This window comes from Bradyrhizobium sp. SPXBL-02 (assembly GCF_051853065.1).
Lineage (GTDB): Bacteria > Pseudomonadota > Alphaproteobacteria > Rhizobiales > Xanthobacteraceae > Bradyrhizobium.
This window is the reverse complement of record NZ_CP182474.1, coordinates 3,059,618-3,113,320: the sequence shown is the minus strand read 5'-3', so window position 1 is coordinate 3,113,320 and position 53,703 is coordinate 3,059,618. Positions and strand designations below refer to the sequence as shown.

The window sequence follows — 53,703 nt, the reverse complement described above, 5'->3', positions numbered from 1 at the left end:
CCGTATCACCTATCGTAACTTCTTCTATCCGCACCACCGCTGGCAGTTCACCGGACTGCGGCTTGCCGATTACGACTGAAAAATTCCGACGACAGATGCGCGCCGGACAGCGCGTTCAGGAGAGTATCATGAATGTGCACGCCAGCGCTTTGGCCGAAGCCCATCTTCCCGACGAGCAGACCACCGCTTTCGCCCGTGAGGCCATCGAGGACCTCTCGCAGCAGCCGAAAAGGCTGTCGCCGAAATACTTCTATGACGCGACCGGATCGGAGCTGTTCGAGGCGATCACCAAGCTGCCGGAATATTATCCGACGCGCACCGAGTTATCGATCCTGAAGGAGCGCGGCAGCGAGATCGCAACAATCATCCCGGAGCACGCCGCGTTGGTCGAGTTCGGCGCCGGCGCGACCACGAAGGTGCGCCTGCTGCTCAATCATTGCAGATTCGCGGCCTATGTCCCCGTCGACATCTCCGGCGACTTCCTGAAGGCACAGGCGAGCGGCCTGAAGCGGGATTTCCCGGCGCTCGGCATCTATCCGGTCGCAGCCGACTTCACCACGCCGTTCGAGCTGCCGACGGCCGTCGCCTCCCTACCGAAGGTCGGCTTCTTCCCCGGCTCGACCATCGGCAATTTCGAGCCGCAGGAAGCGCAGGCCTTCCTGAGAAGCGCGCGCAAGATCCTCGGCAAAGGCGCGCAGATGATCATCGGCGCCGATCTCGAGAAGGACGAGCGGATCCTCTTCGACGCCTATAACGATGCGTCCGGCGTCACCGCGCGCTTTAATCTCAATGTGCTGGTGCGCATCAACCGCGAGCTCGGCGGCAATTTCGACCTGTCCGCCTTCACCCATCGCGCGATCTACAATCGCGAGCGGCACCGCATCGAGATGCACCTGATCAGCAAGAAGAGCCAGACCGTGCGCCTGCTCGGCACCAGCTTCTCGTTCCGCCCGGGCGAGAGCATCCACACCGAGAACAGCTACAAATACAGCATCGAGCGCTTTGCCGCGCTGGCCCAGGGCGCGGGCTGGCGCGTCCGCGAGAGCTGGACGGATGCGGCGAAGATGTTCTCTGTGCACGCGCTGGAGGTCGCGGGGTAAGAGCTCCGACGCCGCTGTTTGAGATCTTCTTCCCTCCGCAGCACATCCTTCGAGACGCCCGCCTTAAGGCGGGCCCTCAGGATGAGGACCGAGTGTGCGGCGACAGTTTCAACGTGCACCGATGCTGATGAGCCTCATCCTGAGGAGACCGCGGAGCGGTCGTCTCGAAGGACGAGGCGCTTGCGCAGGTCCGCGTTCAACGCTCCTCGGCCTCCTCCACCTTCGCCCCCAGCGACACCGACTCCCACACCGCCACCACGATCATGATCGCGCTCGTCGCGATCGAGAGCCATAGCGGCGACAGTTCCGACGCGAACCACCACAGCACCAGCAGCAGGATGATGCCGATGCCGTGCGAAAGCTGGAGGAAGCCGCGGACCGAGTGCTTGAACAGGATGGTGCCGACCAGGAACACCAGCGGGCCGCCGATCGTGCTCAAAACCGTCCGAATGTCGGAATGGCCGGTCGGATGCTTCAGCACCAGCTCGTCCGACACCGCCGTCAGGATGATGCCGGCAACGATCGGCAGGTGCAGATAGGTGTAGGCGAGCCGCGCCAGACGGCCGGATTCGGTGGACTTCGAGATCCACTCGGACCCGGCTTCGGCGCCCTTGTGGAAATAGACCCACCACATCGCGATGGCACCGACCAGTGCCGAGACGAAGGCCAGGATGTTGGCCGCGGTCCATTCCAGCTCGGCGAAGGTCGCGCCGTTGACGACGACCGCCTCGCCGAGCGCAATGATGACGAACAGAGAGCAGCGCTCGGCCATGTGGCCGCCCTCGACGGCCCAGGCCTCGACCGACGAGAAGCCGAGCCTGGGGACCCAGAAGCGGGCCGCGGGCGAGATGTATTCGATCGTCAGGGCGGCGATCCAGAACCACAGCCGCGCCTCGTCATGGGCGAGGCCGCCGAGGATCCAGAAGATCGCGGAGACGGAGAGCCAGACCAGGATGCGGATCGCGTTGTGCCGTACCAAGGTCCTGTGCGCCGGCGTTGCGAACAGCCAGAACGCGGTACGTCCGACCTGCATGGCCGCGTAGGCGATCGCAAACCAAAGCCCACGCCCCTCGAAGGCGGTCGGGATCGTGGTCGACAGCACGAGGCCGCCCAGCATCATCGCAAACAGCAGCAGCCGGACCGGCGTCAGCTCGGGATTGAGCCAGTTGGTGACCCAGGCGGTGAAGACCCAGACCCACCACACCGCGAGAAACAGCACCGCGACGTGCACCGCGCCGAGCGGCGTGAAATGGTGCAGCAGCGCGTGCGAGATCTGCGTGACGGCGAAGACGAAGACGAGGTCGAAGAACAGCTCGGCATTGGTGACGCGGCTGTGCTGGTTCGGCGTGATGACGCGAAACATCGCGCCGTGCGGATTGTCCGCAGCCATCATCGTCCCCCGTGGCGCTGGTCAGGTCAGGTGCAGCTTCGTCAGGTACCTGGTACGCCGGTTTGCAGCGCCAGCGCGTGCAGCACGCCGCCCATCTGGCCACGCAGGGACTGGTAGACGATCTGGTGCTGCTGGACGCGCGACTTGCCGCGGAAGGATTCCGAGATCACGGTCGCGGCATAGTGGTCGCCGTCGCCGGCGAGGTCACGGATGGTCACCTCGGCATCGGGGATCGCTGCCTTGATCATCGCCTCGATATCGTGGGCGTCCATGGGCATTCGGGTCTTGCTCCTTATTTGGCTGCACAGCAGCCTCATCATCGATTCGCTGCCGGGGTCCCCTTTGCCGGCAAGGCCAAACTTAGCGTGAACGGCCTTCTACGTCACGCTTTCCGGCACTATATCCCTGATCCCATCAGGACAAAGGCACGACAAAGTGCCGCGCGCGGCAGATTGATCGAAAAGGCGTGAAATCATGAAGCTTCCAGGCCCCGACCACCCGATCACCATCACCCCAAACCCGAGGCGCGTCCGCGTCACCGCGGGCGACATCGTGATCGCCGAGACCAGCAAGGCGCTGACCTTGAAGGAGGCCAGATATCCGGCGGTGCAATATGTGCCGCGGGAGGACACCAACATGGCCCTGTTGGAGCGTACCGACCGTGTGACCCATTGCCCCTACAAGGGGGACGCGAACTATTACAGCGTCAAGGCCGACGGCAAGACGCTGGACAACGCAATCTGGACCTACGAGACGCCCTTCCCCGCGATGACGGAGATTTCAGGCCATCTGGCGTTTTATCCGGACAAGGTGAAGATCGAGGAAGTGGGGTAGCTCTCGATGTTGTCATTCCGGGATGGTCCGAGGGACCAGACCTCAGGTGCGCAATTGCGCACCAGGGAATCTCGAGATTCCGGGTTCGGTCCTTCGGACCGCCCGGAATGACGAATGGAATCAGCTACGCCCTGAAGATCGTGAGTCCCAATATCAGCAGCACCAGGAAGATCACGACGAAGACGTAGAACAGGAAGCGGGCGACGTCGGCCGAGGCGGCCGAGATGCCGGTAAAGCCGAGCACGCCGGCCACGATCGAGACAAGTAGGAAGATCAGCGCCCATTTGAGGATCGTCATCGCCAGCTCCGAACTGCCGCTTCTCACGGCCTTCGCCGTTTTCGGCGGACGCTAACTTCGCTGCGCGGAACTGGTTCCTAAGGGAGTCCAGGCTCTTGCTGAATCGAGTTCCCGGCGGCACAGTCCAGCCGGAATCAGGATCGGGGCGGCCACGATGACGATGTCACATTCAGCGACGATCGGCGCAGAGGTGCATGCCGCGCCGCAGAGCAAGGTGCGCAATTTGGCGATCGATCGCGCCCGCACCTTCCTCACTCTGGTCGTGCTGCTGCATCACGCGGTGATCCCCTATACCTATTTCGGTCATACCGATCCGACATATTTCTTCGGTTTCGACATGATCGTGCTCGCCACCGACAGTTTCTTCATGGCGATGTTCTTCTTCCTGTCGGGGCTGTTCGCCTGGTCTGGCATCGCCCGGAAGGGAGTGCGGGGCTATTTGGCAGATCGCCTGCTTCGGCTTGGCTTACCTTTCGCGATCTGCGCCTTCACGATCATTCCGGTCGCCTATTACGCGATCTCCCTGCGGCAGCATCCTGAGATCGGCTTTTCGGAATTCTGGTGGAATATGGTCACGAAGGGCCCGTGGCCGAGCGGGCCGATCTGGTTCCTTTGGGTCTTGTTCGCCTTCGACCTGGTTGCCTGCCTGCTGCACCGGCTGTCGCCCAATCTGCTCGATCCGATCAATCGCCTCTCGCTACATGGTCGCCGCCGGCCCGCGGTGTTCTTCGCGGTCATGCTGGCCGTCACCGCGGCGTTCTACATTCCCGGGCTGGTTCGCTACGGGCATAGCAGTTGGTTCGAGTTCGGGCCGTTCTCGGTCCAGCACGGGCGCGTGATGCTCTATGCGACCTACTTCTTTTTCGGTGCCGGCATCGGCGTTGCGCAAATGGATCGCGGGCTGCTCGCTGTCGACGGCCGCATGGCGAAGGTCAGCTGGGACTGGATGGTGCTGGCGATCGTTCCGTACTGCCTCTTGTGGGGGCTGATCTTCATCAAGCGCGAAATACTGGGCAACCCGTCACCGTTGCCGGACTGGTATGAAGCGCTCTATGCCATCTGCTTCACTGTCTTCAGCGTGGCCATCATGTTTCTGATCCTGGCCTTTTTCCAGAGGTTCAAGCAATCAGGCTCAGCCAGGCTGCTCGATCCAATGCAGGGCGACGCGTTCGGCATGTTCCTGGTGCACTATCCGATCGCACTGTGGCTGCAATACTGGCTGTTCGACTATGACCTGCCGGCGATCGTCAAGGCCACGATCGGGTTTGTACTGACTGTCGCGGCGAGCTGGGCGCTGACGCGAGCGTTGCGGCAGATCCCGGGCGCGTCGAAGGTGTTGTGAGGCATAGCCTCTCCGCCCGTCATTGCGAGGAGCCCTTGCGACGAAGCAATCCAGACTGCCTCAGCAGTGAGATTCTGGATTGCTTCGCTGAGCTCGCAATGACGGAGTGTGTGGCGGCAGTTCAGGCCGCCTTGCCGCCCATGTACTCCGGCAGCCAGCGCTCGAACGATTTGCGCAAGCTGTCGATCGTCACCGGCGCCTCGCCGGCGATCGCGATGGCATCGCCACCGGTGGTGCCGATCCGCACGCAGGGCACCTCGCAGCCGCGCATCTTGGCGAGCACGCGGCCGGCTTCGGTTTCCGGCACGGTGACGAGATAGCGCGCCTGGTCCTCGCCGAACCAATAGGCCTGCGGCACCAGCGCGGCCGGCGCCGCCAGCAGCTTGGCGCCGATGCCGCCCGCCATCGCCATCTCGGCCAGCGCGATCAGGAGACCGCCGTCGGAGAGATCGTGCACCGCAGTCGCAGTGCCCGCATGGATCATGCCGCGCACGACGTCGCCGTTGCGCTTCTCGGCGGCGAGATCGACCGGCGGCGGTGCGCCCTCCTCGCGGCCGCAGATGTCGCGCAAATAGACGGACTGGCCGAGCCAGCCGTGGGTCTCGCCGATCAGGAGGATCGCCTCGCCCTCGGCCTTGAAGGCGAGCGAGGCAGACTTGGTGAAATCGTCGAGCAGGCCGACGCCGCCGATCGAGGGTGTCGGGAGGATCGCGCGGCCGTTGGTCTCGTTGTAGAGCGAGACGTTGCCGGACACGACCGGGAAGTCCAGCGTGCGGCAGGCTTCCGAGATGCCCTTCAGGCAGCCGACGAACTGGCCCATGATCTCGGGCCGCTCAGGATTGCCGAAGTTGAGATTGTCGGTGATCGCGAGCGGCTTGCCGCCGACCGCGGTGATGTTGCGCCAGGCTTCCGCGACCGCCTGCTTGCCGCCCTGATAAGGATCGGCCTCGCAATAGCGCGGCGTGACGTCGACGGTGAGCGCGAGGCCCTTCGGCCCGTCCTGCACGCGCACCACGGCGGCATCGCCGCCCGGACGCTGCATGGTGTTGCCGAGAATGACGTGGTCGTACTGCTCCCAAACCCAGCGCTTAGAGCACATATCGGGCGTGCCGATCAGCTTCTCCAGCGCGCTACCTAAGCCCATCGGCGCCGGCACGTCGCGGGCATGCACGACCGGCAACGCGGCCGAGGGGACATGCGGCCGGTCATAGACCGGTGCCTCGTCGCCGAGCTCCTTGATCGGCAAATCGGCCATGACGTCGCCGCCATGCTTGACCACGAAACGCTTGCTCGGCGTGGTGTAGCCGACGACGGCGAAGTCGAGACCCCACTTCTTGAAGATCGCCTCGGCTTCCTTCTCCTTCTCGGGCTTGAGCACCATGAGCATGCGCTCCTGGCTCTCCGAGAGCATCATCTCGTAGGCGCTCATGCCGGTCTCGCGGGTCGGCACCGCATCGAGGTCGAGGTCGACGCCGAGGTCGCCCTTGGCGCCCATCTCCACCGCCGAGCAGGTCAGGCCGGCCGCACCCATGTCCTGGATCGCGATGACGCAGCCCTTTTCCATGATCTCGAGGCAGGCTTCGAGCAGCAGCTTCTCGGCGAAGGGATCGCCGACCTGCACGGTCGGGCGCTTCTCCTCGGACTTGTCGTCGAACTCGGCCGAGGCCATCGAGGCGCCGTGAATGCCGTCGCGGCCGGTCTTGGAGCCCAAATAGACGATCGGCATGTTCACGCCGGAGGCCGCCGCATAGAAGATCTTGTCGGCATCGGCGAGACCCACCGCCATGGCATTGACGAGGATGTTGCCGTCGTAGCGGGTGTGGAAGCGCACCTGCCCGCCCACCGTCGGCACGCCGAAGGAATTGCCGTAGCCGCCGACGCCCGCCACCACGCCGGAGACGAGATGCCGCGTCTTCGGATGCTCGGGCGCGCCGAAGCTGAGCGCATTGAGGCAGGCGATCGGACGCGCGCCCATGGTGAAGACGTCGCGCAAAATGCCGCCGACGCCGGTGGTCGCGCCCTGGTACGGCTCGATATAGCTCGGGTGGTTGTGGCTCTCCATCTTGAAGACCACGGCCTGGCCATCGCCGATGTCGATCACGCCGGCATTCTCGCCGGGGCCCTGGATCACCCAGGGCGCCTTGGTCGGCAGGCCACGCAGATGGATGCGCGAGGATTTGTACGAGCAGTGCTCGTTCCACATCGCCGAGAAGATGCCGAGCTCGGTGAAGGTCGGCTCCCGCCCGATCAGCTTCAGGATGCGCTCGTACTCGTCGGGCTTGAGCCCGTGGGCGGCAACCAGCTCGGGGGTGATCTTGGGTTCATTCTTCATGGATTCGAGGCTTTCGGCGGCGGTTTGGCCGTTCTTAGGAACATCGGACGGCTTCGAAAAGCCCTTTATGGCGCATTTTCCCGCTGTCCCACGTTTTGCGCCGGGGAGCCCGCGGGAACGGGAATTGCACGGCGCGGTCGGATCGGATTTAAGGTCTAAAGACCCGCAATTGAAGGCCTATTTCCTTGCACGAATTGACCAAAGCGCCCCCGCCGCGCCGCCCCGAGCTCCATGTCGCCACCGAGGGCGAATTTGTGGGCTGGCGGACCTGGATTCGCGACAGTTTTGAGTCCCATGTCGGCCCCTTCTGGCACCGGATCGAGGCAGACGGCAGCGTCCGCAGCGCCTTCCGGGTCGAGAATAAGCATCTCAACGGCTCCGGGAACGTCCATGGCGGCTGTTACATGGCCTTCGCCGACTATTCGCTGTTTGCGATCGCCACCCATGTCCTGGACAGCCGGGCGGTGACGACCAATTTCGCCTGCGAATTCCTCGACGCGGCACGCGAGGGCGAGCTGATCGAATGCACCGGCGAGGTCACCCGCGCCGGCGGTTCGCTGATCTTCCTGCGCGGCAAGATGATGTCCGGCGAGCGGCTGCTGCTCACCTTTTCCGGCACGATCAAGCGGATGAAGCGGAAGGCACTCCCGCAGCCAGACGCATAGCTCGACGCTTCCCTTTTCGCGCACCCTCGCCCAGACTTCCGGCAAGCGCTTTTGGCGCCGGGGAGCAGAACAAGGTGCCGCAGAGCACATCCGAGGCGGGCCGCGCGAGGCCGGCCGCATCAGCGCCGTTGCCGTCCATGACCGCCAAAGGTGCGCACAGCTGGCGCGACTATGCGCTGCTGCTTGCGCTCGCCTGCTGCTGGAGCTCGACCTATCCGCTGGCCAAGCTGGCGCTCCCCACCATCCCGCCCATCACCTTCATCTCGGCGCGCTCACTGATCGCCGCCGCCTTCCTGTTCGCGATCCTGTGGATGCGCGGCACCAGGATCCCCACCGACGCGAAAGCCTGGAAGCTGTTCGCAACCCAGCAATTGATCAACTCGACCTTCCCGTTCCTGATCATCACGTGGTCGCAGCAATATGTGCCGGCATCGAACACGGTGGTGCTGGCCTCGACCACGCCGATCTTCGCCTTCCTGATCACCTCGCTGATCACGCGGCACGAGCCGGCGACGCTGCTCAAGCTAACTGGTGCGATTTTGGGACTCGCCGGCACCGTCGCCATCGTCGGGCTCGACGCGCTGCGCGGCTTCGGCAGCGAGATCGTGGCGGAGATCGCGATCCTGCTCGCCACCATTTCCTTTGCCTGCGCGACGATCTTCGGCCTCCGCCTGTCCGAATACGATCCGATGGTGGTGGCGGCAGGTTCGCTCTTGTTCGGCGGCCTCGTGCTGCTGCCGCCCGCGCTGATCATCGACCAGCCCTGGACGCTGCAGCCGACGCCCACCGCGATCGTGGCCACGATCGTCATGGGCATCGTCTCCAGTGCCCTCGGCCTGATGCTGTTCTACATCTGCCTCGGCCGGCTCGGCACGCTCACGACCAACGCGCAAGGCTATCTGCGCATCCCGATCGGCGTCGGCCTCTCGGTGCTGCTGCTCGGCGAGAGCGTGCCGTCGAACCTCGCGCTGGGGCTGGTGCTGGTGATGGCGGGCGTTGCGGCCATGACGGTGCCGGCGGAGCGGCTGAAGTGGCGCTAGCGAGCGGCTAGGTCGACAGCTGCTTCTCCGCGATCGACAGCCATTCCGCCTGCGCCTTGCGCAGATATTTCGGCGCGCGGCGCATCTGGATCAGCAGCTCGTTGAAGACCATGCGCGCTTCAGTGGTGCAGCCGACCGTTTGCAGCAGCATGCCGTAGCGCACCCGCGCTTCGGCGCCGGGGAAGTAGCCGACGAGCGCGTGGTATTCCTCCAGCGCCTCGTCGAGACGTCCGACCTCGGCGAGCGCGCGGGCATAGAGCAGATGCGCGTCGGCGGAATCGAAGTCGGGCCATTGCTTCTGCAGATCGTCCAGCGTGGCGAGCGCATCGGCCGGGCGGCTGGCGCCAAATTGCGCCTGAGCCTTGCGCAGCGCATAGGCGGGATCGTGGCCCAAGGGCAGCTTCAGGATATGATCATAATGCGCTTCCGCTTCGGCAAATCGGCCGATATTTGCGCACTCGTCCGCCAGCGCCGCGCGGTTGACGATGGTGTCGGTGCCGGCCAGCCGGTCGGACAGCTCGCGATAGCGCTTCTCGGGATCGAGGCGATTGGCGACACGCTGGCGCGCCTGCCGTGCACCGGGGCTGGAAAACCATTCGGGAATGAGCTCGACCGCGATATAGGCGATCGCGCCCATCATCGGCACCAGCAGGATGATGAAGGCCCAGGGCCGCAACCGTCCGGTTCGCGAGGCATGATAGATCAGCGTGATATCGAGCAGCAGAACGACCAAAGCGACGGGCATGTGACATCCGGAAAGCACTACGACAGCGCCGCTTCCTGATATCGCAATCGATGCAATGAAACAACTTTGAGTTGCTTCATCCGGCAAAAATCGGCGAACCTGATCGGCGCCATGATGGTGACGAGAGTCAGTCGCCTCAAAACCTATGCAGGTTCACGCGCCTCGCGCAGCAATCCACTCGCCAGCTCTCGAAACGCATCAACGGCCTTGCTCAACACACTCTTGGGATCGTCGGCGGCCGCGACCCACAAGGCGGCGCTGAGCGCAGCGCCGTTCAGCAACCGCCCCGCCGCTTCGACGTCGACCGGCTTCACGACCCCCTGCTCGATCAGCGCGCGGATCGTTCGCATGGTGATGTCGAGACAGGCGTTCTCGCCGGGCCATTTGGAGGGATCGCCGAGCACGGCAGGTCCATCCAGAAGCATGATGCGCTGGATCTCGGGGTCGAGCGCCATTTCGATATAGGCGCTTCCCTCCGCGAGCAGGCCCAGCCACAGGCTGGGCGCTTGCTCCCGGGCGATGCGGAGCCGCTCCGCCATCTCCCCATCGATCTGCTCGACGACGGCCCAGAGCAGCCCCTTCTTGTCTTCGAAGTTGTGATACAGCGCGCCCCGCGTCAGACCGACGGCGGCAGTGAGGTCGTCCATCGACGCGGCTGCATAGCCCTGCGTGGCGAATGCCTCGCGGGCGGCGCGGATAAGCTTGGCCCGATTTTCCGCCATGGCCGCGGCGCGCTTCCCCTTTGCCACTCGACCCCCTTGACATACGCCTCGTATGTGAGTGATACCTGACATACGAAACGTATCTGAAAATGCCGCGAAACGCCACCCATGGAGCGCCCACGTTCCATCCGCCCCATCCATCGATTGAAAGGCTCCTGCCATGCCCCAGCGAGAGGCAATCTTCCCCGAAAACCGCCACGCGCTCTATCAAGTGCATCGCTATTCCGCAGCGATCCGCTCCGGCGACCTGCTGTTCGTGTCGGGGCAGGTCGGCAGCCGCGAGGACGGCTCACCCGAGCCGGTGTTCGAGGACCAGGTCCGGCGCGCGTTCGCCAATTTGCGTGCCGTGCTCGCAGCCGGTGGATGCACGTTGGATGATGTCGTCGACGTCACCACATTCCACACCGATCCGGCGAGCCAGATTGAGACGGTGATGGCCGTTCGCACCGAGGAGATCGGCGATCCGCCCTATCCGAACTGGACGGCCGTCGGCGTGAATTGGCTTGCTGGCTTCGACTTCGAGATCAAGGTCATCGCCCGCATTCCTGTGCTCCAGTAAGCCTTCTGGGCGGCCATACGCCGGCCGCCGCCAGGCTCCTTGCGCAGGCTACTTGTTGGCGTCGTCTGCCAGCATCTTGCGGTACTTCTCGACGTCACGCGTCACGAGCTTTTGCAGCACTTCCGGCGTATGCTCGTCGGCATCGGGCGCAACGGTCGAGAGGTCGGCAAAGCGCTTCTTCACCGCCTCGGTCTCGACGGCCGTGCGCGCGGCTGCGTTCAGCTTGGCGATGACGGCCGGCGGCGTGCCCTTGGGCGCGAACAGGCCGTTCCAGCCCTGCGCCTCGAACTCGGGCAGGCCTGCTTCCGCCGAGGTCGGCAGATCCGGCAGCGTCGCGAGCCGAACGGTCGAGCCGACCACGAGGCCCTTCACCAGCTTGTCGTTGATTGCTTGGGACACCGAGGCGGCCGCGTCGCAGACGCCGTCGATCTGGCCGCCGATCGCGTCAGTCAGTGCCGGCGCGGCGCCGCGATAGCCGACCAGCGTCGCATCGATCCCGGCTGATGTGACGAAGCTCTTGCAGATCAGATAGTTGGAGGAGCCGACGCCGGCATGGCCGAGATTGATCTTGCCCGGATTGGCCTTGGCATAGGCGATGAACTCCTTGAGGTCCTTCGCCGGAAAGTCCTTGCGCAGCGCAATGATGCCGAACGTCTTCGCCACCATCGCGATCGGCACGAAGGACTCAGGGGTGAACGGCAGTTTTGGATAGATCGTATAGGTCGCCGCATTGGTGCCGGCATTGCCGATCGCGATGGTGTAGCCGTCAGGCTCGGCGCGGGAGGCACGCGCCAGCGCGGTCGAGCCGCCGGCGCCGGCAACATTCTCGATCACGATGGTCTGGCCGAGCGCAATCCCCATCTGCTCGGCAACCGCCCGCGCGATCACGTCCGAGGTTCCCCCTGCCGCGAACGGCACGATCATGGTGATCGGACGCTTGGGATAATCCTGTGCGGATGCGCAAGTCGCTACTGAAAATGTCGCGAGCGCGAGCGCCACGACGGCGGCGAGAGCACGCTTCATCACGAACGCAATCACGCCGCTTTTTCCAGATGCTGGGCAAGACCGGCGAACAGGCCGCGGCCATCGGTGCAGCCCATGATGTCTTCGACGTGGTTTTCCGGATGCGGCATCATGCCGAGCACGTTGCCCCTGTCGTTGACAATGCCGGCGATGGAATGTGCCGCGCCGTTGATGTTGGCGGCCTCGTCGACCACGCCATCGGCTGAGCAGTAGCGATAGAGCACCCGCCCATCGCCTTCGAGCCGCTTGATGGTCTCTTCGTCCGCCTCGTAATTGCCCTCACCATGGGCGACGGGCACGCGGATCACCTGACCGGCATTGTAGCCGCGGGTGAACGGCGTGTCGGAGCGCTCGACGCGCAGATGCACGTCGCGGCAGATGAATTTCAGCCGCGCATTGCGCATCAAGACGCCCGGCAGGAGGCCGGACTCGCAGAGGATCTGAAAACCGTTGCAGACGCCGAGCACGAGGCCGCCCTTGGCCGCATAGTCGCGCACCGCGTCCATCACCGGCGCACGTGCCGCAATCGCGCCGCAGCGCAGATAATCGCCGTAGGAGAAGCCGCCGGGCACGACCACGAGATCGGTGCCCGCAGGCAGCGAGGTCTCGGCGTGCCAGACCATTGCAGGCTCGCTGCCGGAGATCAGCCTCAGGGCGCGCGCCATGTCGCGCTCGCGGTTGATTCCGGGAAAGACGAGAATGGCGGCTTTCATGGCAGAGGTTCCGACGCGGCTGGGAATGAGGCTGGCCGACCGGCCAATTCGTGAACAGACATAACCATTTGACGGAGATTTTACCAGTGCTAGCGTGGCGGAGCGCCGTTGTACACAGGCCATAGCCACTCGCTTTGGTCACTCGATTTGCCCGGGATTGAAGCCATGAACGTCCCGTCGCTGCCCGCATTCCCCTCCGAACCGGTGTCCACCGAGGGCGTCGTCGCCGCCGGCGCTTATGTCGACGGCCGCCGCGTCGCCAATATCGCCATCAGCGAGGCCTCGAGTTGGCGAGCCAAGCCCGGCCACGTCGTGTGGATCGGGCTGCACGAGCCCGACATGGCGCTGCTCGGCGCGGTGCAGAAGCAGTTCGACCTGCACGACCTCGCCATCGAGGACGCCAACCACGCCCATCAGCGGCCGAAGATCGAGCAATATGGCGAGGCCCTGTTCATCGTCGCGCGCACCGCGCAATTGGTCGAGGGACGCATTGCCTTCGGCGAGACCCACATCTTCGTCGGCGAAGGCTATCTGGTCTCGGTGCGCCACGGCGCTTCGACATCCTACACGCCGGTGCGCGAACGCTGCGAGAGCTGCCCGCGGGCGCTCGCACGCGGCGAGGATTACATCCTCTACGCCATCCTCGATTTCATCGTCGACAATTACTCGCCCGTGCTGGAAAGCATTCACGAAGAGATCGAGAAGATCGAGGACGACGTGCTCGCGCACGCGATCACCAAGACGCAGATCGAGCGGCTCTACATGCTGCGGCGTGACCTGTTGCGGCTCCGTAACGCAATCGGGCCGCTGGTGGAGGTCTGCCGCCGTCTCGAGCACGATGAGCTGTCGATGGTGCGCGCGACGATGCAGCCTCTGTTCCGCGACGTCACCGACCATGTCCGCAACATCCAGGAGCGCATCGATTCCATGCGCGAGGTGCTGGCCTTCGCCTTCGAGGCGAGCCTGCTGGTCGGCCAGGCCCACGAGACCGCGGTGTCGAAGAAGCTCGCGTCCTGGCTCGCCATCATCGCCATCCCGACCGCGCTCGCCGGCATCTACGGCATGAACTTCAAGCACATGCCGGAGCTGGAATGGGAGTACGGCTATTTCATGCTGCTCGGCGTGATGCTGACCGCCTGCGGCTCGCTGTACTGGCGCTTTCGGCGGGTGGGATGGCTGTGATCGAGGGGCACGGCACTCAGCGCTTGGCTGGCGCCAGCACCAGCATCACCCCGATGGCAAATTGCGCATAATTGTCGGAGCTGGCCTTCTCGGTGGCCGCCGAACTGATCAGGCTGGCCGCACCTCGATCGCCAAACAGATAGCCGCTGACCTGATATTCCTTCGTGCCATCAGGCTTCACCATCAGTCGCCGCGCTTTGAACAGGCGCGGCACCTTGGTGCCACTGTCGCCGTCAACTCCGAGAATCGAGATCTTCTGTCCCGGCGTCCGCTGCTCCAGCATCTTGACGATTTGCATCTGCTCTTCGCGAAATTGCTCCAGCGTCATCGTGTTGCCCGGAGGATAGGACCCTGGCGCGTAGAGCCGATAGCTCACCCTCGACTGCGCACCGCAGGCGGGCTGCTCGCACAGGAACATGTGGACGTCGTTGGGGCGCAGCTCGTAGCGCCAGCCCTTCACTGAGACCGGCGGGCGCGGCGCGGTGGATTGCGGCGCCCGCGATTGGGCAAAGGCGCTCCCTCCCGCGAGCAGCAGCGCTGCCAGCAGCACCAGCGACCGGACTCTAAACCGCATGCCGGCCCTCATCTCATCGTGTTGCCTGCGAAAACCATGTCGCGGACGACATAGACCGGCTTATCGTTCGGACCGGTCGCCTTGTACTCCCAATGCACGGCCGGAAATTCCTTCATCTTCGCGACGCGCGAAGACACCAGCGTCAGGTCTCTCAGGCGCCCGACCGCCTCGGTCGATGCCTGCTCGGTCTGAGCCATCTGACGCTGCGCATCTGCCTCGGCGAATTTCTGCAGGGCCACGGGATCGGGGCTACGGGTCGGACTGGCTGCGGTGCGGATGGAGACGATCGAGTACTCGGGACACGCAAGCGGCCTGCAGCGGAAGATCGAGCGTCTTTCGCCGAATACCCTCGTACCGGTCCATTTTTCCGGATCCGGCGATTTGAAAGTCACCCTGGTTCCTGGATGCTCCGGGCCCACGGCCGCCGTCATACAGCCGGCGAGCGACAACGCGGCTGCGGCCATAGCCGCATGCCGGAAAACGTCTGAAAAAGTCCCCATCACCCCGCCCCGAACGCACCCTGCCCGGAGTGCAAACAACCTGTAGTTTTCGAGAAAGGCGACGTCAACAGCTGCGATGCAGCATGCCGGAGCTGGAATGGGAGTACGGCTACTTCATGCTGCTCGGCGTGATGCCGACCGCCTGCGGCTCGCTGTACTGGCGCTTTCGGCGGGTGGGATGGCTGTGAGCACTGAACCGATGCTATCGGACAGGCGCCTCGTTCAGTTCTAGCCTGCGCTCGATCCGGTCAAGCCTGCCCTCATGCCGCACCAGCGTGGCATGAACCCCCGCAATCTCCTGAAAGACACTTGTGACATTCTGGCGAGCGGCATTTTGGGACGTTCGCAACGCCAGAATTTCCTGCTTCGTCTCATCGATCTTGCCATCGACCTGCGCCAGTCGCGCCTGGATCGACTTCAACACCTCGAACATGAGCTCAGTCACGTCGGGCATTTGGCTTAATCCCTATGCTTTCATCTCGATCGCATAATTCTCGATCACGGTGTTCGCCAAGAGCTTGTCGGCGGCTTCCTTCAGTGCTGCCTCCGCCTTGGCCTTGTCGGCGCCGGCGAGCTCGATGTCGAACACCTTGCCCTGGCGGACGCTGGCGACGCCGTCGACGCCGAGCGACTTCAGCGCGCCTTCGATGGCCTTGCCTTGCGGATCGAGGATGCCCGTCTTCAGGGTAACGGTGACACGTGCCTTCACGTCAAAAGTCCTCTTCAGCTCTTCACCAGCACCGGGCCGGTGCCCTGGGGACGCTCGTTCTCCATGAGGATGCCGAGACGCTTTGCAACTTCCGTATAGGCTTCCAGCAGACCACCGAGGTCGCGGCGGAAACGATCCTTGTCGAGCTTCTCGTTCGACTTGATGTCCCACAGACGGCAGCTGTCCGGCGAGATCTCGTCGGCGACGATGATCCGCATCATCTCGTTCTCGAACAGGCGGCCGCACTCCATCTTGAAGTCGACGAGGCGGATGCCGATGCCGAGGAAGAGGCCGGTGAGGAAGTCGTTGACGCGGATGGCGAGCGCCATGATGTCGTCGATCTCCTGCGGCGTCGCCCAGCCGAAGGCAGTGATGTGCTCTTCCGACACCATGGGGTCGTTGAGCTGGTCGTTCTTGTAATAGAATTCGATGATCGAGCGGGGCAGCTGCGTGCCCTCCTCGATGCCGAGGCGCTGCGACAGCGAGCCGGCGGCGACGTTCCGCACCACCACTTCCAGGGGCACGATCTCGACCTCGCGAATCAACTGCTCGCGCATGTTGAGGCGGCGGATGAAATGGGTCGGCACCCCGATGTCGTTGAGGTGCTGAAACAGGTACTCCGAGATCCGGTTGTTGAGGACACCCTTGCCCTCGATCACCTGATGCTTTTTCGCATTGAACGCGGTGGCGTCGTCCTTGAAGTGCTGGATCAGGGTACCGGGCTCCGGACCTTCGTAAAGAACCTTTGCCTTGCCTTCATAAATGCGACGCCGACGGCTCATGGGGATGTACCGTGTTTTGTTGAAATCCATGAATTTGGTGTGCTCCGGTTGACTTGGATTACGACCCACAGCGGAGCTGCCGTGAACGGCCAGGAACCCATCCACGACCCTTTGGAAACAGAACGGGAACCAAGCCTCAGGCAACCTATCCGATTGGCTGTCCGAGCACAATCGATCCGGCCGTCCGGCGCCAACTTATACCGTCTTGCCTGCGGCTTAACGGCCCGTTGTTTTGCCGATTCGTGCTATCTATGTAGGCATGCAGCCGGGTCGCCGCAACGGAAGGCTCCGCTCCATTCAGCGAGGATTTGGAACAAGGTATGAGCGAGTTCGATAAGCGCCAGGAAGGCTTCGAGAAGAAGTACGCCCTCGACGAGGAGCAGAAGTTCAAGGCGGAGGCCCGCCGCAACCGGCTGCTCGGCCTGTGGGCGGCCGAGAAGCTCGGCATCACCGGCGATGCCGCCACCGCCTATGCCAAGGAGGTGGTCGCGGCCGATTTCGAGGAGGCCGGCGATGCCGACGTCCTGCGCAAGCTGACGGCCGATTTCGCCGCCAAGAACGTCGCCGTCACCGAGCAGGCGATTCGCGCCAAGATGAGCGAGCTGCTCGCGGTTGCCGCCGCCGAGGTGAAGGCGGGGAAATGACGCTAAGCGTCATTCCGGGGCGCTCCAAAGGCGCGAACTCAGGCGCGCAATTGCGCACCTGAGAATCTCGAGATTCCGGATCGCCGCTGCCGCGGCGTCCGGAATCACGGAAAAACCAAATCACTCCTCCTTGAAGCCGTATTCCGGCACGTTGCCGCTGGCGCCGTAATATTTGTAGGGCAGGAACTTGCCGCTCATGGTGATCTTGACGCGGTCGCCCTTCGGATTGGCGACGCGCTCGATGCCCATGTCGAAGTCGATCGCCGACATGATGCCGTCGCCGAATTCCTCCTCGATCAGCGCCTTCCAGGCCGGGCCGTTCACCATCACCATCTCGTAGAAGCGGTAGATCAGCGGGTCGGTCGGCGGCATCGGCGTGCCGGTGCCGCGCATCGGCACCTCGTTGAGCATGGCAACTTCCGCCTTCGACAGGCCGAACAGCTCGCCGGCATTGGCCGCCTGCGGCTTTGTCAGTTTCATCTGGCCCATGATCGCACCGACGATCAGAACCTCGGAAAAGCCGCCGATCTTTTCGCAGATGTGCTTCCAGCTCCAGCCCTTCTCGCGCTTGATGTCGAGCAGCTTCTCGGTGAGGTCTTCGCGCTTCATTGTCGGGGTCTCCTTGCTAGGCGCTCAATCCGGGATTTGTCCCCGGCATCCAGGTCTGTCGCGGCTCTTCGCCGGTCGATGCGATCGAAAGGCCGGGTTTGCCGATCTGCACCGTCGGCACGTTGCGCGGATCGTGATCGGGCCTTTCAGTGGTGAAGGTCTTGCTGCGCGTCACCAGGAAATCGATGATGTGGTTGCGCAGCGCGTAGTAGAGTGGATGGCGGTGCAGATCGGTGCGGCCGCGATCCCTCGGCAGCGGGTTCTCGACCACCTCCGCCAGCACCGCGCCGGGACCGTTGGTCATCAGGAAGATCTTGTCGGCGAGATAGATCGCCTCGTCGACGTCATGGGTGATCATGAACGCGGTCTGCCCGGTCTCCAGGCAAATGCGCCGCACCTCGTCCTGCAGCGTGCCGCGCGTCAGCGCGTCCAGCGCCGAGAACGGCTCGTCCATCAGCATCATCTTCGGCGTGATCGACAGCGCCCGCGCGATGCCGACGCGCTGCTTCATACCGCCCGACAGCTCCGAGGGACGCTTGTGCTCGGCGCCGGACAGGCCGACGAGGTCAATGAATTTCTGCGCATGCGCCTTGACCTTGGCGCGGTCCCAGCTGCGCCATTTCGAGCTGACGGCATAGGCGACGTTGCCGATCACGGTGCGCCAGGGCAGCAGCGCATGGCTCTGGAAGATCACGGCGCGGTCGAGGCTGGTGCCCGAGATCGCCTGGCCGTCGACGATGACCGCGCCCTCGCTCGGCGCATCGAGCCCGGCGAGGATGTTGAGCACCGTGGTCTTGCCGCAGCCGGAATGGCCGATCACGCAACAGAACTCGCCGCGCGCCATCGAGAGCCAGAGGTTCTCGAAGATGGTGGTCGTCGCGCCGCCCGCGCCCGGATAGCGCTTGGCGATGCCTTCGATCGAGATGAACTTGTCGGTCATCGCCTCTACTCCGGAAACGTGACCATGCGCGTGAAGCGCGCGAGGATCTGGTCGAGCAGCATGCCGACGACCCCGATCAGGAGGATCGCGATGATGACGTTGGTGATCGACAGATTATTCCACTCGTTCCAGACGAAATAGCCGATGCCGGTGCCGCCGACGAGCATCTCGGCGGCGACGATCACGAGCCAGGCGATGCCGATCGAGATCCGCATGCCGGTCAGGATCGTCGGCGCGGCTGCCGGCAGGATCACGGTGAAGGCGCGCCTGACCGTACCGACCTCCAGCGTCCGCGCCACGTTGATCCATTCCTTGCGCACGGTCGCGACGCCGAACACCGTGTTGAGCAGCATCGGCCAGATCGAGCAGATGAAAATGACGAAAATCGCCGAGACCGAGGAATCCTTGATGGTGTAGAGCGCGAGCGGCATCCAGGCCAAGGGCGAGATCGGCTTTAGCACCTGGATGAACGGATCGAGCGCCTTGCTCAGCAGCGGCGACATCCCGATCAGGAAGCCGAGCGGGATCGCCACCAGCACGGCCAGCAGATAGCCGGTGCCGACGCGCGCGATGGAGTAACCGAGCTGGATGCCGAGCCCCTTGTCGTTCGGCCCGTTGTCGTAGAACGGCCGCTTCAGGTGCTCCCAGAGTTTTGCGCCGACATCGAGCGGCCCGGGCATCGCGGATTTGCCCTGCGTCGCCGTGAGCCCCATCAGCTTGGCGTATTCCGGGCTCATCGCCGTCACCGGCGCGGTGGAGCGCGTGGCGAGATGCCAGATGCCGAGAAAGGCGGCGAGCAGCACGATGGAGACGAGGCCCGCGCGAAGGCGAAGGGAGGTGGTCATCATGCATATCCCCGGTATCGTGTCCCGGGCGCGGCGCAGCGCGAAGCGATGCGACGCAGAACCGGGACCCATGCGGCAGGACTGGGTCCCGGCCCTGCGAAGCAGCACTGCGTGCTGCATCGCGTCCGGGACACAAGAGTGCAGCTCATCACGACGCCTTCCTGATCTTGAAGCTCGCCACATAATCCTCCGGCTTCGCCGGATCGAAATTCTTCCCCATCACCGCGAACGACTTGTAGGCACTCGCCGGCGGCGTCAGCCCCATCTCGGTCATCAGCTTCTTGGTATCGGTCGCCAGATACACCTGCTCGGCCACCGCCTTGTAATCGACGTCGCCCTTGATCTGGCCCCAGCGCTTCATTTGCGTCAGCATCCACACCGCAAAGGACTGCCAGGGGAACGGATCGAAATCGACGCGTTTTGCGTCCGTCTTCACGCCGCCGAGGCCGTCGGCATAGGTCCCGGTCAAAACCTGCTCCAGCACGGTGACCGGCGCGTTGATGTAGTTCGCAGGCGCGATCGCCTCGGCGATCTGCTTGCGGTTCTCCGCCTTCGAGGCGTAGGCGGTGGCATCGACGATCGCCCGCGTCAGCGCCGCGAAGCTGTTCGGCGCCGTCGTGATGAATTCGCGGCTTGCAGCAAAGCTGCAGCAGGGATGGCCGTCCCAGATCTCCTTGGAGAGCAGATGCATGAAGCCGACGCCGTCATAGATCGCGCGCTGGCAGATGTTGTCGGGCGCAAGGAAGCCGTCGATGTTGTCGGCACGCAAATTCGCGACCATCTCCGGCGGCGGCACCGAGCGCAGCTGCACGTCGGTATCGGGATCGAGACCGTGCTCGGCCAGATAGTAGCGCAAGAGGTAATTGTGCATGGAATAGTCGAAGGGGATGGCGAATTTCAGCCCCTTCCAGTCCTTCGGATCGCGCTTGTCCTTGTGCTTGGTGGCGAGCACGATGCCCTGCCCGTTGATGTTCTCGATTGCAGGCACGGCGAATGGAATGGCGTTGGCACCAAGACCGAGCGAGATCGCGATCGGCATCGGCGCCAGCATGTGCGCGGCGTCGTATTCCTTGTTGATGGTCTTGTCGCGGATCACGGCCCAGCCGGCGGTCTTCACCACCTCGACGTTGAGGCCGTGCTTGGCATAGAAGCCCATTGGCGCTGCCATAATGATCGGCGTGGCGCAGGTGATCGGGATGAAGCCGACCTTGAGGTCTTTCTTCTCGGGCGCGCCGGCTTGCGCGAACACCTCGGTCGCCGTCTTGAGCGGGAAGAACTGCGACAGTGCCGCGAGCGCGGTCGATGCACCGACCGACTTCAGGAAAGCGCGCCGCGCCACGTCCTGCGGAAACATCGCGCGCATCACAGCGGAAGCGACCACGCCCTCGTAACGCTTCTCTTCGCTTGCGACCGGCTCGCAGTGCAGCGCCGTCGCCTGCTCGTGCTCAGCCGCGGAACGATGCTGGCCGCAAACACAGCCGGCTCGAAGGTTGCGATCGGGATCAAACGGATTGTCGAACGTGGACATCGGCCCTCCTGCGCGTCATTGCGAGGAGCAATTACGCAAGGAGCATGCCATGCCCCTTCGGCCGGCCAGTGCCTTGATGACGCAGCACTTTCACCCGCACTTGGCCGCTACGAAAACTCGTGATAAACGAGATTTCGTAGTTCAATTACGAGATTTCGCAATGGCAACGACGCCAATGCCCGTCCACGACGATGTGGCCCCTGTCATCGACCCGCGCATCGCCGCCTTCGAATCTTCGGTCGAAGCGACCCTGCTGGTCGATCCCTACGGCGACCAGATCGTCGATGCCAATCCCGCCGCCTGCGCCCTGCTCGGCTACGACCGCGCCCTGCTGCGGCAGACCAGGGCCAGCACGCTCACCGGCGAGCTTGCCGCCCTCACCGTCTTCACCCAGGCCGTGCTGCACAAGGGCGCCTACTGGACCACGGCACTCAATCCCCGCCACGCGACCGGGCAAGATCTCCGGCTCGAATATGCCGGCTGCCTGCTGCCGCATGACGGCCGCACGCTGCTGCTGCTGACGCTGACCGACCTCGAAGCGCGCCGCCGGCGCAATGTCGATGCTGCCGCCGAAGACCATATGCGTGGCGGCATCTCGACCTGGCAGCGGGTCGAGCGCGTATTCCAGGACATCGAGCGCGAGAACCAGTTGATCCTGCGCGCCGCCGGCGAAGGCATCTATGGCGTCAACGCCGAAGGCAAGACCACCTTCGTCAATCCCGCGGCCGAGCGGATGCTGGGTTGGACCGCCGAGGAGCTGGTCGGCAAGGAGATCCACCCGATCGTCCACCACACCCACCACGACGGCCGGCACTATCACAATCATGATTGCCCGATCTATGCGGCGTTCCGCGACGGCGCCGTGCACCAGGTCGACGGCGAGGTGTTTTGGCGCAAGGACGGCTCGCCCGCCTGGGTCGAGTACACCTCGACGCCGATCCGCGACCGCGGCGTCGTGGTCGGCGCCGTCGTGGTGTTTCGCGACGTCAGCCAGCGCCGCGAGGCCGACGAGAAGCTGCACGCCGCCCTTGCCGAGGTCGACCGGCTGCGCGAGCGGCTCGAGCTGGAGAACGCCTATCTCCAGGAGGAAATCCGCATCGAGACCAATCCGCGCGGCATCATCGGCGGCAGCGAGGCGATCCAGAAGACACTGCGCCAGGTCAAGCTGGTGGCGCCGACCACCGCGGCGGTGATGATCACCGGCGAATCCGGCACCGGCAAGGAGCTGATCGCGCGCGCCATCCACGAGGATTCCACCCGCAGCGACCGGCCGCTGATCCGGGTCAACTGCGCCGCGATCCCGCGCGAATTGTTCGAGAGCGAATTCTTCGGCCATGTCCGCGGTGCCTTCACCGGTGCAACGCGCGACCGCATCGGCCGCTTCGAGCTTGCCGACGGCGGCACACTGTTCCTCGACGAGGTCGGCGAGATCCCGCTCGAGCTGCAAGGCAAGCTGCTGCGCGTGCTGCAGGAAGGCCATTTCGAGCGTGTCGGCGAGGCGCGCACCCGCGCGGTCGACGTTCGCGTCATCGCCGCGACCAATCGCGATCTCAAGCAGGAGGTCCAGCGCGGCCGCTTTCGCGAAGACCTCTATTTCCGCCTCAACGTGTTCCCGATCGAGACTGTCCCTTTGCGCGAACGCCGTGAGGACATTCCCCTGCTCGCGCAACATTTCCTGACGCGCGAGAGCAAGGCGCTGAAATCCAACCTGCGTCTGTCGGAGGGCGATGCACGGCGGCTGACCCGTTACGACTGGCCCGGCAATGTCCGCGAACTGCAGAACGTGATCGAGCGCGCTGCGATCCTGTCGCAGAACGGCCGCCTGCGCATCGATCTACCGGACACTTCAGGCGCACAAGCCCCGGCCGGCGCCGCCCGTCAGAAGGCCGACGCGCGCCCCGCCGTGATGACGTCGTCGGAAATGCGCGACCACGAACGCGCCAACATCCTGGCCGCGCTCGAGGCCTGCGCCGGAAAAGTGTTCGGCCCCGGCGGCGCGGCCGAGATGCTCGACATCAAGCCGACCACGCTGGCCTCGCGGATCAAGGCGCTGGGAATTACGCCTCGTCCGTGGGCGGGTCTCAACGGTTAGAGGACAACGCGACGAAGCACGGTCCGCGCCCCCCGGTCCACCTCTCCCCAGCGGGGAGAGGTCGGATTGCGCTCGGCGATGCGGAGCATCGTCCGAAGCAATCCGGGTGAGGGGCCGCGGCATACTGTGAGGCTGTAACCCCTCACCCGGATCGCATCTTGCGATGCGATCCGACCTCTCCCTACGGGAGAGGTGGACCGAGACCTGTCGGCCGTCCTTGCGTTGCTACGCCGCCTTGGTCGTCACATCAGCTGCGATCGGCAGGCCCTGCTCGATCGGCAGCGAGGGATCGCGCGACCATTCGTTCCAGGAGCCGAAATACATCCGCACGTCCTTCACGCCGGCGTTCTTCAGCGCCAGGAAGGTGTTCGAGGCACGAGCACCCTTGAAGCAGTAGAGGTAGACCGGCGTCGTCTGCGAGATGCCGACGGTGGCGCATTCGGCCAGAATCTCGTCCTTGGACTTGAAGCGCGGGCCTTCGGCGGTCGGCTTCATCATCCGATACCATTCCAGCCAGACGGCGCCGGGAATGCGGCCCTTGCGCGGGCAGAAATCCTTGCCGTACGGAGACGAGCTGTCACCGATCCACTCGTCGACGTCGCGCACGTCGAGGATCGCGATACCCGGCTTGCCGACGGCGGCGAGCATGGTCTTGGCATCGATCAGGATCTCGCCGGCCTCAGGCACGATCGCGAACGAAGCCTTCGCCGGCGTCGGCACGTCCTTGGTCACCGGGAAGCCCGCGGCCGACCAGGCATCGAAGCCGCCATGCAGCACCTTCACCTTGGGATAGCCGAGCATGGTGAGCAGGTAATAGCCGCGGCAGGACTGGCCGAAACCTGAGTTCATCGACTGCTCGTAGATCACGGCGGTTTCCTTGCCCGAAAGGCCGGCACCGCCGAACGCATCGGCGAATTTCGTCTTGAGCTCGGCCATGCCTTCCGGTGTCGAGGTCGCCAGGAACGTAAAGATCTCGTGCACGTTCACGGCGCCCGGCAGGTGCCCGGCGGCGTAAGCATCGGGATTGCGGGTGTCGATGACGACACACGGCTCGGTCTTCAAGAGATCGGCGAGTTCGACGGCAGTGATCAGAACGTCAGTCATGGCAGCCTCTCCGTTGAGGTTGGGGGGTCTTCGGGTGGACTCGTGAAACTTTAAGGCTCGGAACTCAGAAATCGGCGAGCATCTTGCGCAGCTGCTTGGTGGCGGGCGTGACGATCGCGACGAAATAGGCCTCGCGCAGGCGCCGCTGCGCGCGGTGACTTTTGAGATAGCCGCGGGCGCCACAATGCAGCATCGCCGCATGCGCCGCCGCGACGCTGGCTTCGCCGGCGCGAAGCCGCATCGCGATCACCTTGCGCCAGTAGGTCTCCTCCTCGTTGTAGGGATCGCGCGCCAGCGCCATGGCCTCGGCCTCGAGCTCGGCGGCGAGCTCGCGGAAGTGCACCGGCTGCTGCGGCAGATAGCGGTTGATATGGCCGAGGGGATTGTCGACCTCGTCCATGATGTTGATGCAATCCTTGATCACCCCGAGCGCCATGCCGGCCTGGAGCAGGATGAAGCCGGCGCGGATCTTCTTGACGAAGGGCGCGGCGGGATCGGCGAGGATCAGCTCATCAGGCACGAAAGCGTCGCGGAACTGCACGCCATAAGTGCCGGTTCCGTCCATGGCGAGGAACGGCTTGCACGGCGTCAGCGTGATCGCCGGGTCCGAGCAATCGGCCAGGAACATCACAGTGCCGGGTTCGTTCTCACGCTCGAAGATGGTGCCGAAATAATGGTCGGGGCCGAGATTGGAGACCCAGGGCAGCGCACCGCGCACGATGTAGCCGCCCTCGACCTTGCGGCCCTTCAGCTTCAGCTTCTCGATGCCGAAAAAGCTCTTCATGGGATTGGAGAGCCCGGTGCCGCCGAGCACGCGACCGGTCGAGAAGGCATCGCCGAAGCGCTTGGCGAGCTTCACATTGGTGGAATTCGCCGCATACCACACCAGCGTGTTCTGGCACCAGGCCATGAAGGCCGTCGCCCCGCAGACCTCGCCGATCGCCGCCATCGCCTGGATCGCGCAGCGCAGATCGGCGGGGCCTTCGTGCGGCATGTGGCTGCCCCACGCTCCGACCGCGCCGAACTTGCGCAGCACCTCGGCCGGATACACCGACCCCTCGTCGATGCCGGCGGCCAGCGGCGCGAGCTCTTCGCGCGCGATCCGCGCCACCTCGCCCGCAATGGACGGTGCGGGCTGATCCAGAACGTCGGCCCGCGATAAAGCCAGTGAACCCATGATCGTCTCCCGCACCCTGTCCTGATTGCCGCTCTGCTAGATGCCGACCTCGAGATTGACCGGCCGGGTGAAGGTGTTGGCGACCGGCGACCATTTCTTCACATGGGCAACCAGCGCGTTGATCTCCTCCGGCGAGATGCCCTCGCATTCCATGTCGACCTTGACGCGGACGTCGGTGAATCCGACCGGCTTGTCGGAGGTGTCGCCGGTGCCCCAGACCGCGGTGATGTTGAGATCGCCTTCGAGCTCCAGCTCGAGCTTGTTGACGATCCAGCCGCGATGCACGGCGTTGGCATGCAGGCCGACCGCAAGGCACGATCCGAGCGCGGCCAGCGAGGCCTCCGACGGATTGGGCGCGGTGTCGTCACCGAGCAGACCCGGCGGCTCGTCGACGATGTAGGGCGGCAGGTTGCGGATGTAGTTGGCGTGGCGGAATTTGCCTTCCGCGACCGTCTTGCACTTCAAGGTCTTGATGACCTTCGGATTTGCCTTGCCGTTGGCAATCAGTTGCTCGAGCCCGTTCTTGTCGATGGGCGCGAGGCACCCCGTCAGCACTGTCTTCTGAACGACGGCAGTCATCAGTCTTCTCCCTGGCAGAAGTGGAAATCGGCAGGATACCGAACGGTCTGTTTCCTTGCATGGAGCGTGCCAGAGCCCGCGAAAAACAAAAGGCGAAGCTTTGGAGCCGCTTAAGCCTTCCTGCCTGCGGATTGGTCAGCCGGTCCTTGCTCAAAGGCGATGCAGACCGGCCAGGCTCTGCGAATCTTTTCAGCGCGAAACAGATGCGGCTTGCTGATGCGGCACGGCTGCGGGTAAGTTTGAGTCCATGGCAAAGACGTCATCGAGAAAGAATTCGCCCCACACTGCCGCCGCCGAGGACGAGTCCGCACGCGGTCGCCTCTTGAGCGCGGCGACGCATCTGTTCTGCAAGAACGGCATCAACGCCACCGGCATCGATGCGATCATCGAGGAGGCCGGCACCGCCAAGACCACGCTCTACAAATTGTTCGGCTCCAAGACCAACCTCGTCAACGCGGTGCTGGAGAGCGAAGGCAAGCAATGGCGCGAATGGTTCATCGGCGCCATGGAGCAAGGCGGCGGCGATGCGCAGGCGAAGCTGACGCGCATCTTCCCCGCACTGAAGAGCTGGTTCGCCGAAGAGCGCTTCTACGGCTGCCCCTTCATCAACGCCGTCGGCGAGCACGACAAGGACGCCAAGCAGTTCCGCAACATCGCGCTGAAGCACAAGAAGATCGTGCTCGGCCACATCGAGAAGCTCGCCGGCGAGCTCGGCTCAGCCGAGCCCGCGGTGCTGGCGCACCAGCTCGGCCTCATCATCGACGGCGCCATCGTCGCCGCGATGATCTCGCGCGACCCGGGCGTCGCGGATACGGCGGCGCTCACGGCCGGCCCGCTGCTCGGCCAGGCCAAGGCGAAGAAGAAGCGCGCGGCGGATCAGCTCGAGGCGGTCTAACGGTTCTTACTTCGTAGCCCGCATGCAGCGAAGCGGAATGCGGGGACGCTGTCCCGGATTCGCTGCACTGCCAAGCCTCGAGAAGCGTTGAACCCATACTCGATCAAAGCTACCCTTGAAAATCTTCGTCCAGCAAAAACAAGATTCAAGGGGACGTCATGGCTCGCAAGATAGCGGCATTTGCGATCGTTGCTACGAGCATGTGGATCGCTGGCATCGCGGATGCCGAGGCGCAGCAGCCGGAGCTCAGCGCGCCTGACCTGGTCCTCATCAACGGAAAGGTTCTGACGCTGGACGAGCGATCGACTGTCACGGAGGCAGTGGCCGTCGCAGATGGAAAGATCCTGGCAACCGGGCCCAGTGCTTCGATCAAGTCGCTTGCAGGCGCCCGGACCCGCGTGATCGATGTGTCGGGCAAGACCGTCGTCCCTGGATTGATCGATACACACGCTCACTTCAAGGCCGCTGGTCTGGGCGACTACGTCGTCATCATGGGCCGAGCCAAGACGGTCGCGGAAGCACTCGAGGCTATCAAGGCATTTGCTGCGAAGAAGAAGCCGGGCGAGTGGATTGTAGGTGGCGCGTGGCATCCGCCTTCCCAATTGGCCGAGAAGCGTTATCTCACGAGGCAGGAGATCGACAGCGTCGCCCCAGACAATCCGGTCTATCTTCGCACTGTCGGGCACTTCTCGATGGCGAATACGATGGCTCTGCAGCGGGTCGGAATTGACAAGACCACCGAGGACCCGAGCGGGGGAAAGTTTGAGCGCGACGCCGCCGGCGAATTGACGGGCCTGCTTGTGGAGACGGCGATCGATCGGGTCGAGAAGGCCGTACCGCCCTGGACAGAAGACGACGAAATCCGACAATTCACCATTGCAGAAGGCGTATTGAACAGCTTCGGCATCACCAGCGTGGTCGAGGGCGCGACAGAGGCGCGCGACATCCGCATCTTGCGGAAGCTTGTCGCGTCCGGAAAAGCCACTTTGCGCACCGGCGCGATGTTTCGGCCCGAGCCCCCGGCCGATCTGACCGCCTGGGAGGCGATCATCGCAGGCAACGGAGCCTCCTCGGGTTTCGGCGACGATTGGCTCAAGTTCGCCGGTATCAAGATCTTCTACGACGGCGGCATGACGCTGAAAACAGCGCTCATGCGCGACGTGTATCCCGATTCACATGACAACTACCATGGCATTGCGCAGCAAACGCCCGAGCGGCTGAAGCAACTCATCTCCATCTGCAACCGTTATGACTGGCGTGTCGGTGTTCACGTGGTGGGTGACCTCGGTATTGACCAGGTGCTCGATGCGTTCGAGGCGGTGGACAAGGAAAAATCGATCCGCGACCGTCGCTTCGTCCTCATTCACGCCAGCCTGATCCGGCCAGAACAGATGGAGCGCGCGCAAAAGCTGGGAGCGCGCATCGATTTCCAGAACGTTTTCATGTGGGACAAGGCAGCCACCGTCGAACGATTTCTCGGGAAAGCGACCGCTGACCGCGCCGTACCGACCCGGACGTTGATCGAAAAAATGGGGCTCAACAGCCTCGGCGCCGGCACGGATTTTCCCGTGAACCCGATCAATCCCTTCCTCAACATGTACATCATGGTCACCAGGAAGGACCCCAACGGAAACGTCTACGGCTCGGCAGAAGCCATTACGCGCGAGCAGGCCCTGCGGCTCTACAGCAGCGCGGCTTCGCGCTACACGTTCGATGAGGAGCGCAAGGGGACCATTGAGCCCGGAAAGCTTGCCGACATCGTGGTGCTCTCCGCCGACTACACAATCGTGCCGGAGGAGCAGATCAAGGACATCAAAGCGGACATGACGCTCGTGGGCGGCAAGGTTGTGTTTCAGCGCTGAGTCGTAGGGTGGGCAAAGGCGCGCAGCGCTGTGCCCACGACTTTTTTCATGTTTGCGGAGACATGGTGGGCACGGCGTAAGAACGCCTTTGCCCACCCTACAACAGCGGCGCGTGACGCGACCTAAACTCCCTGCTCCATCATCCCGGCAAGCCGCACCAGCTCCGCCTCCAGATCGCGCTCGACATCCGCCGCGCGGATGTCGAGCACCCGGTAGTCGCGCGCTTCCAGCCACGCCCGCCGGGACGCACGGTCTGCTGCGATCGCCTCCCCCTCGCCGGGATTGACCAGCTCGATCGCGATCCGGTGCGGGAACGAGACGAAGTCCGGGATGTGGCGCCCCACCGGGGTCTGGCGCTTGAACTGACCAGCGAAACGGCGGTCGCGGGTGAGCGCCTGCCACAACAGTCGCTCGGCGTCGGTCGGGTTGCGGCGGAGCAGGCGGGCGAGGCCGCGCACGGTCGAGCCGCTGTCGGAGACGCCACCGCCCTGCCCGTGCTCGGCCAGCAGCGCGCGCAGGCGCGTGGCCTGCTCGCCGTCGAGCACGCCGCCCTTGGCCGGGCCCTTGCGCCCCTCGGCGATCGCCATGATCACGCCGTGCAGGGTGTGCATGTCCTGCTTGGTCGGCTCCATCCGGGTGAAGATGTTGCGCAGGTTCACCAGCATGGTGTCGCGCTTCTCGGCAGGCCGCAGGAACTCGACCTTGTCGAGCTCACGCACGAGGTTGTCGAAGAAGGCCTGCATCTGGTGCTGCGAGGCGCGCTCGGAGCGCTCCGGCATGGCGTGCGGCAGTTCGCCGGATGTCGCCCGCTTGAACCATTCATAGCCGATCAGCAGCACGGCCTGGGCGAGGTTGAGCGAGGCAAAGCCCGGATTGACCGGGAAGGTGATGATGCGGTTGGAGAGCCCGACCTCCTCGTTGGTCAGGCCCCAGCGCTCGCGGCCGAACAGGATGCCGGCCCTGCCGCCGGTCGCGACGTGCCCGGCGATCTCGGCCGCTGCCGCATCCGGCCCGACCACGGGCTTGGCCTGGTCATGGGGACGCGCGGTGGTGGCGAACAGCAGGTCGAGGTCGGCGACCGCCTCTTCGACCGTGCTGAACAATTCGACCGTTTCCAGGATGTGGTCGGCGCCGGCCGCAGCCCGCTGGGCCGCGATGTTGGGCCAGCCATCCCGGGGATTGACGATGCGCAAGCGGCCGAGGGCGAAATTGCCCATGGCGCGCGCGGCCATGCCGATGTTCTCGCCGAGCTGGGGCTCGACCAGGATCACGATGGGACCGTCGAGGGAAAGGCCGGCCTTGCTCTTGTCAGTCCCCGACATCTCGCTTTGCTTTCACACTGTCTCTCAAGGCCTTGGCGAGGCCGTCTTCAGGAATTGATTCAAGCCGGTCGTTCGAACTGGTCTTGGGCCGGCTCGGGCGCTGTCCGCCTGTCGTTTGCCTGTCCTGACAAAATTCTCAAGGGAAATAACGGCTTGGATTCGACTTTTGAAACTCGCCTGGAACGTGAGGCCGGCCCCGGCAGCGGCCCGGCCCGCCGCTTCCCGCCTGCGCAAGCTGGATGAGCTAAAAGTGCATAATCCCTTGGCTTTCGCCCGCCGCGCGGCGGTGCTAAGAGGCGGCGGATATTCACGTTGGCGCGCCAAAAGCGCCGTTCCCAAGAGGGCTTCCCCGATCATGGCAAAAATCAAGGTATCCAATCCCGTCGTCGAGCTCGATGGCGACGAGATGACCCGGATCATCTGGCAGTACATCAAGGACAAGCTGATCAACCCGTTCCTGGATGTCGAGCTGCTCTATTTCGACCTGGGCATGGAATACCGCGACCACACCAACGATCAGGTGACCATCGACGCCGCCGAGGCGATCAAGAAGGTCGGCGTCGGCGTCAAGTGCGCCACCATCACCCCCGACGAGGCCCGGGTGAAGGAGTTCAACCTCAAGCAGATGTGGAAGTCGCCGAACGGCACCATCCGCAACATCCTCGGCGGCGTGATCTTCCGCGAGCCGATCATCTGCAAGAACGTGCCGCGCCTGGTTCCCGGCTGGACCAAGCCGATCATCATCGGCCGCCACGCCTATGGCGATCAGTACCGCGCCACCGACATCAAGTTCCCCGGCAAGGGCACCCTCTCGCTGAAGTTCGTCGGCGAGGACGGCACCGTGATCGAGAAGGAAGTGTTCAAGGCGCCCGGCGCCGGCGTCGCGATGGAGATGTACAATCTCGACGATTCCATCATCGACTTCGCCCGCGCCTCCTTCAATTACGGCCTGCTCCGTAATTACCCGGTGTACTTGTCGACCAAGAACACGATCCTCAAGGTCTATGACGGGCGCTTCAAGGACATCTTCCAGGACATCTTCGACCGCGAGTTCAAGAAGGAGTTCGACGCCAAGGGCCTGACCTACGAGCACCGCCTGATCGACGACATGGTCGCCTCGGCGCTGAAATGGTCCGGTGGCTATGTCTGGGCCTGCAAGAACTACGACGGCGACGTGCAGTCCGACACGGTCGCGCAGGGCTACGGCTCGCTCGGCCTGATGACCTCGGTGCTGCTGACCCCCGACGGCAAGACCGTTGAGGCGGAAGCCGCCCACGGCACGGTGACCCGTCACTACCGCGAGCACCAGAAGGGCAAGGAGACCTCGACCAATTCGATCGCCTCGATCTTCGCCTGGACCCGAGGCCTGTCGCACCGCGCCAAGCTCGACAACAATGCCGAGCTCGCCAAGTTCGCGGCCACGCTGGAGAAGGTCTGCGTCGACACCGTCGAGGCCGGCTACATGACCAAGGACCTCGCGCTGCTGGTCGGCGCCGACCAGCGCTGGCTCTCGACCACCGGCTTCCTCGACAAGGTCGCCGAGAACCTGACCAAGGAGCTGGCGCGGTAAGCTACCTGCCCACCCGTCATTGCGAGCGCAGCGAAGCAATCCAGGATCCCTCCGCGGGGACAGTCTGGATTGCTTCGTCGCAAGAGCTCCTCGCAATGACGAGACCGTTGATCGAGGACCGTGCATGCCATCATTCAAGAGCGTTGCATTCGCGGTCTTCGCGCTGGCGAGTGCCCCTGCGCTGGCCGCCGAGCCGCTACCCAACGCCATCGCCGCCCCCGGCGAGACCATCGTGCTCAGCGTCCACGCCGAGGGCGCGCAGGTCTATGAGTGCAAGTCAGCCCCCGACGGCAAGCTCGCCTGGACCTTCCGCGAGCCCGTCGCGACGCTGCTGTCTGAAGGCAAGACCGTTGGCCGCCACTATGCCGGCCCGAACTGGGAGCTCGCCGACGGTAGCGCCGTGGTCGGCAAGGCCGTCGGCAACGCACCGGGCGCAACGCCTGCCGATATCCCGTGGCTCAAGCTGGAAGTCGCCGCCCGCCGCGGCAGCGGCACGCTGACGCCGGTCACCACGGTCCAGCGCATCAACACCCATGGCGGCAAGCTCGACGGCGCTTGCGACAAGGCCGGCGAAATCAAAACCGCGCCCTACGCGGCCGATTACGTCTTCCTGAAGAAGGGCTGACCGCTCAGCGGTCGGTGCCTTCCTTCTCCGCCTGCGCAAGCTCCGCGAGCGCGAGGTCGCCGGTGTCGGCGAGCCGCGCCTTTGCGGTCTCGTGGACGTGGGCGGCCAGCGTCGGCATGCGCGCGATCAGGGCATGGAAGTCCTGCGCGTCGAGCACGAGCAGCCGCGTCTTGCGCGTTGCCGTCACCGTGCCGCTGCGCTTGGTCTTGTGCAGCAGCGCGATCTCGCCGAAGAAGGTGCCGTCGGCGAGGCGCACATGCTGGTTCGGCAGCGCTATCTCGACCTCGCCGGCGGTGATGAAATACATCGACGAGGCGACATCGCCCCGTCGCACCAAAATCTCGCCCTGCTCGATGGTGCGCGCCCGCAGCAGGCGCATGATGTCGGCGATCTCCGCGGCGGAGAGGTGCGAGAACAGCGGCACCCGCGCCAGCATGCCCCAGGTGACGACGAAATCGCGCCGCTTGACCTCTTCGGCGAACGCCGAGGAGATGATCGCGACCGGCAGCGCGATCATGGCAAAGCCCGAGATGATCGCGAAGGTCGAAACGAACTTGCCGAGCGGCGTCACCGGAACGACGTCGCCATAGCCGACGGTGCCGAGCGTCACGATCGCCCACCACATCGCCTGCGGGATGGTGCCGAGCTTGTCGGGCTGCACGTCGCGCTCGATGGCGTAGAGCAGCGAGGCGAAGGTCAACACGGCGCCGATCAGGATGACGATGCAGCCGATCAGCGCGCGCCGCTCGGCATGCACGGCCGCGAGCAGCGAGCGCATCGCCGGCGAATACCGTATCAGCTTGAAGAACGGCAGCACGCCGAGCGCGGCCAGCGTCGCGTGCCGGCCGGTCGCGAGCACGATCGCTGCGGGGAGGAACGCCATGAGATCGATGATGCCGAGCGCCGAGAAGGCATAGCCCAGCCGGTCGGACAGCGCCGACCCCTTGCGCTGGGTATGCCCCGCCACCGTCCACAGCCGCGCCGCATATTCCAGCGCGAACACGATCACCGCGAGGACGGTGATGCCTGCGAACAGCATGCCGAACTGCGCATCGAGCTCCGGCACCGAGGCGAGGATCATCGCGGCGACGTTGAGCACGATGACGGCGATGATCAGCTGGATGAAGCGCGACCCGACCGAATAGGCCAAGGGATCGTGATCCAGCAATTCGTAGAGGCGATCCCTCAAGTCCGGATCGGAAAGCCCACGTCCTCGCGGAACGAGGCGCATGGGCCTTTAAGCGCCTGCCATCGCTTTTTCGATCGCGCTCAAGGCTTCGGACGCCTTGGCGCCATCGGGGCCGCCGGCCTGGGCCATGTCGGGCCGGCCGCCGCCGCCCTTGCCGCCGAGTGCCTCGGAGGCGATGCGCACGAGATTCACGGCGTTGAAGCGCGCGGTGAGGTCCTGCGTGACGCCGACCACGATACCGGCCTTGCCGTCCTCGGTGACGCCGACGATGGCGACGACGCCCGAGCCGATCTGCTTCTTGCCGTCGTCGGCGAGGCTCTTGAGATCCTTCATCTCGATGCCTTCCACCGCACGCGCCATCAGCTTGACGCCACCGGCCTCGCGCACGCCCGACGCTGCGCCGTTGCCGGCGGAGGCACCGCCGCCCATCGCCAGCTTCTTGCGGGCGTCGGAGAGCTCGCGCTCGAGCTTCTTGCGCTCCTCCATCAGAGCGGCGATGCGCGCCGGCACGTCGTCGAGAGAGGTGCGCAGCTCGTTCGCCGCGGTCTTTGCCAGCGCCATGGTGTCGTTGGCGTGTTTTCGCGCGTAGTTGCCCGTTAACGCCTCGATACGGCGCACGCCGGAGGCGACCGCGCTTTCGCTCGTGACCGTGATCAGGCCGATATCGCCGGTGCGCTTGACATGGGTGCCGCCGCAGAGCTCGACCGACCAGCCGAGCGCGTTGGCGCCGCGCTCGCGCGCGGTCCTGCCCATCGAGACGACGCGGACCTCGTCGCCATATTTCTCGCCGAACAGCGCGCGCGCCCCGGCCTCGCGGGCCTCGTCGACGCCCATGACGCGCGTGGTGACCTCGTCGTTCTCCAGCACCACGTCGTTGGCGATGTCCTCGACCCGGGCGAGCTCCTCGGCCGTGATCGGCTTCGGATGCACGAAGTCGAAGCGCAGCCGGTCCGGCGCGACCATCGAGCCGCGCTGGGCGATGTGATCGCCGAGCACCTGGCGCAACGCCTCGTGGATGATGTGGGTCGCGGAGTGATGGGCGCGGATGGTCGAGCGCCTGGAATGATCGACCTCGAGCTGCAGCGCCGTGCCGAGTTTCAACTCGCCACTCTCGACCGTGCCGATATGGACGAAGAGATCGCCGAGCTTCTTCTGCGTATCGGTGACGCGGACCTTGATGCCGCCCTCGCCCGAGAGCACGCCGGTATCGCCGACCTGGCCGCCCGACTCCGCATAGAACGGCGTCTGGTTCAGCAGAAGCGCGCCGGTCTCGCCGGCCTTGAGGCTCGCAACCTCGGCGCCGTCCTTGACCAGCGCGGAGACCACGCCTTCGGCGCTCTCGGTCTCGTAGCCGAGGAATTCGGTGGCGCCGAGCTTCTCGCGCAGCGGGAACCAGATCGCTTCGGACGCGGCCTCACCCGAGCCTTTCCAGGACTCGCGCGCCTTGGCCTTCTGGCGCTCCATCGCGTCGGTGAACGCCGCCTGGTCGACGCCGATGCCGCGCGACTTCAGCGCGTCCTGCGTCAGGTCGAGCGGGAAGCCGTAGGTGTCGTACAGCGTGAAGGCGACGTCGCCGTCGAACATGTCGCCCTTCTTCAAGGACGCGCTCTTCTCGTCGAGAATGGCAAGGCCCCGCGACAGCGTCTTGCGGAAGCGGGTCTCTTCCAGCCGCAGCGTTTCCTCGATCAGCTTTTCCGCGCGCATCAATTCCGGATAGGCCTGGCCCATCTCGCGCACCAGGGCCCAGACCAGCCGATGCATCAACGGCTCCTTGGCGCCCAGGAGCTGCGCATGGCGCATCGCGCGGCGCATGATCCGGCGCAGCACATAGCCGCGGCCCTCGTTCGAGGGCAGCACGCCGTCGGAGACGAGGAACGCCGAGGAGCGCAAATGGTCGGCGATGACGCGGAACGAGGCGGCATTCTGCGCGGTCGGGCCGCTGCCGAGCGCGGACGCGGTGGCGTCGATCAGGTTGCGGAACAGGTCGGTCTCGAACACGCTCTCGACGCCCTGGAGGATGCAGGCCATGCGCTCCAGGCCCATGCCGGTGTCGATCGAGGGACGCGGCAGACCGACGCGCTCCTCCTTCGTCACCTGCTCGTATTGCATGAACACGAGATTCCAGAATTCGAGGAAGCGGTCGCCGTCCTCTTCCGGCGAGCCGGGAGGACCGCCCCAGATGTGCTCGCCGCGGTCGATGAAGATCTCCGAGCACGGGCCGCACGGCCCGGTGTCGCCCATCGCCCAGAAATTGTCCGAAGTCGGAATGCGGATGATGCGGTCCTCGGAGAAGCCGGCGATCTTCTTCCACAGACCCGCCGCCTCGTCGTCCGTGTGATAGACGGTGACGAGCAGCTTGTCCTTCTTCAGCCCGAACTCCTTGGTGATCAGCTTCCAGGCGAGCTCGATCGCGCGCTCCTTGAAGTAATCGCCGAACGAGAAATTGCCGAGCATCTCGAAGAAGGTGAGATGGCGCGCGGTGTAGCCGACATTGTCGAGGTCGTTGTGCTTGCCGCCGGCGCGCACGCATTTCTGCGAGGTGGTGGCGCGCTGATAGGGCCGCTTCTCGACGCCGGTGAAGACGTTCTTGAACTGCACCATGCCGGCATTGGTGAACATCAACGTCGGGTCGTTGCGCGGCACGAGTGGCGAGGACGGCACGATCTCGTGGCCGTTCTCGGCAAAGTAGTTCAGAAAGGTCGACCTGATCTCGTTGACGCCGCTCATGTTCATCCAATCGGGTATGCTTGGGCCCGCTTCTCGCCGTCCAAACCGGGCCGTTCAGGCTGATATCTGCGGGCCAAAGCGCTTTTAGACAAGGCCAGCTTCGCTGTCCAGAAACTGTGCAGGGAGATCAGAGGGTTGCCGCAGGCGCTCAATCCCCTTGCAATCCCGTTGGATAGGACGTGCGGACGCGTTGACAGGCTTGGCTCCCCTGTGGTCTCTACCCATCTGTATCGTACGGCCACGTCGGGAGAGACCGGCTACTAGTTAGCCGGCGCCGAAGGAGCAACCGCCCCGGAAACTCTCAGGCAAAAGGACCGCGTGGCTTTGACAGCATCTGGAAAGAGGCGCCGACGGGTGTAGACCCGGACAGCGTCCGCCGACGGGATAATACTCTCAGGCACAGCGACAGATGGGGCTTCGACTGGTGTCCATCGGGGAATCCTCCCCGGGGAACCGCCGAGGGCCCTCAAGATGCTAGCTCACGACCAAGACTCCCTGAAACGCACCCCCCTCTACGACCTCCACGTGTCCCTGGGGGGCAAGATGGTGCCGTTCGCGGGCTATGACATGCCCGTGCAGTACCCCGCGGGCGTGCTGAAGGAGCACCTCCATACCCGCACCAAAGCCGGCCTGTTCGACGTCTCCCACATGGGCCAGCTCCGCGTTCTGCCGAAGTCCGGCAAGGTAGAAGACGCTGCCCGCGCGCTGGAGCGGCTGGTGCCGCAGGATATCGTGGCGATCGCCGCGGGGCGGCAGCGCTACGCCCAGTTCACCAACGAAGACGGCGGCATTCTCGACGACCTCATGGTCGCCAATTTCGGCGATCACCTGTTCCTGGTGGTCAACGCCGCCTGCAAGGCCGAGGACGAGGCACATCTGCGCGCCAACCTGTCCGACGACTGCGTGATCGAGCAGCTTGCCGACCGCGCGCTGATCGCGCTGCAGGGTCCAAAGGCCGAAGCGGCGCTGGCGAAACTCTGTGCAGAGGCGCCGGCCATGACATTCATGGACGCCGGGCCGCACGAGGTCGCCGGCATCAAGTGTTTCGTCTCGCGCTCCGGCTACACCGGCGAGGACGGCTTCGAGATCTCGGTTCCATCAGGCGATGCCGAACGCCTCGCAAAAATGCTGCTGGCAAATCCCGACGTGCTCCCGATTGGCCTCGGAGCCCGCGACAGCCTGCGGCTGGAAGCCGGGCTCTGCCTGTACGGCCACGACATCGACACCACGACCTCACCGGTCGAAGCCGCGCTGGAATGGTCGGTGCAGAAGAGCCGCCGCACCGCCGGGGCGCGCGCCGGCGGCTTTCCCGGCGCTGCGAAGATCCTCGCCCATTTCGATGGCGGCGCATCCCGCCGCCGCGTCGGCCTGCTCGCCGAGGGCCGCGCGCCGGTGCGCGAGGGCGCGCTGCTGTTTGCCGACGCTGCCGGTGGCGAGCCGATCGGACAAGTCACGTCGGGCGGTTTCGGCCCGAGCCTGAGCGCGCCGGTCGCGATGGGCTACGTGCCTGTGAGCCTCGCTGCGCTCGGCACAAAGCTCTTTGCCGAGGTGCGCGGCCAGCGGCTGCCCTTGCAGGTTGCTGCAATGCCCTTCGTCAAAAACACCTACAAACGCTGAGGACGAGACAATGACCACGACGCTGTACACTTCCGACCATGAATGGCTCGCCATCGACGGCGACACCGCCACGGTCGGCATCACCGACTACGCGCAGCAGCAGCTCGGCGACGTCGTGTTCGTCGAATTGCCCAAGGTCGGCCGCAGCTTGAAGAAAGCCGAAGCCGCGGCCGTCGTGGAGTCGGTGAAGGCCGCCTCCGACGTCTACGCCCCTGTTACGGGCGAAGTGCTCGAGACCAACGAGGCGCTCGCCGCCGACCCGGCGCTGATCAATTCGGATGCGCAAGGCGCGGCCTGGTTCTTCAAGATCAAGATTGCCGACAAAAGCGAGCTCGGCGGCCTCATGGATGAAGCCGCCTACAAGGCGCATACGGCTTAAGGACGATGGAGCAAGCGATGACCGCGCACCGCAAGACCAACGGCGACACCGCCGCCAGTTTCGTTCGCCGCCATATCGGCCCATCCGCGCGCGACGTCACCGCAATGCTGGAGGCCGTCAGCGCCAAGAGCGTCGATGCACTGATGGCGGAGACGCTGCCGGCCTCGATCCGGCAGACCTCCCCGCTCGATCTCGGCAAGCCGCTGAGCGAGACCGAGGCGATCGCGCATATGGCCGAGCTCGCAAGCCAGAACCAGGTCTTCACCTCGCTGATCGGCCAGGGCTATTCCGACACCATCCTGCCCGCGGTGATCCAGCGCAACATCCTGGAAAACCCGGCCTGGTACACGGCCTACACGCCCTACCAGCCCGAGATCAGCCAGGGCCGTCTGGAAGCGCTGTTCAACTTCCAGACCATGATCTGCGACCTCACCGGGCTCGACGTCGCCAACGCCTCGCTGCTCGATGAAGCCACCGCGGCGGCCGAAGCCATGGCGCTCGCCGAGCGCCACTCGCAGGTCAAGGCCAAGGCCTTCTTCGTCGACAAGGACGTGCATCCGCAGACGCTGGCGGTGATGCGCACCCGCGCCGAGCCGCTGGGGTGGTCTCTGGTCGTCGGCGACCCCCTCACCGATCTCGACAAATCAGACGTGCTCGGCGCGCTGCTGCAATATCCGGGCTCTTCGGGCGCGCTGCGCGACCTCAGGCCGGCGATCGCCGCGCTGAAGGCCAAGGGCGCGCTCGCCATCGTCGCCGCGGACCTCTTGGCGCTCACACTGCTCGCCTCGCCCGGCGAAATAGGCGCCGACATCGCCATCGGCTCGGCGCAGCGCTTTGGCGTGCCGATGGGCTATGGCGGACCGCACGCGGCCTATATGGCGGTGCGCGATGCGCTGAAGCGCTCGCTGCCCGGCCGCATCGTCGGCTTGTCCGTGGACTCGCGCGGGATGCCTGCCTATCGGCTCGCGCTGCAGACCCGCGAGCAGCACATCCGGCGCGAGAAGGCGACTTCCAACATCTGCACCGCGCAGGTGCTGCTCGCCGTGATCGCCTCGATGTATGCGGTCTATCACGGCCCCGAGGGCCTGGCGCAGATCGCGCGCAACGTGCATCGCCGCGCCGCCGTGCTCGCAACCGGCTTGCGCAAGCTCGGCTTTGCGCCTGACAGCGAGACCTTCTTCGACACGCTCAGCGTCGATGCCGGCGGCAAGCGCGAGGAGATCGTCGCGCGCGCGCGCGCCGAGAAGATCAATCTCGGCGTCGGTGATACCGCGCTTCGCATCGCACTCGACGAGACCACGACGCCCGCGACGGTCGAAGCGGTCTGGCGCGCCTTCGGCGGCAAGCTTGCCTATGCCGAGATCGACGCCGAGACGCGCGAGGCGCTGCCGGACGAATTGAAGCGCGCCACGGCCTTCCTGACCCATCCGGTCTTCCATGCGCATCGCTCGGAGACCGAGATGCTGCGCTACATGCGCAAGCTCAGTGATCGCGACCTCGCGCTCGACCGCGCCATGATCCCGCTGGGATCGTGCACCATGAAGCTGAACGCGACCACCGAGATGATGCCGCTGACCTGGCCGGAATTTGCCACGCTGCATCCGTTCGCCCCGCGCGAGCAGGCCAAGGGCTACCACGCGCTGTTCGCGCGGCTGGAGAAATGGCTCTGCGACATCACCGGCTATGACGCGATCTCGCTGCAGCCGAATTCGGGCGCGCAGGGCGAATATGCCGGGCTTTTGGCGATCCGTGGCTACCATGCCGCGCGCGGACAAAGCCATCGCAAGATCTGCCTGATCCCCTCCTCCGCCCACGGCACCAATCCGGCTTCGGCCGCGATGGTCGGCATGGACGTGGTGGTGGTGTCTTGCGAGAAGAACGGCGACGTCGACGTCAATGACCTCCGCGCCAAGGCGGAGAAGCATTCGAACGATCTCGCCGCGGTGATGATCACCTATCCCTCGACCCATGGCGTGTTCGAGGAGCACATCCGCGAGATCTGCGACATCGTGCACGGCCATGGCGGCCAGGTGTATCTCGACGGCGCCAACCTCAACGCGCAGGTCGGCCTCAGCAGGCCCGGCGATTACGGCGCCGACGTCAGCCATCTCAACCTGCACAAGACCTTCTGCATCCCGCATGGCGGCGGCGGCCCCGGCATGGGCCCGATCGGCGTCAAAGCGCATCTTGCCCCGTTCCTTCCCGGACACCCGACGACGCAAGCGGATGCGCCGGTCGGTCCGGTCTCGGCCGCGCCGTTCGGCTCGGCCTCGATCCTCACCATCTCCTACATCTACATCCTGATGATGGGCGGTGAAGGCCTGAAGCGCGCCACCGAGATCGCGATCCTCAACGCCAATTACATCGCAGCGCGTCTCGATCCGCATTTCCCGGTGCTCTACAAGAACGAGAAGGGCCGCGTCGCGCATGAGTGCATCGTCGATCCGCGTCCGCTGAAGACGACGAGCGGCGTCACCGTCGACGACATCGCAAAGCGCCTGATCGATTACGGCTTCCACGCTCCTACCATGAGCTTCCCGGTGCCGGGCACGCTGATGATCGAGCCGACCGAGTCGGAATCCAAGGCCGAGCTCGATCGTTTCTGCGATGCCATGATCGCGATCCGGAAGGAGATTGCGGAGGTCGAGGCCGGCCGCTTCAAGATCGAAGCCTCGCCCCTGCGCCACGCCCCGCACACCGTGCACGACATCGCGGACGACGATTGGAAGCGCGCCTATACCCGCAGCGAGGGCTGCTTCCCCGACGGCGTCTCGCGCACCGATAAATATTGGTGCCCGGTCGGCCGTGTCGACAACGTCTATGGTGATCGTAACCTGGTGTGCTCCTGCCCGCCGGTCAGCGATTACGCAGAAGCCGCGGAGTAGGATTTGTAGGGTGGGTTAGCGGGCGGTCGCGCGAAGCGCAGGCCGCCCGCGTAACCCACCACTTCAGCTTTCGCGGAGATAAACAACGGTGGATTACGCCTTCGGCTAATCCACCCTACAACACTGAATGTGCCTCTACGGCGCAACCAGCAACCGGCGTTCGCCATCCCACCGCCACAGCCGTTCGTTGGTCAGAAGCGCGCCGCCCCACCAGCGCTTGATCGGGTTGTGACTGCGAAAATCTTCCCGGCCCGCCAGGACCGCTTCGCCAAATTCAGTCAGCGACAGCCGGCTCCGGCGAAAGGCAGCATTGCGGCTTCTCGCGTTGTCCGGATCGAGTGTCGCCAGCTTGCCGTCCAGACCCGCGACCGCTGGCGCCGGGCCAAAAGCGAGCCCTTCGAGCAGCGCGCCCAGCTCCCACTGATCGAACACGCGTGTTCCCAGCGCGCCCGGCCGAAACAGCTCATCGGTACGATTGTGGCCGCCCGCAATCCGCTCGAGAAGCCGCGTCTCCGTCGCCCCCAGTCCCGTCGCCGGCGACGGCAGTTCTGCGAGCAGGTCCTTCATGGCCGGCTTCAGGAAAGACAGCTTGCCGAGCGGCCTGCCGAGCAGCCCGGCGCAAAGCTCGGGCGTCGGCGCGCGGTAGGCCTCCCAGGCCATCCTGGCGATCTCAAAATCGCTTTCTGCGATATCGAACTGCTGCACATCACGACGGCGAAGCTCTGAGGGATCTGCTTCGCGCAGGTCGAAATCGACGCGTCGCAATCTCAGCTTCTCTGTGATGGATGGTTCGGAACGCAGGTAATCGAGGATCCAGATCAACTGCAATTGACTATTGGGTTCGGGATCGAACCATAGTTCGATGAGATCGACCCCATAGGTTTCGCAGACCCAGAGCAATCCACCCGCCCGGTCCGGGCGCCTGATAAGGGGCGATTGACGGACGCGGACGCAATCCGACCAGTGCATTGCGTCAAACCACGACTCGCGCGCGCCGAGATAACTGTTGAGGTGGTCAGCGGTGGGAAGTGGCCCCGAAACGAAGCGGTAGATGAACGGGATGACCATGTCGGCGCGATCGGCGAGGGCAAGGCCGACGCCCGACGAACTGGTCAGGATCACACGCTTCATCGTCGACGCGCCCTTGTTCACCGGCAGCATCAGGCCGGTACAATAATCATGCAGTGGCCTCATCCGCGCTGCCTGACCGATAACACTTCTTGCGGCGCGGCCGAATGACTCAGCAAGACTAGTCCACCCTACGAACCTGCCCTAGGGCGCCACCAGCAACCGGCGTTCGCGATTCCACCGCCAGAGCCGCTCGTTGGTCAACTCGGTCCCGCCCCACCATCGTTTGATCGGGTTGTGACGCCACATGTCGTCTTCACGGGCGAGAAGTGAACCTCCGAGCTCGGTCAGCGTGAGCCTCCACTCACTCCTGCCGAAGTAGCGGTCCTCATTGTCGAACGCCGGATCGCCCAACAAGAGCGGCGGCGCCGAATACGCCCCCAGTTCGAGCAAAGCGTCACGCGCGTCGTTTTCGTCGAATACATCGCGAAGCCATCTCGCATCTTCGACGAGCCTCGGGTCGGTTTGCCCGTCGTTCACAAAATCCAGCAGATCCATTTCAGTTGCACCGAGTCCCGTCACGCTGTCCGGAAGCTCTTCAAGCACCGCAATCAGCGCCGATCGAAGTCTCGGCAAGATCATCAGATCCGTCATCAACAGATCGAAACAGGGTTGTGGCGTGTCAGCCCGATAGGCCCGCCAGGCGCGGCTTGCCGTCACCAAATGATTCTCGGTCACCTTGAAGGCCGGAAGCTTCCATTTTGCGACAGACTCCGGGGCATAGTTGGCAACAGTGTCGTCCGCATGCACAAGGCTCAGCTTCGTGGTGATCTCCTTGTAGGGACGGAGCAGGTCCAGCAGCCAGACGAGCACAAGCTGATCATTCGGCTGAGGATCAACCCATATTTCAATCGAGTCGAACTTCGCACACAGCTCGAACAAACCGATATCGCGCGTGCCGAAGCCGTCGAGCGCGCCGCTACAAACGTCATCGAGCCAATGATCGCCGGGATTGCAGTGCTTCTCCGATCGGCGCTCCAGCCCCCTCAAAAGCCGCTCGTCGGAAGGCAGTTTCCTCCAGACAAAACGCGGATAGAACCCGAGCGCGACGTTCGCAACGCCGGACCGGCGAAGTGTATCCTCCGCACGATCGTTCGTTGCCAGGATCAAATGTGACACGATTGCCTCTCGAAATAATACGCAATAAGAACACTCTGAGCGAACAGGTACGCACTAATCAGGCGCGATGAGTGAGAGGGCCTCGGGGTCCCACTGCCACAGCCGGTCGTTGGTCAGGTGGGTGCCGCCCCACCAGCGATCGATACGGTTGCACCGGCAAAAATTTTCATCGCCGCCAAGCATCGCTTTGCCGAACTCGGTGAGCGACAAGCGGGATTGCTTGTACCGCTGGAGGCGGCTTGAATTCTCGTGCATCTCCAGGGAAAACGGGCCTTCGTCCAGTCCAGCGACCGCTGGCCTCTCACATCGCGAAAGTCCATCAAGCAACGCGCCCACCTCCCAGTAATCGAAGACGCGACGCTCGTTGGGCTTCTGATATCCCGGGAAGACGTCAAAGGGCGGTACCTCACCCGGCGCGATCAATTCCAGTATCCGCGTCTCCGTGGCCCCAAGGCCGCTGGTCACGTTTGGAAGCTCTTCGAGCAGGGCGACGACGCAACGCCCGAGCCGCGGAAGCAGGCGCAAGTCCGCTTCGCGGAGATCGAACCAGGCCTGCGGCGTCGGCGCGCGATAGGCCTGCCACGCGCGACCGGCCAGTTCGACGTGATCTTGCGTGATCTCGACGATGGGCGGATTCATCTTGGCCAATTGCTCCGGCGCGACATCGCCCACGGCAAGGTCCAGGTGACGTATCGCGAGCTTGGAAAGTGCCGCGTCCTCGATGCCGCAATGGTCGAGTAGCCAGAGCAGAAGTAATTGTGCGTTCGGCTCTGGCCCCATCCCTAGTTCGGCCGAGTCATACTCTGAAAACAGCTCGATCAGTCCGCGCCCCTTGATGCCAGACCTTTCCTGGCGCCAAACCGGCGTATCGTCGAGCCAGTGCAGGCCGTTTGGCTGAGTCATGCGCGGGGAGAAAAATGCCTCGCATTCCGTTTCGGAGGGCGGCGGTCCCCAGACCAAGCGACGCTCGATCGCAATGACGAGGTCGGCTAAGCCCGCCCCTTGTAAGGCGCCGGCGGCGGACGAATCTGTCGTCACAATGAGCCGCGTCACGCCGTCGCCCTCAGGGCTTCGTCAGGACAGCGCCGTAGCGCCACAGCCTGTCGTTGGTCAGATGCGTGCCGCCCCACCAGCGATTAATCGGATTGTAACGGCTGAAATCCTCCTGATGGGCAACGACAGCCTTACCGAATTCGGTCAGCGACAAGCGGCTGCGAAGGTAAACTTCGTGCCGGGCTCTGAGATTGCCAAGATCGATGGTGCGTAATTCGTCGCCCAGCCCGGCCACGGCTGGCTTGGGGCCGAGGGCAAGGCCTTCGAGCAAATATCCCAGTTCGACCTCACCCCACACGTAAGTGCCCCGTAGCGAGCGTAGATGGAACAACGGATTCGTGTTTGCAAACCAGTCGAGCATCTCCAGAAATCGAATCTCGGTCGCGCCTAGCCCTGTCAAAGGCGACGGGAGCTCTGCCAGAAGCTGAAGCAAGGCTGGCCGCAGCATCAGCAAGGCGCTCAGATCGCGGTGAAGCAGATCGATGCAGGGCTCCGGGGTCGGCGCGCGGTAGGCCGACCAGGCCAATTTGGCAATCTCGAACTCCTCCGCACCGATATCCCCGACGGTAATATAGCGTTCGCCCTCGGCGAAATCATATTCGGGGCCGAAAAACAGGTCGGAGTCCAGCAATCGCAGCCCGACCTTCTGCGCCAATGCAGGATGGTTGCCGAGGTGATCGAGCAACCAGACCAGTTGCAATTGGTCGCGGGCAGTCGCTCCGAACCAGAGTTCGATCTCGTCGTACGGCTCGCAAAATTCAGCCAGCGACAATTTGCGGCCCTTGGCGCCGCGGGGCCAGCGGACCCAATCCGACCAATGTTCGGCATGACCAAGCTCTGCGGTGTAGGCAGCCAAATAAGCCGACAGCTTTTCCTCGCGCGGGAGCGGCCCCCACTCAAATTGAAAATGGAACGGGATGACGATCTCGGCCAACCCCGATTGAGCAAGCTCCCTCCCGCCGCCCCAGCCAGTCAAGATCAGACGCTTCATCGCACCACCTGATCAACGCAACGCAAAACGAAACGGGCACCGAAGACGTCGGCAACTCAACGTCCTCAGTGCCCGCTCCTCGCGAAAAACTTTCCGCTGGTCGAGGCTTACTCGTCCGCCGGCTCCTCGCCGTCGGCGTCGCGCTCGGGCGTGCCGGCCAAAATCTGCTCGGCAATCAGACCGGAGTTTTGGCGGATCGCGGTCTCGATCTTGGCGGTGATGTCGGGGTTGCCCTTCAGGAACGCCTTGGCGTTCTCGCGGCCCTGGCCGAGGCGCTGGCTGTCATAGGAGAACCAGGCGCCGGACTTCTCGACGATGCCGGCCTTGACGCCGAGATCGAGGATCTCGCCCATCTTGGAGACGCCCTCGCCGTACATGATGTCGAACTCGACCTGCTTGAAGGGCGGGGCCAGCTTGTTCTTGACCACCTTGACGCGCGTGGTGTTGCCGACCACCTCGTCGCGCTCCTTGATCGCACCGATGCGGCGGATGTCGAGGCGGACGGAGGCGTAGAATTTCAGCGCATTGCCGCCGGTGGTGGTTTCCGGCGAGCCGTACATCACGCCGATCTTCATGCGGATCTGGTTGATGAAGATCACCATGGTGTTGGACTTGTTGATGGAGGCCGTCAGCTTGCGCAGCGCCTGGCTCATCAGGCGGGCCTGCAGGCCAGGCAGCGCGTCACCCATCTCGCCCTCGAGCTCGGCCTTCGGCACCAGCGCCGCCACCGAATCGACCACCAGAACATCGACGGCGCCCGAGCGCACCAGGGTGTCGCAGATCTCCAGCGCCTGCTCGCCGGTGTCGGGCTGCGAGATCAGGAGCTCGTCGATGTTGACGCCGAGCTTGCGGGCATAGACCGGATCGAGCGCGTGCTCGGCGTCGATGAAGGCGCAGATGCCACCCTTCTTCTGCGCTTCCGCCACCGTATGCAGCGCGAGCGTGGTCTTGCCCGAGGATTCCGGCCCGTAGATCTCGACGATGCGTCCCTTCGGCAGGCCGCCGATGCCGAGCGCGATATCGAGCCCGAGCGAGCCGGAGGACACCGCCTCGATATCCATGGAGCGGTCGTTCTTGCCGAGCTTCATCACCGAGCCCTTGCCGAACTGCCGCTCGATCTGGGAGAGCGCGGCGGCCAGAGCTTTACTCTTGTCCATGGAAGATCCTTCGACGATACGCAGGGCAGTTGCGGACATTGGGTCGTGCTCCTTATGGCGAGGATTCGCGTGAGGGACAAACGGTTGCGAGGCAGCTCGGCGATAAAACCAATGTACCCCATTTGTTCTCAGTTCGCAATATGTTCTTTGTGGATTTTGCTGCTGTCCGTATGTGCCCCCGGTGTCCTAGGTAGAAATACCGAGTGCCCTGATTTCCCGGAACTAGGGCTCTGGCAGGTGACTTGATAGCAGCCTCACGCCTCGACAACGTGACGGTGACACGAAGGCCTCAGCTCGGTGCCAGCCCCGGAGCTGAGGCCTCCTATCGCTTGCGTGCATTTTTGTACCGAGCATCGGAACGGAATTGGCTGTTCCAGACTCTTCCCTGCACTTGATCCATGTAGGGAATGCCGTGGTTACGAAGAACACCCGAGAAGTAGCAGCGACGCTACTTAAGCTGGCCAAGACGAGCTCCGACCCAGCAGTGGCGGCTGGCTTCATTGAGAGGGCCGCCGATCTCAAGGAGCGGATAGACGACGAAGGGCTGCCCAAGGCCGACGGGAATCTCGCTCCCAGCATCATTCAACGGCAGTAAGGCCGCCTCAGTTGGCGGCCCGGGCGCCGTCCGCATTCGATCCGGGTGATTGCAAGAATCCCGAACCTTGGTGCCGCAAAAATCAGCCGACGTGCAGCAAGCGCTGACCAAATGATGGGAGCTGGTCGAGCCGGCATGAACCATCGCGGAGCGTCCGGATTATCCGCTCATGCATCGCCTATGGTATTTCGTGGCCTTCCTCGCCGTCACCGCAACCGCATTCGGTGCCTTGGTGGCTTTTGACAAGCTCCTGGGATGACCTGGGGCCGCCTCGCGAGCCGGCCCCATTGGTTGATGGAGCCGACCTCTGCGGCCCAACAAATCAGCCATGCTGGATCGTCACCCTCCCCGCTTTGCACTGAGTGCACAACTGAACAGACGCGGATCCATTTCCGGATCCTAATGCATCATCACCGCGCGGATCTTGGCCACTATCGGTGATGAGAACGCTCACCTCGCGCTCCCGCCTCCTCGCACGGAAAGAGCGCGCCATGTTCAAGCGACGACGTTTCAAGCAGCAGCTGACCCTTCAGGACCGGCTGTCCGCATGGGTGAAGCAGATCCGCGAGCAAGCGTCCAAGCTTCCTCCCGGGCCGGAGCGGGACGCGCTGCTCAAGAAGGCCCGCCAGGCCGACGTTGCCAATCATCTGAGCGATTGGGTCAAATCGCCGGGGCTTCAGCCGCCGAAATAGCCGGGCCTCCGCCGGGTTGGGCAAAGCGAATATGATCGGCATCAACGACGCGCGGCCGGCGCGCCGTCATGTTTCCGTAATCCTGCGGCACCGAACCTTTTCGCGGTCTCCGGTTTTCTGTGGGGATGGGACCGCAACTTTTGGGGACCTCAGCTCATGACGGACAACGACACGCACCACGACACGATCAGGCGAAAGCCGCTGCTGGAGGCGGCGCACGAGGAGATGGTGAAGTTCGAGCGCAAGGAAAACGAGTTCCGCAGGAAGGACCGCGAAGAGCGCGCCGCCGAGCTCCATCTGCCGCTGAACGAGATCAAGGTCCACTAGGCACCGCCAGGACCGGCTTCCGGAGCGGGTCGAGGTCCGCCCCGCGACGGGGCGCCAGCCGCGGTTTAGGGCGGGATCCCCGACCCCGGCAGCGCCAGTCGGCTGCCGCAACCGCGGGCCTCCAAGGTATCTAAATACTACTCGTAACCTATTGGCCGAGCGAGGAAATTGCCCGACACCCTACTGTGCATGGGGTTGTTTTCCCGCTTTTGAAAGGCGGCAGCGCCGGCGCCCATCGATGCGAGCCGCCCGGCACGCCGATCCCGTCTACAGCAGCGCCAGAAGAATCAGGCCTATCACCAGCACCACGAAGCCAGCCGCCGTCGCGGCGGCAAATGACCGCTCTACGTTATCCATGATGCCACCCCGTTGTCGGCGCGCCACGTTTCCCCCATGGCTGCGCCGAACGGATGAAAATCTTGCCGACGGGTGTGTCCGCAGTGGTGCGGACGGATGTCGAAATTGGGACCGGTACGGGGCCAGTCTGCGGCCTTTCGATCACGCTCCTCCCGGTCGTTCGCCTGTCAGGCTGCCGTAAGCTCAGCCGGCTAGGGTCATTCGGCTATGGTGTTGCAGCCCAGCACCCAGCCTCCAACAACTCTCAGCCCCGCTTGGCTCTCCCCAGGCGGGGCCTTTTCATGCCTGCCGGCCGGCGCTGGGTTCCCGCTCCTCGCGGGTCAGGCGCAGCGCGAAGGCGCGGATCGCGGGCGCCGCCAATAGCACGACCGGCAGCATCGCGGCCCATGCGATCAGCCAGGACACCATCCAGTGCCGAACGAAGAGCACCGGGCTGCCTGCCGGAAAGCTCGCGATTCCCGCCGCGATCAGCGAGGTCAGCCCGGACTGGATGATGCCGAAGACGAAGTGAGAGTAGCGGCGGGGAATGCCGAGCATGAGGGGCCCATGGTTGCTTGCCCGCGATCAGGCAAGCAAGGCACATGCCGTCAAGCTGAAGCAGATCCGGGCCGGGTCGGAACCACGCTGTGGGCTCGCCGAGCCCCAGGAACTTTGTTCATGGTCGGAGAACCACGGAGATCGAGCGCCGTTCGCGTGCGGCCGGCGACAGATTTTCCTTGCCTGCGGAATATTGCGACGACCAACATGTTTGCAGGCATGAAGGTGAATCGTGGGAGGTGACCATGAATCACAGGGGCGTCGAGTTCACCATCGCCAAGACGGCGATTCCCGGAATCTGGCAATGGCAGTTCCGCATCGGCGACCAGATCAAGACCGGCAAGACCGAGACCAGGATCGACCTGCTGGCGATCCGGCGCGTGCAACTGCGCATCGACCGGGAGCTGAAGGCGATCGGGCGAAAGACGGCCTGAACCGTTCGCCCTCATGTGCCATAGAGCGCATCAGTCCGCGCTGGGCAGCCGCCGCATCGTGAACTCGATCTCGCCGCCCGGCAATTCGCGCCAGGTCTCGACCTCGCTCATATAGCCGGCCTTGGGATAGCGGGCGAAGAAGGCCTGCGCCCTCTCCCGCGCCGCCGCGCGCGGCAGCGTAAAAGTCTCGCGCAGATAGCCATCGCCGCGCGCGGTCGGCCCCGGCTTGCCGGCCGCCTTGCGCCGGCGCGCCATCCGCTCGGCGAGATCCCGCGGACGATCGGCCATGTCCTGCCTTCCTCAACGCACTACGCTACGGACAATGTAGGGCGCAGGCCGGATCAAGAGGAGTCCCGTCGGAAAGACTTCGTGCCTCCCCGGAACGGGGTCAGTTGGCGGCCGTACCGCTCTTGGACTTCTTCGGCGCACTGGTTGCGGCTGACGCCTTCGGGGCCGCCGGCTGCTTCGGCGGATCGGCGCGCATGCCGCCCCAGGGATCGCTGGACGCCTTGGAATCAGGAATCTTCTTCAGCGTTTCCTTGTAGGCCTTGTCACGCTCGGCCTCGGCGGCCTTCTCCTCCGGGGACTTGCTGGGGAGATCCTGCATCAAATTGACATTGGGCATTTGCGCGTAGGCAGGTCCCGCCAGCACGGCCAGTACCGCGGCCAAACGGAAAAGCTTCATCATTCACTCCTTAGATCTTCCATGAGGCGCGGATCGCCCCGCGCCGTGTCATCCTTGTCAGCCCGGTCACGACCCGGAGGGCCGCTAGAGCCGATCCGATCTGCATGATTTCGGCGCATGCAGCCAGTCGTCCCAGATCGGACCGCATTTGGTGCACCCGCCCAGCCCAAGACCGAGCACGGCCATGCAAAAGACGAGGACACAGCGACGCAACATCATCCAACCCTACCCAAGCGAGGCATCATATCGGGCCAAGTCAGGCATTTTCAAGCCGAGGCGGCCGGCGCGAGACCGAGTGACTTTGCCTCGCCGATGCGCGCACAATGCGACGAAACATCCAGTAACACAGGAGCGCGCGACAGCAATGCAAACGCAGCCAGAAGCGGAGTTCTGCCTCGACGACGCCAGACGCATCCTCGGCGAGGTCTTTGCGCCCTGGGTCCAGGATCTCAACCTCGCGGTCGAGCGCCTCGAGCATGCGCCGCCCGCGGACGTTGCGGACTGGCAGCCCGGCGCGCTGCTGCGCATGCCGTTTTCGGAGCGGCTGTGCCGGAACGGCGGCGTGGTCTGCGGCCAGGCTCTGATGGCGCTCGCCGATACCGCGATGGTGATCGCGATCCTCGCGGCCAATCGCGGCTACCGTTCCATGACAACGGTCGACCAGACCACGCATTTCATGCGCGCAATCTCCGCGTCCGACGTGCTGGCGGACGCGCGCGTGGTGCGGCTCGGGCGCACCATGAGCTTTGGCCGCGTCACGCTGCTCTCGGCCGCCGACGGCAAGCCGGCCGCGATGGTGTCGAGCGCGTTCGCGATGCTGCGGGGGTGAACGCGTCCTGAAACAAGAGAGCCGCGCGGAGCGCAAAGCTCGACGCGGCTCTCGATGCAATCGTGTCGGGACAGGAAGCGCGTTCGCGCTCGCGTCGGCGACGTCACTTCCCGAGAATCTCGTCGGCGGCGGTGACGACGCTGACGGTCGGATTCTTTCCGCAATAGGCGCCGAACTTCTTGGCGTTCGCGATGAAGACGTCGGTATCGATGATCGCGTTGTCTTCGTCGCCCTTGTACCAGCCGTCCATCCAGGTCAGCACGACCGCGATGTTGTCCTCGCCGCTCTCCAGGAACTGCTTGCAGGACATGGTCGAGAGGTCCCACTTGGCGGCGTGAGCGGGCATCGCGGCCAGCGAGAGCGCTGCGGCGAAAAGAAGCGAAAGCGAAGTCTTCATCAATATCTCCATCGGCGCGTCACGCCATAAAGGAAAGGCTCTTGGGTAGGCTCTTTAGGCAGGTTCGTTGGAGCGGCTCGCCGCTCCAACGTCGTAAACAAAGTCTGAAACGCCGCGCAAGTAGCGCCAGTATTGAGTTTAGTTCAACGTAATTTCTATGCACTACTTCATAATCCTCGGCAGGACTGACGCGGATGATTGAGAAGCGCACATCGCAACGTCATCGTGTTTTCAAGGGCGGAAAGATCACCTTTGAAAACAGCGGCATTGCTTGCACGGTGCGAAACATGTCGGCGGGCGGCGCGGCGATCGACCTCGACACTCCCGTCATGTTGCCGCAATCGGTCACGCTCTCGATCGCGTGCGACCATTTCGTAAAGCATTGTCGCACAGTTTGGCGCAGCGACAAGCGCGTCGGCCTCGCTTTCGTGCAATAGCAGGCGCGATGTGAACGAACGTTCGCATCACATGCACAACACGATCATGATTGCTTCGATACGACGGCGGCACCAACGCGGTTCGCAATCACGCGCGTGACGACCGCGAGCGCGATCGATGATGACCCCGCAACAAATCGTCCACCGGGACGATCGGTCGTGCGCGACACGAGCGACGGCGCTTCTCCGAAACCGAAATACAGGTCCGCGCCATCCACCTCACGTCATTTCGGCTTCTTGGCAGGTTCACCCGGACGGGCGCCGCCCCAGGGGTCGTACTTCTCCTTGGGTTCGGGAATTCGCTCGAGCGCGGCCTTGTAGGCCTTCTCGTCGACCTTGGGACTGTTGTCGATCGGCTTGGCGCCGTCATTGGGCTGGCGCCGGCCCTGCGCCTGCACTGATGCGACCGTCAGTGCCAGCACGGCGGCCGCGATGACCAAAATCCTCATTGCAGCAATCCCCCTCGCGTGGGGTACAAACTAGCCCGCAATCGCGGAATAGCAATGTTGCGGGTTCCAAGACTTCAGCAAAACTTGATCGACCGGGACTTCGTCGGATCGCGTTCGTGCCTATCTGTTGGCCCGCAGGGGACCTCCACGGATGTTGCGGATCATTGCTCATGCGGCGCTGCTCATCGGCGCGCTGGCGCTCGGTGCCTGCGGCTTTGCAGACAGCCGCGCTCCGGTGCCGGAGTTCATGCGCATGAAGGAGGCCGAGCAGCCGCCGCCGGAAGCGCCCCCCGACGTCAAGCGCGTGGTGCGCGAGCAGATCGACGTCGTCTTTCTCGCAACATCCTATCCGCGCGAGGTGCACGTCGCCCCGCCCCATCGTGAGGTGCGAGGACCGGGCTGGACCGCGTGCGTCCGCGCGCAGCTCACCTCGGCGACCGGCACGTCGCTCGGCGCCCGGACCTACATCGTGACGATCAACGGCGGCAAGGTCGTGGACCGCCGGCGCGCGGACGCCGACGACATCTGCGGGACGGAGACTTACGAGCCGATCTAGGAACCCGCCTTGACGACAAGGTTCCGGGAAAAACCAGTACCGCGACCGGGAACGATCACCGCCTCCCCTTCTTGTTACCGCCGAGGGCAGTTTCGAGGAGGACATGATGAGGACGTTGACTATTGCGCTGTTGGCTGGCGTGGGTGCTTTGGCCGCCGCCTCGGGGGCGAAGGCTTCCGATATCTATACGAGCAGCGAGTACACCAATCCGGATCTCGTGCAGCAGGTGCGACTTGTCTGCGACGAGGATGGCCGCTGCTATCGCACACGCGGCGGTTCGCGCGTGATCGTGCGCGATTCCTACAACTACATGCCGCGCGAGCGCTACTACGAGCGCCGGACCTATCATCGCGATTGGGATGACGGCCCGCGCGCCGGCGTCGGCATTCGCGCGCCCGGCGTCAGCGTCGGCGTCGGTGTCGACGACCGCTGGTGATCGATGAAGGCTTGATGGTTGGGACCGGACGAGACTATTCGCCCGGTCCCGTTCGTGCGACCGAACCAACCGCCGATGTCGGGCTGCTGGAACCGCCGAGCTTGATGTGTGCCTCTGGGGTCCATGACGGCTCTCTGGCGTGACTTCAGGTTTCGAGCGGATCGGCCGGTGTGACGAGGCGCGTCAATGACGGCAGATGAGCGATGAAGCGGGCGAGCACCATGCCGGCGCACATCGCCACGACGAAGATGACGGCAGAGAGCGAGCCAAATCCGAGCGCGGTCAGCGCCGGCCCCGGACAGAAGCCCACCAGCCCCCAGCCGACGCCGAAGATCGCAGGACCTGCAACGATCCTGGGATCGATGTCGAGCCGCGTCGGCAGATAGAATCGGTCGGCGAAGAGCGGACGCGCGAGCTTCAGGACG

General features: G+C 64.2%; 58 protein-coding genes, 1 pseudogene and 1 riboswitch (2 of these 60 only partly in view). Of the genes and pseudogenes, 25 read left to right on the top strand and 34 right to left on the bottom strand.

The genetic code is table 11. The annotated features are described in order from the left end of the window. Together egtB and egtD are read left to right on the top strand one after the other, a co-directional pair. A protein-coding gene (gene egtB / locus ACNJYD_RS14190) for an ergothioneine biosynthesis protein EgtB (RefSeq protein WP_439366702.1) crosses the window boundary here: on the top strand, window positions 1-79 show its 3' portion. Its footprint begins 1,220 nt before the window's first position; 79 of the gene's 1,299 nt are visible here — the last part of the coding sequence; the start codon falls outside the window, past its left edge; its stop codon occupies window positions 77-79. A 49-nt stretch (window positions 80-128) separates the two neighbouring features. Further along, entirely contained in the window at window positions 129-1,100 is a 972-nt protein-coding gene (gene egtD, locus ACNJYD_RS14185; protein WP_439366701.1) for an L-histidine N(alpha)-methyltransferase, read from the top strand. Between the two features lie 196 nt (window positions 1,101-1,296). On the opposite strand, the gene ACNJYD_RS14180 is transcribed toward egtD, so the two are convergent. Both ACNJYD_RS14180 and ACNJYD_RS14175 read right to left on the bottom strand, forming a co-directional pair. Next, window positions 1,297-2,490, bottom strand: coding sequence for a low temperature requirement protein A (locus ACNJYD_RS14180; RefSeq protein ID WP_439366700.1), 1,194 nt, complete (start codon window positions 2,488-2,490; stop codon window positions 1,297-1,299). A 41-nt stretch (window positions 2,491-2,531) separates the two neighbouring features. After that, window positions 2,532-2,768, bottom strand: coding sequence for a BolA family protein (locus tag ACNJYD_RS14175; protein ID WP_011088461.1), 237 nt, complete (start codon window positions 2,766-2,768; stop codon window positions 2,532-2,534). A 196-nt stretch (window positions 2,769-2,964) separates the two neighbouring features. Here ACNJYD_RS14175 and ACNJYD_RS14170 point away from each other — a divergent pair, with 196 nt between their 5' ends. Then, complete coding sequence (locus ACNJYD_RS14170) at window positions 2,965-3,324, top strand: DUF427 domain-containing protein (RefSeq protein WP_260371385.1); 360 nt, start codon at window positions 2,965-2,967, stop codon at window positions 3,322-3,324. Between the two features lie 124 nt (window positions 3,325-3,448). On the opposite strand, the gene ACNJYD_RS14165 is transcribed toward ACNJYD_RS14170, so the two are convergent. Continuing rightward, window positions 3,449-3,622 carry a DUF1328 domain-containing protein gene (locus tag ACNJYD_RS14165; RefSeq protein ID WP_172782960.1) on the bottom strand — a complete coding sequence of 58 codons (174 nt, stop codon included), beginning with the start codon at window positions 3,620-3,622 and terminating at the stop codon, window positions 3,449-3,451. A 154-nt stretch (window positions 3,623-3,776) separates the two neighbouring features. On the opposite strand from ACNJYD_RS14165, the gene ACNJYD_RS14160 reads away from it, so the two are divergent. Then, complete coding sequence (locus tag ACNJYD_RS14160) at window positions 3,777-4,964, top strand: acyltransferase family protein (protein WP_172782959.1); 1,188 nt, start codon at window positions 3,777-3,779, stop codon at window positions 4,962-4,964. Between the two features lie 121 nt (window positions 4,965-5,085). On the opposite strand, the gene purL is transcribed toward ACNJYD_RS14160, so the two are convergent. Next, window positions 5,086-7,296 carry a phosphoribosylformylglycinamidine synthase subunit PurL gene (purL, locus tag ACNJYD_RS14155; protein WP_439366699.1) on the bottom strand — a complete coding sequence of 737 codons (2,211 nt, stop codon included), beginning with the start codon at window positions 7,294-7,296 and terminating at the stop codon, window positions 5,086-5,088. A gap of 185 nt (window positions 7,297-7,481) precedes the next feature. Here purL and ACNJYD_RS14150 point away from each other — a divergent pair, with 185 nt between their 5' ends. Further along, window positions 7,482-7,961: a PaaI family thioesterase gene (locus ACNJYD_RS14150; protein WP_439366698.1), complete on the top strand. Its 480-nt coding sequence runs from the start codon at window positions 7,482-7,484 to the stop codon at window positions 7,959-7,961. 74 nt (window positions 7,962-8,035) lie between these two features. After that, window positions 8,036-9,001 (top strand): DMT family transporter, encoded by a 966-nt coding sequence (locus ACNJYD_RS14145; protein WP_439366697.1) that lies wholly within the window; start codon window positions 8,036-8,038, stop codon window positions 8,999-9,001. A gap of 7 nt (window positions 9,002-9,008) precedes the next feature. On the opposite strand, the gene ACNJYD_RS14140 is transcribed toward ACNJYD_RS14145, so the two are convergent. Together ACNJYD_RS14140 and ACNJYD_RS14135 are read right to left on the bottom strand one after the other, a co-directional pair. Then, window positions 9,009-9,746, bottom strand: coding sequence for a tetratricopeptide repeat protein (locus ACNJYD_RS14140; protein ID WP_439366696.1), 738 nt, complete (start codon window positions 9,744-9,746; stop codon window positions 9,009-9,011). Between the two features lie 143 nt (window positions 9,747-9,889). Then, on the bottom strand, window positions 9,890-10,468 hold the full coding sequence (locus ACNJYD_RS14135; protein ID WP_439366695.1) for a TetR/AcrR family transcriptional regulator: 579 nt from the start codon (window positions 10,466-10,468) through the stop codon (window positions 9,890-9,892). 160 nt (window positions 10,469-10,628) lie between these two features. On the opposite strand from ACNJYD_RS14135, the gene ACNJYD_RS14130 reads away from it, so the two are divergent. Next, on the top strand, window positions 10,629-11,027 hold the full coding sequence (locus ACNJYD_RS14130) for a RidA family protein (RefSeq protein ID WP_212258017.1): 399 nt from the start codon (window positions 10,629-10,631) through the stop codon (window positions 11,025-11,027). 48 nt (window positions 11,028-11,075) lie between these two features. On the opposite strand, the gene ACNJYD_RS14125 is transcribed toward ACNJYD_RS14130, so the two are convergent. Continuing rightward, window positions 11,076-12,065, bottom strand: a complete 990-nt coding sequence (locus ACNJYD_RS14125) for a tripartite tricarboxylate transporter substrate binding protein BugD (RefSeq protein ID WP_439366694.1) — start codon at window positions 12,063-12,065, stop codon at window positions 11,076-11,078. Next, on the bottom strand, window positions 12,062-12,763 hold the full coding sequence (gene purQ / locus ACNJYD_RS14120) for a phosphoribosylformylglycinamidine synthase subunit PurQ (RefSeq protein ID WP_439366693.1): 702 nt from the start codon (window positions 12,761-12,763) through the stop codon (window positions 12,062-12,064). The genes ACNJYD_RS14125 and purQ overlap by 4 nt, the downstream gene beginning before the upstream one ends. A gap of 165 nt (window positions 12,764-12,928) precedes the next feature. On the opposite strand from purQ, the gene ACNJYD_RS14115 reads away from it, so the two are divergent. Next, entirely contained in the window at window positions 12,929-13,945 is a 1,017-nt protein-coding gene (locus ACNJYD_RS14115; RefSeq protein ID WP_212258014.1) for a magnesium and cobalt transport protein CorA, read from the top strand. A gap of 16 nt (window positions 13,946-13,961) precedes the next feature. Here ACNJYD_RS14115 and ACNJYD_RS14110 read toward each other — a convergent pair whose 3' ends face one another. Both ACNJYD_RS14110 and ACNJYD_RS14105 read right to left on the bottom strand, forming a co-directional pair. Beyond that, on the bottom strand, window positions 13,962-14,519 hold the full coding sequence (locus ACNJYD_RS14110; RefSeq protein WP_439366692.1) for a hypothetical protein: 558 nt from the start codon (window positions 14,517-14,519) through the stop codon (window positions 13,962-13,964). A gap of 8 nt (window positions 14,520-14,527) precedes the next feature. Then, a complete protein-coding gene (locus ACNJYD_RS14105) occupies window positions 14,528-14,983 on the bottom strand; it encodes a hypothetical protein (protein ID WP_439366691.1) in 456 nt (151 codons plus the stop codon). A 119-nt stretch (window positions 14,984-15,102) separates the two neighbouring features. Here ACNJYD_RS14105 and ACNJYD_RS14100 point away from each other — a divergent pair. Beyond that, window positions 15,103-15,207 (top strand): annotated as a pseudogene (locus ACNJYD_RS14100) (magnesium transporter); the annotation flags it as partial. Window positions 15,208-15,221: 14 nt separating this feature from the next. Here ACNJYD_RS14100 and ACNJYD_RS14095 read toward each other — a convergent pair. The 3 genes from ACNJYD_RS14095 to purC are packed head-to-tail and all read right to left on the bottom strand — an operon-like array spanning window position 15,222 to window position 16,510. Further along, window positions 15,222-15,473 carry a hypothetical protein gene (locus ACNJYD_RS14095; protein ID WP_439366690.1) on the bottom strand — a complete coding sequence of 84 codons (252 nt, stop codon included), beginning with the start codon at window positions 15,471-15,473 and terminating at the stop codon, window positions 15,222-15,224. 12 nt (window positions 15,474-15,485) lie between these two features. Further along, the gene (purS, locus tag ACNJYD_RS14090) at window positions 15,486-15,728 is read right to left on the bottom strand and encodes a phosphoribosylformylglycinamidine synthase subunit PurS (RefSeq protein ID WP_036012950.1); all 243 of its coding nucleotides are present in this window, start codon (window positions 15,726-15,728) and stop codon (window positions 15,486-15,488) included. A gap of 14 nt (window positions 15,729-15,742) precedes the next feature. Then, the gene (gene purC / locus ACNJYD_RS14085; RefSeq protein ID WP_172782948.1) at window positions 15,743-16,510 is read right to left on the bottom strand and encodes a phosphoribosylaminoimidazolesuccinocarboxamide synthase; all 768 of its coding nucleotides are present in this window, start codon (window positions 16,508-16,510) and stop codon (window positions 15,743-15,745) included. Between the two features lie 320 nt (window positions 16,511-16,830). Here purC and ACNJYD_RS14080 point away from each other — a divergent pair, with 320 nt between their 5' ends. Beyond that, on the top strand, window positions 16,831-17,154 hold the full coding sequence (locus tag ACNJYD_RS14080; protein ID WP_172782947.1) for a DUF1476 domain-containing protein: 324 nt from the start codon (window positions 16,831-16,833) through the stop codon (window positions 17,152-17,154). A 120-nt stretch (window positions 17,155-17,274) separates the two neighbouring features. Here the strand turns inward: ACNJYD_RS14080 and cynS are convergent, their stop codons facing one another. From cynS to ACNJYD_RS14060, 4 genes are all read right to left on the bottom strand, one after another. Beyond that, the gene (gene cynS / locus ACNJYD_RS14075) at window positions 17,275-17,763 is read right to left on the bottom strand and encodes a cyanase (RefSeq protein WP_439366689.1); all 489 of its coding nucleotides are present in this window, start codon (window positions 17,761-17,763) and stop codon (window positions 17,275-17,277) included. Window positions 17,764-17,779: 16 nt separating this feature from the next. Beyond that, the gene (locus ACNJYD_RS14070) at window positions 17,780-18,703 is read right to left on the bottom strand and encodes an ABC transporter ATP-binding protein (protein ID WP_439366688.1); all 924 of its coding nucleotides are present in this window, start codon (window positions 18,701-18,703) and stop codon (window positions 17,780-17,782) included. Between the two features lie 5 nt (window positions 18,704-18,708). Beyond that, window positions 18,709-19,548: a nitrate ABC transporter permease gene (gene ntrB, locus ACNJYD_RS14065; RefSeq protein ID WP_439366687.1), complete on the bottom strand. Its 840-nt coding sequence runs from the start codon at window positions 19,546-19,548 to the stop codon at window positions 18,709-18,711. A gap of 148 nt (window positions 19,549-19,696) precedes the next feature. Beyond that, window positions 19,697-21,076, bottom strand: a complete 1,380-nt coding sequence (locus ACNJYD_RS14060; protein ID WP_439366686.1) for a CmpA/NrtA family ABC transporter substrate-binding protein — start codon at window positions 21,074-21,076, stop codon at window positions 19,697-19,699. 160 nt (window positions 21,077-21,236) lie between these two features. Here ACNJYD_RS14060 and ACNJYD_RS14055 point away from each other — a divergent pair, with 160 nt between their 5' ends. Next, window positions 21,237-23,168 (top strand): sigma 54-interacting transcriptional regulator, encoded by a 1,932-nt coding sequence (locus tag ACNJYD_RS14055; protein ID WP_439366685.1) that lies wholly within the window; start codon window positions 21,237-21,239, stop codon window positions 23,166-23,168. Window positions 23,169-23,393: 225 nt separating this feature from the next. Here the strand turns inward: ACNJYD_RS14055 and ACNJYD_RS14050 are convergent, their stop codons facing one another. The 3 genes from ACNJYD_RS14050 to ACNJYD_RS14040 all read right to left on the bottom strand — a co-directional run bounded on the left by ACNJYD_RS14050 (window position 23,394) and on the right by ACNJYD_RS14040 (window position 26,028). Then, window positions 23,394-24,272: a sulfurtransferase gene (locus tag ACNJYD_RS14050; protein WP_439366684.1), complete on the bottom strand. Its 879-nt coding sequence runs from the start codon at window positions 24,270-24,272 to the stop codon at window positions 23,394-23,396. Between the two features lie 64 nt (window positions 24,273-24,336). After that, window positions 24,337-25,449 carry an acyl-CoA dehydrogenase family protein gene (locus tag ACNJYD_RS14045; protein ID WP_439366683.1) on the bottom strand — a complete coding sequence of 371 codons (1,113 nt, stop codon included), beginning with the start codon at window positions 25,447-25,449 and terminating at the stop codon, window positions 24,337-24,339. Between the two features lie 36 nt (window positions 25,450-25,485). Continuing rightward, window positions 25,486-26,028, bottom strand: coding sequence for an OsmC family protein (locus ACNJYD_RS14040; RefSeq protein ID WP_212258008.1), 543 nt, complete (start codon window positions 26,026-26,028; stop codon window positions 25,486-25,488). A gap of 247 nt (window positions 26,029-26,275) precedes the next feature. Between ACNJYD_RS14040 and ACNJYD_RS14035 the strand changes: the two genes are divergently transcribed. Beyond that, entirely contained in the window at window positions 26,276-26,923 is a 648-nt protein-coding gene (locus ACNJYD_RS14035; RefSeq protein WP_172782940.1) for a TetR/AcrR family transcriptional regulator, read from the top strand. A gap of 158 nt (window positions 26,924-27,081) precedes the next feature. Next, window positions 27,082-28,785: an amidohydrolase gene (locus ACNJYD_RS14030; protein ID WP_439366681.1), complete on the top strand. Its 1,704-nt coding sequence runs from the start codon at window positions 27,082-27,084 to the stop codon at window positions 28,783-28,785. 122 nt (window positions 28,786-28,907) lie between these two features. Here ACNJYD_RS14030 and ACNJYD_RS14025 read toward each other — a convergent pair whose 3' ends face one another. Then, complete coding sequence (locus ACNJYD_RS14025) at window positions 28,908-30,107, bottom strand: TrmJ/YjtD family RNA methyltransferase (protein WP_439366680.1); 1,200 nt, start codon at window positions 30,105-30,107, stop codon at window positions 28,908-28,910. 355 nt (window positions 30,108-30,462) lie between these two features. Here ACNJYD_RS14025 and ACNJYD_RS14020 point away from each other — a divergent pair, with 355 nt between their 5' ends. Both ACNJYD_RS14020 and ACNJYD_RS14015 read left to right on the top strand, forming a co-directional pair. Further along, complete coding sequence (locus ACNJYD_RS14020) at window positions 30,463-31,677, top strand: NADP-dependent isocitrate dehydrogenase (RefSeq protein ID WP_439366679.1); 1,215 nt, start codon at window positions 30,463-30,465, stop codon at window positions 31,675-31,677. Between the two features lie 124 nt (window positions 31,678-31,801). After that, on the top strand, window positions 31,802-32,302 hold the full coding sequence (locus ACNJYD_RS14015) for a DUF3455 domain-containing protein (protein ID WP_439366678.1): 501 nt from the start codon (window positions 31,802-31,804) through the stop codon (window positions 32,300-32,302). A 4-nt stretch (window positions 32,303-32,306) separates the two neighbouring features. Here the strand turns inward: ACNJYD_RS14015 and ACNJYD_RS14010 are convergent, their stop codons facing one another. Then, window positions 32,307-33,533, bottom strand: a complete 1,227-nt coding sequence (locus ACNJYD_RS14010; protein ID WP_439366677.1) for a cyclic nucleotide-gated ion channel — start codon at window positions 33,531-33,533, stop codon at window positions 32,307-32,309. Window positions 33,534-33,539: 6 nt separating this feature from the next. Beyond that, window positions 33,540-36,218 (bottom strand): alanine--tRNA ligase, encoded by a 2,679-nt coding sequence (gene alaS, locus ACNJYD_RS14005; protein ID WP_439366676.1) that lies wholly within the window; start codon window positions 36,216-36,218, stop codon window positions 33,540-33,542. A 234-nt stretch (window positions 36,219-36,452) separates the two neighbouring features. Next, window positions 36,453-36,544, top strand: a riboswitch (glycine riboswitch). A gap of 145 nt (window positions 36,545-36,689) precedes the next feature. On the opposite strand from alaS, the gene gcvT reads away from it, so the two are divergent. The 3 genes from gcvT to gcvP are packed head-to-tail and all read left to right on the top strand — an operon-like array spanning window position 36,690 to window position 41,099. Continuing rightward, the gene (gcvT, locus tag ACNJYD_RS14000; protein ID WP_439366675.1) at window positions 36,690-37,835 is read left to right on the top strand and encodes a glycine cleavage system aminomethyltransferase GcvT; all 1,146 of its coding nucleotides are present in this window, start codon (window positions 36,690-36,692) and stop codon (window positions 37,833-37,835) included. Between the two features lie 10 nt (window positions 37,836-37,845). Next, window positions 37,846-38,214 carry a glycine cleavage system protein GcvH gene (gene gcvH / locus ACNJYD_RS13995; RefSeq protein ID WP_439366674.1) on the top strand — a complete coding sequence of 123 codons (369 nt, stop codon included), beginning with the start codon at window positions 37,846-37,848 and terminating at the stop codon, window positions 38,212-38,214. A gap of 17 nt (window positions 38,215-38,231) precedes the next feature. Then, window positions 38,232-41,099 (top strand): aminomethyl-transferring glycine dehydrogenase, encoded by a 2,868-nt coding sequence (gene gcvP / locus ACNJYD_RS13990; protein WP_439366673.1) that lies wholly within the window; start codon window positions 38,232-38,234, stop codon window positions 41,097-41,099. A 135-nt stretch (window positions 41,100-41,234) separates the two neighbouring features. Here the strand turns inward: gcvP and ACNJYD_RS13985 are convergent, their stop codons facing one another. The 5 genes from ACNJYD_RS13985 to recA all read right to left on the bottom strand — a co-directional run bounded on the left by ACNJYD_RS13985 (window position 41,235) and on the right by recA (window position 46,586). Continuing rightward, window positions 41,235-42,293 (bottom strand): hypothetical protein, encoded by a 1,059-nt coding sequence (locus ACNJYD_RS13985; RefSeq protein ID WP_439366672.1) that lies wholly within the window; start codon window positions 42,291-42,293, stop codon window positions 41,235-41,237. A 78-nt stretch (window positions 42,294-42,371) separates the two neighbouring features. Beyond that, window positions 42,372-43,346, bottom strand: coding sequence for a hypothetical protein (locus ACNJYD_RS13980; protein ID WP_439366671.1), 975 nt, complete (start codon window positions 43,344-43,346; stop codon window positions 42,372-42,374). A 54-nt stretch (window positions 43,347-43,400) separates the two neighbouring features. After that, window positions 43,401-44,399, bottom strand: a complete 999-nt coding sequence (locus tag ACNJYD_RS13975) for a hypothetical protein (protein WP_439366670.1) — start codon at window positions 44,397-44,399, stop codon at window positions 43,401-43,403. 10 nt (window positions 44,400-44,409) lie between these two features. Further along, complete coding sequence (locus tag ACNJYD_RS13970) at window positions 44,410-45,390, bottom strand: hypothetical protein (RefSeq protein ID WP_439366669.1); 981 nt, start codon at window positions 45,388-45,390, stop codon at window positions 44,410-44,412. Window positions 45,391-45,497: 107 nt separating this feature from the next. Then, window positions 45,498-46,586 (bottom strand): recombinase RecA, encoded by a 1,089-nt coding sequence (gene recA / locus ACNJYD_RS13965; protein ID WP_027577058.1) that lies wholly within the window; start codon window positions 46,584-46,586, stop codon window positions 45,498-45,500. Between the two features lie 1,047 nt (window positions 46,587-47,633). Between recA and ACNJYD_RS13960 the strand changes: the two genes are divergently transcribed. After that, window positions 47,634-47,834, top strand: coding sequence for a hypothetical protein (locus ACNJYD_RS13960; RefSeq protein ID WP_172782929.1), 201 nt, complete (start codon window positions 47,634-47,636; stop codon window positions 47,832-47,834). Between the two features lie 156 nt (window positions 47,835-47,990). Further along, entirely contained in the window at window positions 47,991-48,161 is a 171-nt protein-coding gene (locus ACNJYD_RS13955; RefSeq protein WP_212257997.1) for a hypothetical protein, read from the top strand. A 636-nt stretch (window positions 48,162-48,797) separates the two neighbouring features. On the opposite strand, the gene ACNJYD_RS13950 is transcribed toward ACNJYD_RS13955, so the two are convergent. Next, on the bottom strand, window positions 48,798-49,055 hold the full coding sequence (locus tag ACNJYD_RS13950) for a DUF2798 domain-containing protein (RefSeq protein WP_172782927.1): 258 nt from the start codon (window positions 49,053-49,055) through the stop codon (window positions 48,798-48,800). A 245-nt stretch (window positions 49,056-49,300) separates the two neighbouring features. Between ACNJYD_RS13950 and ACNJYD_RS13945 the strand changes: the two genes are divergently transcribed. Beyond that, window positions 49,301-49,489: a hypothetical protein gene (locus tag ACNJYD_RS13945; RefSeq protein ID WP_172782926.1), complete on the top strand. Its 189-nt coding sequence runs from the start codon at window positions 49,301-49,303 to the stop codon at window positions 49,487-49,489. A 30-nt stretch (window positions 49,490-49,519) separates the two neighbouring features. Here the strand turns inward: ACNJYD_RS13945 and ACNJYD_RS13940 are convergent, their stop codons facing one another. Next, entirely contained in the window at window positions 49,520-49,777 is a 258-nt protein-coding gene (locus ACNJYD_RS13940) for a hypothetical protein (RefSeq protein ID WP_172782925.1), read from the bottom strand. A 100-nt stretch (window positions 49,778-49,877) separates the two neighbouring features. Then, window positions 49,878-50,174, bottom strand: coding sequence for a hypothetical protein (locus ACNJYD_RS13935; RefSeq protein WP_172782924.1), 297 nt, complete (start codon window positions 50,172-50,174; stop codon window positions 49,878-49,880). 364 nt (window positions 50,175-50,538) lie between these two features. On the opposite strand from ACNJYD_RS13935, the gene ACNJYD_RS13930 reads away from it, so the two are divergent. Continuing rightward, the gene (locus tag ACNJYD_RS13930; RefSeq protein WP_439366668.1) at window positions 50,539-51,003 is read left to right on the top strand and encodes a PaaI family thioesterase; all 465 of its coding nucleotides are present in this window, start codon (window positions 50,539-50,541) and stop codon (window positions 51,001-51,003) included. A 103-nt stretch (window positions 51,004-51,106) separates the two neighbouring features. Here the strand turns inward: ACNJYD_RS13930 and ACNJYD_RS13925 are convergent, their stop codons facing one another. Further along, window positions 51,107-51,400, bottom strand: a complete 294-nt coding sequence (locus ACNJYD_RS13925; protein WP_212257992.1) for an HdeA/HdeB family chaperone — start codon at window positions 51,398-51,400, stop codon at window positions 51,107-51,109. A 194-nt stretch (window positions 51,401-51,594) separates the two neighbouring features. Between ACNJYD_RS13925 and ACNJYD_RS13920 the strand changes: the two genes are divergently transcribed. After that, the gene (locus ACNJYD_RS13920; protein ID WP_172782921.1) at window positions 51,595-51,837 is read left to right on the top strand and encodes a PilZ domain-containing protein; all 243 of its coding nucleotides are present in this window, start codon (window positions 51,595-51,597) and stop codon (window positions 51,835-51,837) included. 224 nt (window positions 51,838-52,061) lie between these two features. On the opposite strand, the gene ACNJYD_RS13915 is transcribed toward ACNJYD_RS13920, so the two are convergent. Next, entirely contained in the window at window positions 52,062-52,286 is a 225-nt protein-coding gene (locus ACNJYD_RS13915) for a hypothetical protein (RefSeq protein ID WP_439366667.1), read from the bottom strand. Window positions 52,287-52,437: 151 nt separating this feature from the next. Here ACNJYD_RS13915 and ACNJYD_RS13910 point away from each other — a divergent pair, with 151 nt between their 5' ends. Together ACNJYD_RS13910 and ACNJYD_RS13905 are read left to right on the top strand one after the other, a co-directional pair. After that, window positions 52,438-52,842 carry a hypothetical protein gene (locus tag ACNJYD_RS13910; protein ID WP_439366666.1) on the top strand — a complete coding sequence of 135 codons (405 nt, stop codon included), beginning with the start codon at window positions 52,438-52,440 and terminating at the stop codon, window positions 52,840-52,842. A 103-nt stretch (window positions 52,843-52,945) separates the two neighbouring features. Then, window positions 52,946-53,278, top strand: coding sequence for a hypothetical protein (locus ACNJYD_RS13905; protein WP_172782918.1), 333 nt, complete (start codon window positions 52,946-52,948; stop codon window positions 53,276-53,278). 145 nt (window positions 53,279-53,423) lie between these two features. On the opposite strand, the gene ACNJYD_RS13900 is transcribed toward ACNJYD_RS13905, so the two are convergent. Then, window positions 53,424-53,703, bottom strand: the 3' portion of a protein-coding gene (locus ACNJYD_RS13900) for a DUF6691 family protein (RefSeq protein WP_172782917.1). It continues 188 nt past the right edge of the window; 280 of the gene's 468 nt are visible here — the last part of the coding sequence; its start codon lies beyond the right edge, outside the window; the stop codon is at window positions 53,424-53,426.

What these genes read in the sequence shown, in the direction of transcription:
- gcvH (WP_439366674.1), top strand. Translation starts at nt 37,846, where the DNA reads ATGACCACGACGCTGTACACTTCCGACCATGAATGGCTCGCCATCGAC.
- ACNJYD_RS14115 (WP_212258014.1), top strand. Translation starts at nt 12,929, where the DNA reads ATGAACGTCCCGTCGCTGCCCGCATTCCCCTCCGAACCGGTGTCCACC.
- ACNJYD_RS13905 (WP_172782918.1), top strand. Translation starts at nt 52,946, where the DNA reads ATGATGAGGACGTTGACTATTGCGCTGTTGGCTGGCGTGGGTGCTTTG.
- ntrB (WP_439366687.1), bottom strand. Translation starts at nt 19,548, where the DNA reads ATGACCACCTCCCTTCGCCTTCGCGCGGGCCTCGTCTCCATCGTGCTG.
- ACNJYD_RS14165 (WP_172782960.1), bottom strand. Translation starts at nt 3,622, where the DNA reads ATGACGATCCTCAAATGGGCGCTGATCTTCCTACTTGTCTCGATCGTG.
- ACNJYD_RS13940 (WP_172782925.1), bottom strand. Translation starts at nt 49,777, where the DNA reads ATGGCCGATCGTCCGCGGGATCTCGCCGAGCGGATGGCGCGCCGGCGC.
- gcvP (WP_439366673.1), top strand. Translation starts at nt 38,232, where the DNA reads ATGACCGCGCACCGCAAGACCAACGGCGACACCGCCGCCAGTTTCGTT.
- purC (WP_172782948.1), bottom strand. Translation starts at nt 16,510, where the DNA reads ATGAGCCGTCGGCGTCGCATTTATGAAGGCAAGGCAAAGGTTCTTTAC.
- ACNJYD_RS13960 (WP_172782929.1), top strand. Translation starts at nt 47,634, where the DNA reads ATGTTCAAGCGACGACGTTTCAAGCAGCAGCTGACCCTTCAGGACCGG.
- ACNJYD_RS13970 (WP_439366669.1), bottom strand. Translation starts at nt 45,390, where the DNA reads ATGAAGCGTCTGATCTTGACTGGCTGGGGCGGCGGGAGGGAGCTTGCT.
- ACNJYD_RS14035 (WP_172782940.1), top strand. Translation starts at nt 26,276, where the DNA reads ATGGCAAAGACGTCATCGAGAAAGAATTCGCCCCACACTGCCGCCGCC.
- ACNJYD_RS14070 (WP_439366688.1), bottom strand. Translation starts at nt 18,703, where the DNA reads ATGACCGACAAGTTCATCTCGATCGAAGGCATCGCCAAGCGCTATCCG.
- ACNJYD_RS14050 (WP_439366684.1), bottom strand. Translation starts at nt 24,272, where the DNA reads ATGACTGACGTTCTGATCACTGCCGTCGAACTCGCCGATCTCTTGAAG.
- ACNJYD_RS14170 (WP_260371385.1), top strand. Translation starts at nt 2,965, where the DNA reads ATGAAGCTTCCAGGCCCCGACCACCCGATCACCATCACCCCAAACCCG.
- ACNJYD_RS14040 (WP_212258008.1), bottom strand. Translation starts at nt 26,028, where the DNA reads ATGACTGCCGTCGTTCAGAAGACAGTGCTGACGGGGTGCCTCGCGCCC.
- ACNJYD_RS14175 (WP_011088461.1), bottom strand. Translation starts at nt 2,768, where the DNA reads ATGCCCATGGACGCCCACGATATCGAGGCGATGATCAAGGCAGCGATC.
- ACNJYD_RS14110 (WP_439366692.1), bottom strand. Translation starts at nt 14,519, where the DNA reads ATGCGGTTTAGAGTCCGGTCGCTGGTGCTGCTGGCAGCGCTGCTGCTC.
- ACNJYD_RS13985 (WP_439366672.1), bottom strand. Translation starts at nt 42,293, where the DNA reads ATGAGGCCACTGCATGATTATTGTACCGGCCTGATGCTGCCGGTGAAC.
- ACNJYD_RS14130 (WP_212258017.1), top strand. Translation starts at nt 10,629, where the DNA reads ATGCCCCAGCGAGAGGCAATCTTCCCCGAAAACCGCCACGCGCTCTAT.
- ACNJYD_RS14010 (WP_439366677.1), bottom strand. Translation starts at nt 33,533, where the DNA reads ATGCGCCTCGTTCCGCGAGGACGTGGGCTTTCCGATCCGGACTTGAGG.
- alaS (WP_439366676.1), bottom strand. Translation starts at nt 36,218, where the DNA reads ATGAGCGGCGTCAACGAGATCAGGTCGACCTTTCTGAACTACTTTGCC.
- ACNJYD_RS13945 (WP_172782926.1), top strand. Translation starts at nt 49,301, where the DNA reads ATGAATCACAGGGGCGTCGAGTTCACCATCGCCAAGACGGCGATTCCC.
- ACNJYD_RS13935 (WP_172782924.1), bottom strand. Translation starts at nt 50,174, where the DNA reads ATGAAGCTTTTCCGTTTGGCCGCGGTACTGGCCGTGCTGGCGGGACCT.
- egtD (WP_439366701.1), top strand. Translation starts at nt 129, where the DNA reads ATGAATGTGCACGCCAGCGCTTTGGCCGAAGCCCATCTTCCCGACGAG.
- ACNJYD_RS13955 (WP_212257997.1), top strand. Translation starts at nt 47,991, where the DNA reads ATGACGGACAACGACACGCACCACGACACGATCAGGCGAAAGCCGCTG.
- ACNJYD_RS14060 (WP_439366686.1), bottom strand. Translation starts at nt 21,076, where the DNA reads ATGTCCACGTTCGACAATCCGTTTGATCCCGATCGCAACCTTCGAGCC.
- ACNJYD_RS14020 (WP_439366679.1), top strand. Translation starts at nt 30,463, where the DNA reads ATGGCAAAAATCAAGGTATCCAATCCCGTCGTCGAGCTCGATGGCGAC.
- recA (WP_027577058.1), bottom strand. Translation starts at nt 46,586, where the DNA reads ATGTCCGCAACTGCCCTGCGTATCGTCGAAGGATCTTCCATGGACAAG.
- ACNJYD_RS14095 (WP_439366690.1), bottom strand. Translation starts at nt 15,473, where the DNA reads ATGCCCGACGTGACTGAGCTCATGTTCGAGGTGTTGAAGTCGATCCAG.
- gcvT (WP_439366675.1), top strand. Translation starts at nt 36,690, where the DNA reads ATGCTAGCTCACGACCAAGACTCCCTGAAACGCACCCCCCTCTACGAC.
- ACNJYD_RS14160 (WP_172782959.1), top strand. Translation starts at nt 3,777, where the DNA reads ATGACGATGTCACATTCAGCGACGATCGGCGCAGAGGTGCATGCCGCG.
- ACNJYD_RS13915 (WP_439366667.1), bottom strand. Translation starts at nt 52,286, where the DNA reads ATGAGGATTTTGGTCATCGCGGCCGCCGTGCTGGCACTGACGGTCGCA.
- ACNJYD_RS14055 (WP_439366685.1), top strand. Translation starts at nt 21,237, where the DNA reads ATGGCAACGACGCCAATGCCCGTCCACGACGATGTGGCCCCTGTCATC.
- purQ (WP_439366693.1), bottom strand. Translation starts at nt 12,763, where the DNA reads ATGAAAGCCGCCATTCTCGTCTTTCCCGGAATCAACCGCGAGCGCGAC.
- ACNJYD_RS14105 (WP_439366691.1), bottom strand. Translation starts at nt 14,983, where the DNA reads ATGGCCGCAGCCGCGTTGTCGCTCGCCGGCTGTATGACGGCGGCCGTG.
- ACNJYD_RS14135 (WP_439366695.1), bottom strand. Translation starts at nt 10,468, where the DNA reads ATGGCGGAAAATCGGGCCAAGCTTATCCGCGCCGCCCGCGAGGCATTC.
- ACNJYD_RS13950 (WP_172782927.1), bottom strand. Translation starts at nt 49,055, where the DNA reads ATGCTCGGCATTCCCCGCCGCTACTCTCACTTCGTCTTCGGCATCATC.
- ACNJYD_RS13920 (WP_172782921.1), top strand. Translation starts at nt 51,595, where the DNA reads ATGATTGAGAAGCGCACATCGCAACGTCATCGTGTTTTCAAGGGCGGA.
- ACNJYD_RS14025 (WP_439366680.1), bottom strand. Translation starts at nt 30,107, where the DNA reads ATGTCGGGGACTGACAAGAGCAAGGCCGGCCTTTCCCTCGACGGTCCC.
- ACNJYD_RS14015 (WP_439366678.1), top strand. Translation starts at nt 31,802, where the DNA reads ATGCCATCATTCAAGAGCGTTGCATTCGCGGTCTTCGCGCTGGCGAGT.
- ACNJYD_RS14140 (WP_439366696.1), bottom strand. Translation starts at nt 9,746, where the DNA reads ATGCCCGTCGCTTTGGTCGTTCTGCTGCTCGATATCACGCTGATCTAT.
- ACNJYD_RS13910 (WP_439366666.1), top strand. Translation starts at nt 52,438, where the DNA reads ATGTTGCGGATCATTGCTCATGCGGCGCTGCTCATCGGCGCGCTGGCG.
- ACNJYD_RS14030 (WP_439366681.1), top strand. Translation starts at nt 27,082, where the DNA reads ATGGCTCGCAAGATAGCGGCATTTGCGATCGTTGCTACGAGCATGTGG.
- ACNJYD_RS14080 (WP_172782947.1), top strand. Translation starts at nt 16,831, where the DNA reads ATGAGCGAGTTCGATAAGCGCCAGGAAGGCTTCGAGAAGAAGTACGCC.
- ACNJYD_RS14180 (WP_439366700.1), bottom strand. Translation starts at nt 2,490, where the DNA reads ATGGCTGCGGACAATCCGCACGGCGCGATGTTTCGCGTCATCACGCCG.
- cynS (WP_439366689.1), bottom strand. Translation starts at nt 17,763, where the DNA reads ATGAAGCGCGAAGACCTCACCGAGAAGCTGCTCGACATCAAGCGCGAG.
- purL (WP_439366699.1), bottom strand. Translation starts at nt 7,296, where the DNA reads ATGAAGAATGAACCCAAGATCACCCCCGAGCTGGTTGCCGCCCACGGG.
- ACNJYD_RS13930 (WP_439366668.1), top strand. Translation starts at nt 50,539, where the DNA reads ATGCAAACGCAGCCAGAAGCGGAGTTCTGCCTCGACGACGCCAGACGC.
- ACNJYD_RS14045 (WP_439366683.1), bottom strand. Translation starts at nt 25,449, where the DNA reads ATGGGTTCACTGGCTTTATCGCGGGCCGACGTTCTGGATCAGCCCGCA.
- ACNJYD_RS13925 (WP_212257992.1), bottom strand. Translation starts at nt 51,400, where the DNA reads ATGAAGACTTCGCTTTCGCTTCTTTTCGCCGCAGCGCTCTCGCTGGCC.